Annotated in this window: 55 protein-coding genes (2 of these 55 running past the window's edge); 27 read left to right on the plus strand and 28 right to left on the minus strand. The window is 42.5% G+C overall.

Features of this window, described 5'->3' with window-relative positions; translation table 11 throughout:
• The 5 genes from MTO98_RS10405 to MTO98_RS10425 all read left to right on the plus strand — a co-directional run.
• A protein-coding gene (locus MTO98_RS10405) for a TolC family protein (protein WP_243486589.1) crosses the window boundary here: on the plus strand, nucleotides 1-1145 show its 3' portion. 211 nt of this gene lie to the left of the window's left edge; only the last 1145 of its 1356 coding nucleotides appear in the window; its start codon lies beyond the left edge, outside the window; the stop codon is at nucleotides 1143-1145.
• Nucleotides 1146-1199: 54 nt separating this feature from the next.
• The gene (locus MTO98_RS10410) at nucleotides 1200-2375 is read left to right on the plus strand and encodes an efflux RND transporter periplasmic adaptor subunit (RefSeq protein WP_243486590.1); all 1176 of its coding nucleotides are present in this window, start codon (nucleotides 1200-1202) and stop codon (nucleotides 2373-2375) included.
• 72 nt (nucleotides 2376-2447) lie between these two features.
• A complete protein-coding gene (locus MTO98_RS10415) occupies nucleotides 2448-5624 on the plus strand; it encodes an efflux RND transporter permease subunit (RefSeq protein ID WP_243486591.1) in 3177 nt (1058 codons plus the stop codon).
• 404 nt (nucleotides 5625-6028) lie between these two features.
• Nucleotides 6029-6601 carry a hypothetical protein gene (locus MTO98_RS10420; protein WP_243486592.1) on the plus strand — a complete coding sequence of 191 codons (573 nt, stop codon included), beginning with the start codon at nucleotides 6029-6031 and terminating at the stop codon, nucleotides 6599-6601.
• 118 nt (nucleotides 6602-6719) lie between these two features.
• Nucleotides 6720-7295 carry a hypothetical protein gene (locus MTO98_RS10425; protein ID WP_243486593.1) on the plus strand — a complete coding sequence of 192 codons (576 nt, stop codon included), beginning with the start codon at nucleotides 6720-6722 and terminating at the stop codon, nucleotides 7293-7295.
• 211 nt (nucleotides 7296-7506) lie between these two features.
• Here the strand turns inward: MTO98_RS10425 and MTO98_RS10430 are convergent, their stop codons facing one another.
• On the minus strand, nucleotides 7507-8700 hold the full coding sequence (locus MTO98_RS10430; protein WP_243486594.1) for a pyridoxal phosphate-dependent aminotransferase: 1194 nt from the start codon (nucleotides 8698-8700) through the stop codon (nucleotides 7507-7509).
• 91 nt (nucleotides 8701-8791) lie between these two features.
• On the opposite strand from MTO98_RS10430, the gene MTO98_RS10435 reads away from it, so the two are divergent.
• From MTO98_RS10435 to MTO98_RS10450, 4 genes are read left to right on the plus strand one after another with little or no spacing between them, the layout of a single operon-like run.
• The gene (locus MTO98_RS10435; RefSeq protein ID WP_243486595.1) at nucleotides 8792-9766 is read left to right on the plus strand and encodes a cation diffusion facilitator family transporter; all 975 of its coding nucleotides are present in this window, start codon (nucleotides 8792-8794) and stop codon (nucleotides 9764-9766) included.
• Nucleotides 9766-10206: an NUDIX domain-containing protein gene (locus MTO98_RS10440; RefSeq protein WP_243486596.1), complete on the plus strand. Its 441-nt coding sequence runs from the start codon at nucleotides 9766-9768 to the stop codon at nucleotides 10204-10206. The genes MTO98_RS10435 and MTO98_RS10440 overlap by 1 nt, the downstream gene beginning before the upstream one ends.
• On the plus strand, nucleotides 10203-11468 hold the full coding sequence (gene bioA, locus MTO98_RS10445; RefSeq protein ID WP_243486597.1) for an adenosylmethionine--8-amino-7-oxononanoate transaminase: 1266 nt from the start codon (nucleotides 10203-10205) through the stop codon (nucleotides 11466-11468). The genes MTO98_RS10440 and bioA overlap by 4 nt, the downstream gene beginning before the upstream one ends.
• 3 nt (nucleotides 11469-11471) lie before the next feature.
• Nucleotides 11472-12077 carry a hypothetical protein gene (locus MTO98_RS10450; protein ID WP_243486598.1) on the plus strand — a complete coding sequence of 202 codons (606 nt, stop codon included), beginning with the start codon at nucleotides 11472-11474 and terminating at the stop codon, nucleotides 12075-12077.
• Nucleotides 12078-12257: 180 nt separating this feature from the next.
• Here MTO98_RS10450 and MTO98_RS34255 read toward each other — a convergent pair whose 3' ends face one another.
• From MTO98_RS34255 to MTO98_RS10475, 6 genes are all read right to left on the minus strand, one after another.
• Entirely contained in the window at nucleotides 12258-12383 is a 126-nt protein-coding gene (locus tag MTO98_RS34255; RefSeq protein WP_256464370.1) for a hypothetical protein, read from the minus strand.
• A gap of 120 nt (nucleotides 12384-12503) precedes the next feature.
• A complete protein-coding gene (locus tag MTO98_RS10455) occupies nucleotides 12504-14381 on the minus strand; it encodes an LTA synthase family protein (RefSeq protein ID WP_243486599.1) in 1878 nt (625 codons plus the stop codon).
• Between the two features lie 71 nt (nucleotides 14382-14452).
• Nucleotides 14453-15097, minus strand: coding sequence for a DUF4412 domain-containing protein (locus MTO98_RS10460; RefSeq protein ID WP_243486600.1), 645 nt, complete (start codon nucleotides 15095-15097; stop codon nucleotides 14453-14455).
• 79 nt (nucleotides 15098-15176) lie between these two features.
• On the minus strand, nucleotides 15177-17279 hold the full coding sequence (locus MTO98_RS10465) for a ComEC/Rec2 family competence protein (RefSeq protein ID WP_243486601.1): 2103 nt from the start codon (nucleotides 17277-17279) through the stop codon (nucleotides 15177-15179).
• An 84-nt stretch (nucleotides 17280-17363) separates the two neighbouring features.
• A complete protein-coding gene (locus MTO98_RS10470; protein ID WP_243486602.1) occupies nucleotides 17364-17699 on the minus strand; it encodes a MerR family transcriptional regulator in 336 nt (111 codons plus the stop codon).
• Between the two features lie 158 nt (nucleotides 17700-17857).
• Nucleotides 17858-18058, minus strand: coding sequence for an addiction module protein (locus MTO98_RS10475; protein ID WP_243486603.1), 201 nt, complete (start codon nucleotides 18056-18058; stop codon nucleotides 17858-17860).
• A 137-nt stretch (nucleotides 18059-18195) separates the two neighbouring features.
• Here MTO98_RS10475 and alaS point away from each other — a divergent pair, with 137 nt between their 5' ends.
• Nucleotides 18196-20835, plus strand: coding sequence for an alanine--tRNA ligase (alaS, locus tag MTO98_RS10480; RefSeq protein ID WP_243486604.1), 2640 nt, complete (start codon nucleotides 18196-18198; stop codon nucleotides 20833-20835).
• Between the two features lie 232 nt (nucleotides 20836-21067).
• Here alaS and MTO98_RS10485 read toward each other — a convergent pair whose 3' ends face one another.
• Nucleotides 21068-21580 (minus strand): hypothetical protein, encoded by a 513-nt coding sequence (locus MTO98_RS10485; protein WP_243486605.1) that lies wholly within the window; start codon nucleotides 21578-21580, stop codon nucleotides 21068-21070.
• A 378-nt stretch (nucleotides 21581-21958) separates the two neighbouring features.
• Here MTO98_RS10485 and gatB point away from each other — a divergent pair, with 378 nt between their 5' ends.
• The 3 genes from gatB to MTO98_RS10500 all read left to right on the plus strand — a co-directional run bounded on the left by gatB (nucleotide 21959) and on the right by MTO98_RS10500 (nucleotide 25373).
• Nucleotides 21959-23428, plus strand: a complete 1470-nt coding sequence (gatB, locus tag MTO98_RS10490) for an Asp-tRNA(Asn)/Glu-tRNA(Gln) amidotransferase subunit GatB (RefSeq protein ID WP_243486606.1) — start codon at nucleotides 21959-21961, stop codon at nucleotides 23426-23428.
• Nucleotides 23429-24577 (plus strand): TlpA disulfide reductase family protein, encoded by a 1149-nt coding sequence (locus MTO98_RS10495; protein ID WP_243486607.1) that lies wholly within the window; start codon nucleotides 23429-23431, stop codon nucleotides 24575-24577.
• A 106-nt stretch (nucleotides 24578-24683) separates the two neighbouring features.
• A complete protein-coding gene (locus MTO98_RS10500; RefSeq protein ID WP_022831601.1) occupies nucleotides 24684-25373 on the plus strand; it encodes a response regulator transcription factor in 690 nt (229 codons plus the stop codon).
• A 69-nt stretch (nucleotides 25374-25442) separates the two neighbouring features.
• Here MTO98_RS10500 and arsB read toward each other — a convergent pair whose 3' ends face one another.
• The 12 genes from arsB to MTO98_RS10560 all read right to left on the minus strand — a co-directional run bounded on the left by arsB (nucleotide 25443) and on the right by MTO98_RS10560 (nucleotide 36180).
• The gene (gene arsB, locus MTO98_RS10505) at nucleotides 25443-26534 is read right to left on the minus strand and encodes an ACR3 family arsenite efflux transporter (protein ID WP_243486608.1); all 1092 of its coding nucleotides are present in this window, start codon (nucleotides 26532-26534) and stop codon (nucleotides 25443-25445) included.
• A gap of 1 nt (nucleotide 26535) precedes the next feature.
• On the minus strand, nucleotides 26536-26961 hold the full coding sequence (locus tag MTO98_RS10510) for an arsenate reductase ArsC (RefSeq protein ID WP_243486609.1): 426 nt from the start codon (nucleotides 26959-26961) through the stop codon (nucleotides 26536-26538).
• A gap of 6 nt (nucleotides 26962-26967) precedes the next feature.
• Entirely contained in the window at nucleotides 26968-27810 is an 843-nt protein-coding gene (locus MTO98_RS10515; RefSeq protein ID WP_243486610.1) for an arsenite methyltransferase, read from the minus strand.
• Between the two features lie 40 nt (nucleotides 27811-27850).
• Nucleotides 27851-28180, minus strand: a complete 330-nt coding sequence (locus MTO98_RS10520; RefSeq protein WP_243486611.1) for a helix-turn-helix transcriptional regulator — start codon at nucleotides 28178-28180, stop codon at nucleotides 27851-27853.
• 250 nt (nucleotides 28181-28430) lie between these two features.
• Nucleotides 28431-28916, minus strand: a complete 486-nt coding sequence (locus tag MTO98_RS10525) for a hypothetical protein (RefSeq protein WP_243486612.1) — start codon at nucleotides 28914-28916, stop codon at nucleotides 28431-28433.
• A 126-nt stretch (nucleotides 28917-29042) separates the two neighbouring features.
• Complete coding sequence (locus tag MTO98_RS10530) at nucleotides 29043-29435, minus strand: hypothetical protein (protein WP_243486613.1); 393 nt, start codon at nucleotides 29433-29435, stop codon at nucleotides 29043-29045.
• Between the two features lie 15 nt (nucleotides 29436-29450).
• Nucleotides 29451-29810, minus strand: a complete 360-nt coding sequence (locus MTO98_RS10535; protein ID WP_243486614.1) for a DUF6717 family protein — start codon at nucleotides 29808-29810, stop codon at nucleotides 29451-29453.
• Between the two features lie 64 nt (nucleotides 29811-29874).
• Nucleotides 29875-30939 carry an aldose epimerase family protein gene (locus MTO98_RS10540; RefSeq protein ID WP_243486615.1) on the minus strand — a complete coding sequence of 355 codons (1065 nt, stop codon included), beginning with the start codon at nucleotides 30937-30939 and terminating at the stop codon, nucleotides 29875-29877.
• A 146-nt stretch (nucleotides 30940-31085) separates the two neighbouring features.
• Nucleotides 31086-32138 carry a UDP-glucose--hexose-1-phosphate uridylyltransferase gene (locus tag MTO98_RS10545; protein WP_243486616.1) on the minus strand — a complete coding sequence of 351 codons (1053 nt, stop codon included), beginning with the start codon at nucleotides 32136-32138 and terminating at the stop codon, nucleotides 31086-31088.
• Between the two features lie 523 nt (nucleotides 32139-32661).
• A complete protein-coding gene (locus tag MTO98_RS10550; protein ID WP_243486617.1) occupies nucleotides 32662-33531 on the minus strand; it encodes an HAD-IIA family hydrolase in 870 nt (289 codons plus the stop codon).
• Between the two features lie 52 nt (nucleotides 33532-33583).
• The gene (locus MTO98_RS10555) at nucleotides 33584-34621 is read right to left on the minus strand and encodes a hypothetical protein (RefSeq protein WP_243486618.1); all 1038 of its coding nucleotides are present in this window, start codon (nucleotides 34619-34621) and stop codon (nucleotides 33584-33586) included.
• 200 nt (nucleotides 34622-34821) lie between these two features.
• Nucleotides 34822-36180, minus strand: coding sequence for a glutamine synthetase family protein (locus MTO98_RS10560; protein WP_243486619.1), 1359 nt, complete (start codon nucleotides 36178-36180; stop codon nucleotides 34822-34824).
• A 118-nt stretch (nucleotides 36181-36298) separates the two neighbouring features.
• Here MTO98_RS10560 and MTO98_RS10565 point away from each other — a divergent pair, with 118 nt between their 5' ends.
• From MTO98_RS10565 to MTO98_RS10575, 3 genes are all read left to right on the plus strand, one after another.
• The gene (locus tag MTO98_RS10565) at nucleotides 36299-36715 is read left to right on the plus strand and encodes a gamma-glutamylcyclotransferase (RefSeq protein WP_243486620.1); all 417 of its coding nucleotides are present in this window, start codon (nucleotides 36299-36301) and stop codon (nucleotides 36713-36715) included.
• Nucleotides 36716-36729: 14 nt separating this feature from the next.
• A complete protein-coding gene (locus MTO98_RS10570; RefSeq protein ID WP_243486621.1) occupies nucleotides 36730-37314 on the plus strand; it encodes a Crp/Fnr family transcriptional regulator in 585 nt (194 codons plus the stop codon).
• 72 nt (nucleotides 37315-37386) lie between these two features.
• Nucleotides 37387-38358 (plus strand): zinc-binding alcohol dehydrogenase family protein, encoded by a 972-nt coding sequence (locus tag MTO98_RS10575; protein WP_243486622.1) that lies wholly within the window; start codon nucleotides 37387-37389, stop codon nucleotides 38356-38358.
• A gap of 169 nt (nucleotides 38359-38527) precedes the next feature.
• Here the strand turns inward: MTO98_RS10575 and MTO98_RS10580 are convergent, their stop codons facing one another.
• The 4 genes from MTO98_RS10580 to MTO98_RS10595 all read right to left on the minus strand — a co-directional run bounded on the left by MTO98_RS10580 (nucleotide 38528) and on the right by MTO98_RS10595 (nucleotide 42637).
• Nucleotides 38528-39538, minus strand: a complete 1011-nt coding sequence (locus tag MTO98_RS10580) for a glutamine synthetase beta-grasp domain-containing protein (RefSeq protein WP_243486623.1) — start codon at nucleotides 39536-39538, stop codon at nucleotides 38528-38530.
• A 334-nt stretch (nucleotides 39539-39872) separates the two neighbouring features.
• A complete protein-coding gene (locus MTO98_RS10585; RefSeq protein ID WP_243486624.1) occupies nucleotides 39873-41351 on the minus strand; it encodes a hypothetical protein in 1479 nt (492 codons plus the stop codon).
• 56 nt (nucleotides 41352-41407) lie between these two features.
• Complete coding sequence (locus MTO98_RS10590; protein ID WP_121229871.1) at nucleotides 41408-42133, minus strand: RluA family pseudouridine synthase; 726 nt, start codon at nucleotides 42131-42133, stop codon at nucleotides 41408-41410.
• Nucleotides 42134-42205: 72 nt separating this feature from the next.
• The gene (locus MTO98_RS10595) at nucleotides 42206-42637 is read right to left on the minus strand and encodes a DUF1801 domain-containing protein (protein ID WP_243486625.1); all 432 of its coding nucleotides are present in this window, start codon (nucleotides 42635-42637) and stop codon (nucleotides 42206-42208) included.
• Nucleotides 42638-42893: 256 nt separating this feature from the next.
• Between MTO98_RS10595 and MTO98_RS10600 the strand changes: the two genes are divergently transcribed.
• Nucleotides 42894-43337: a KTSC domain-containing protein gene (locus MTO98_RS10600; protein ID WP_243486626.1), complete on the plus strand. Its 444-nt coding sequence runs from the start codon at nucleotides 42894-42896 to the stop codon at nucleotides 43335-43337.
• 6 nt (nucleotides 43338-43343) lie between these two features.
• Here the strand turns inward: MTO98_RS10600 and MTO98_RS10605 are convergent, their stop codons facing one another.
• Complete coding sequence (locus MTO98_RS10605) at nucleotides 43344-43934, minus strand: NTP transferase domain-containing protein (RefSeq protein ID WP_243486627.1); 591 nt, start codon at nucleotides 43932-43934, stop codon at nucleotides 43344-43346.
• 419 nt (nucleotides 43935-44353) lie between these two features.
• Between MTO98_RS10605 and moaA the strand changes: the two genes are divergently transcribed.
• The 5 genes from moaA (at nucleotide 44354) to MTO98_RS10630 (ending at nucleotide 49408) form a co-directional block, all read left to right on the plus strand.
• On the plus strand, nucleotides 44354-45343 hold the full coding sequence (gene moaA, locus MTO98_RS10610; RefSeq protein ID WP_243486628.1) for a GTP 3',8-cyclase MoaA: 990 nt from the start codon (nucleotides 44354-44356) through the stop codon (nucleotides 45341-45343).
• 17 nt (nucleotides 45344-45360) lie between these two features.
• Nucleotides 45361-46554, plus strand: coding sequence for a molybdopterin molybdotransferase MoeA (locus MTO98_RS10615; protein WP_243486629.1), 1194 nt, complete (start codon nucleotides 45361-45363; stop codon nucleotides 46552-46554).
• 158 nt (nucleotides 46555-46712) lie between these two features.
• Nucleotides 46713-47183 carry a cyclic pyranopterin monophosphate synthase MoaC gene (moaC, locus tag MTO98_RS10620; RefSeq protein ID WP_243486630.1) on the plus strand — a complete coding sequence of 157 codons (471 nt, stop codon included), beginning with the start codon at nucleotides 46713-46715 and terminating at the stop codon, nucleotides 47181-47183.
• On the plus strand, nucleotides 47164-48357 hold the full coding sequence (locus MTO98_RS10625; RefSeq protein WP_243486631.1) for an NTP transferase domain-containing protein: 1194 nt from the start codon (nucleotides 47164-47166) through the stop codon (nucleotides 48355-48357). The genes moaC and MTO98_RS10625 overlap by 20 nt, the downstream gene beginning before the upstream one ends.
• On the plus strand, nucleotides 48350-49408 hold the full coding sequence (locus MTO98_RS10630; RefSeq protein WP_243486632.1) for a HesA/MoeB/ThiF family protein: 1059 nt from the start codon (nucleotides 48350-48352) through the stop codon (nucleotides 49406-49408). The genes MTO98_RS10625 and MTO98_RS10630 overlap by 8 nt, the downstream gene beginning before the upstream one ends.
• Before the next feature lie 111 nt (nucleotides 49409-49519).
• Here the strand turns inward: MTO98_RS10630 and MTO98_RS10635 are convergent, their stop codons facing one another.
• The 3 genes from MTO98_RS10635 to MTO98_RS10645 all read right to left on the minus strand — a co-directional run bounded on the left by MTO98_RS10635 (nucleotide 49520) and on the right by MTO98_RS10645 (nucleotide 50728).
• Nucleotides 49520-49939, minus strand: a complete 420-nt coding sequence (locus MTO98_RS10635) for a molybdenum cofactor biosynthesis protein MoaE (protein WP_243486633.1) — start codon at nucleotides 49937-49939, stop codon at nucleotides 49520-49522.
• 7 nt (nucleotides 49940-49946) lie between these two features.
• Entirely contained in the window at nucleotides 49947-50375 is a 429-nt protein-coding gene (locus tag MTO98_RS10640) for a GNAT family N-acetyltransferase (protein ID WP_243486634.1), read from the minus strand.
• Between the two features lie 110 nt (nucleotides 50376-50485).
• The gene (locus MTO98_RS10645; protein ID WP_090526447.1) at nucleotides 50486-50728 is read right to left on the minus strand and encodes a MoaD/ThiS family protein; all 243 of its coding nucleotides are present in this window, start codon (nucleotides 50726-50728) and stop codon (nucleotides 50486-50488) included.
• Nucleotides 50729-50926: 198 nt separating this feature from the next.
• On the opposite strand from MTO98_RS10645, the gene fdhD reads away from it, so the two are divergent.
• From fdhD to MTO98_RS10670, 5 genes are all read left to right on the plus strand, one after another.
• Nucleotides 50927-51820: a formate dehydrogenase accessory sulfurtransferase FdhD gene (gene fdhD / locus MTO98_RS10650; RefSeq protein WP_243486635.1), complete on the plus strand. Its 894-nt coding sequence runs from the start codon at nucleotides 50927-50929 to the stop codon at nucleotides 51818-51820.
• Between the two features lie 5 nt (nucleotides 51821-51825).
• Nucleotides 51826-52182 carry a hypothetical protein gene (locus MTO98_RS10655; protein WP_243486636.1) on the plus strand — a complete coding sequence of 119 codons (357 nt, stop codon included), beginning with the start codon at nucleotides 51826-51828 and terminating at the stop codon, nucleotides 52180-52182.
• Nucleotides 52179-54497, plus strand: coding sequence for an FdhF/YdeP family oxidoreductase (locus MTO98_RS10660; protein ID WP_243486637.1), 2319 nt, complete (start codon nucleotides 52179-52181; stop codon nucleotides 54495-54497). Before MTO98_RS10655 ends, MTO98_RS10660 begins: the two co-directional genes overlap by 4 nt.
• A 202-nt stretch (nucleotides 54498-54699) precedes the next feature.
• Entirely contained in the window at nucleotides 54700-57483 is a 2784-nt protein-coding gene (locus MTO98_RS10665; RefSeq protein ID WP_243486638.1) for a TonB-dependent receptor, read from the plus strand.
• 11 nt (nucleotides 57484-57494) lie between these two features.
• Nucleotides 57495-57671 carry the 5' end (the start) of a hypothetical protein gene (locus MTO98_RS10670; protein WP_243486639.1) on the plus strand. 1218 nt of this gene lie beyond the right edge of the window, so the window shows 177 of its 1395 coding nt (coding positions 1-177); it begins with the start codon at nucleotides 57495-57497; the stop codon falls past the right edge of the window.

Raw genomic sequence — 57671 nt, forward strand, 5'->3', positions numbered from 1 at the left:
TATCGGCCTGGTTGCCGCAGGTAAATGGCTCCGGCCTTTATAATTATTATTATAAAGGCAGTCCGCAGGCTGGTGCCTCCGGTGCCAACATTCCAAGCAATGGCGGCGGTATCCGTAACCTTTCAACGTTGGGAGTAACGGCTTCGCAGGTTTTGTATAACAACGATGTGTTTCTTGCGTCAAGAGCAAAAAAATATTCGCGACAGTATTATAAAGAGAACACACTGAGCAGCCAGATTGATGTGGTAAGCGATGTAAGCAAGGCATTTTTTGATGTTTTACTATCGGAAAAGCAGCTTGATATCACTAATGAGGATATCATCAGGTTGCAAAGAAGCCTGAGGGATGCTAAAAGCAGGTACACCGCAGGCGTGTCTGATCCTACAGATTATAAGCAGGCTACTATATCTTTAAATAACTCATTGGCTACCCGTAAGCAAACCGAAGAGGCTATTAAAAGTAAAACCGCTTTATTAAAGCAAATTATGGGCGTAGGTGCAGCCACCCCGATAAACCTTTCTTATGATTCAACCCGGTATGAGCAGGAAGCCAGTATCGATACCTTACAGCCACTTAGTGTAAATAACCGGATCGAATATCGTTTGCTTGAGACAACCAAAGCACTCAATAACCTTAACGTTAATTACTACCGTTTTGGTTTTTTGCCTTCATTATCGGCAGTAGGCAGTTATCAGCATGCCTACTTCAGTCATGATCTGAGTGATCTTTATAATAGTTCATTCCCTACCGGTTACGTTGGCTTAACACTTGCTGTGCCGATTTTTCAGGGAACTAAACGCCTGCAAAACCTTGCCAAGGCAAGGCTTCAGGTTGAACGTACCGATTTGGATCTGATCAATACTAAAAATAGTATTTATACCGAATATACCCAGGCATTAGCGGCTTATAAAAGTAATTACACCAGCTACCAGCTCATTCGCGAAAACGTAAACCTTGCAAAAGATGTATATAAGGTGGTAAGCCTGCAGTACCGGGAAGGGGTAAAAACCTACCTTGATGTAATTGTATCACAAGCTGATTTGCGCACGGCCGAATTGAGTTACTACAATGCTTTGTTCAATTTGCTAAGCAGTAAAATTGATTTGCAGAGGGCACTGGGGATCCTGCCCGTTCAGCAACCATAAACACACCATCATACAAACAAAAAACTACAGCAACAAACGAACAACCTATTCTACATGAAACATACATATATATATTGGTTAGCCCCTGCAGCACTTTTAACATGGGCATCATGCGGTAAACCTCAAAAAGGCGGGCCGGCCGCCATGCCTCCAACCCCGGTGTACCTTGCCGACGCTAAAACGGCCGAAGCAGTTTACTATGATAAATACCAGGGTATTGTGGTTTCGGTAAACACAGTTGAACTGCGCAGCCAGGTACCGGGTTTTGTTACCGGCATATTTTTTAAAGAGGGCGATGTTGTGCAGAAAGGCAAAGTACTATACGAAATAGATAAACGTAAATATCAGGCGGCTTACGATCAGGCTAAAGCAAATGTATTAAGCGCCGAAGCTAACCTGGTTAAAGCGCAAAAAGATATTGACAGGTATAACATGCTGCTGAAAAGTGACGCTATTGCCCGCCAAACTGTTGATCAGGCCCAGGCAGCTTTTGAAACCAATAAAAGCCAGGTTGCAGTAGCGAAAGCCGCACTTGAGTCGGCCCGGACGGATTTATCCTATGCCACCATTACTGCTCCATTTGCAGGGCGTATAGGTATTTCGCAGGTGAGGTTAGGAACACAGGTAGTAGCTGGTACTACTTTGATGAACACTATATCTGCCGAGCACCCGATCGGTGTTGACGTAGTGATCAACGAACAGGACATCAACCGTTTTTATGGTCTGCAAAAATCAAGCACCGACAGCACCTTTAAACTGGTATTGCCCGATGGCAGCAAATACAGCAAAGCGGGTAAAGTATTAGCGATTGACCGTGGTGTAAATAACCAGACCGGTAGTATCAAGGTGCGGATCCAGTTCCCGAACGAGGATGATGTGCTTAAGGACGGTATGAGCTGTGTTTTGCAGGTGCTTAACAGCCAATCAGGGCAGCGTGTACAGATTCCGTATAAAGCAGTGACCGAGCAAATGGGCGAATTTTTTGTGTTTGCTACAAGAGATACTGTTGTGAAAGATACCGCAGCAGATAAAACGGTTAAAGACAGGCGCGATACCATTGCAAAACAGGTGAAAGTGAAATTAGGGCCGCGTATTAATGAAGATGTGGTGGTAATGGATGGTATAAAACAAGGCGACAAAGTGATTACCGATGGTTTCCAGCGTTTACGCGATGGGGGCAGGGTAACTACCGGTTCGGCAGCGCCGGCAGGAGCAGCACCTAAAAAATAATTTTATAGCAGAAGAATAAACTTAAGCTAAACAAGGGGCACATCTACCCTGGAAACTTAATATAGAGAAAGAATGATCGCAGATACTTTTATAAAACGACCGGTTACCGCCATTGTAATATCATTAGTGATATTAATAGTGGGTATCCTGTCAATAACCAGCCTGCCCATAGGCCAGTACCCTGACATTACACCGCCTACTGTATCTGTAACCGGTACTTATACCGGTGCCGATGCGCTCACGGTTGAGCAAACTGTTGCTACCCCTGTTGAGGTGCAGGTAAACGGTGTGCCTGGCATGACCTACCTGCAAAGTAACAGCAGCAGTAACGGCCAAATGAGCATGACCGTTAACTTTGACGTTGGTACCGATATCAATATTGCCGCCCTTGACGTGCAAAACCGTGTTGGTATTGCGTTACCAACCTTACCGCAGGAGGTTCAGCGTTTGGGTATGGTGGTACGTAAGCGTAACCCAAGTATTTTGATGCTGGTTGCCATGTACAGCCCTAAAGGCACACACGATGTTACTTTTAACGATAACTATACCAACGTATTTATAAAGGACGCAATTTTACGTACCAAAGGTGTGGGTGACGTTGTTACACGTGCCGACGATTTTAGTATGCGTATCTGGCTTAATCCTGATAAGCTTGCAGCCTTTGGTATGACCGCTGCCGATGTAACTAATGCCCTGCAGGAGCAAAACGCGCAGGTTGCCGCCGGTACTGTGGGTTCTACACCGCAACTAAAGGGACAAACGTTTGAATACTCGGTAATTGTGAAAGGCCGTTTAGAGAAGCCGGAAGAGTTTGGTAATGTGGTGGTCAGGACGCAGCCCAATAACGGAGGCATTGTACACCTTAAAGATGTTGCCCGGATTGATCTGGGTAAATTCAACTATTCTGGTAACTCGTTTGTTGATGGTAAAAGGGCCTCTTACCTGTTAGTTTATCAGGCCCCTAACAGTAACTCCCTTGAAACTGCCGATAACGTATACGCTACTATGGAAGAGCTTAAAAAAAGCTTTCCTAAGGATATTGATTACGTAGTACCTTTTGAGGCGGTGACCGTTGTAAAGGTATCTGTTGACGAAGTGGTTGAAACCCTGTTGATTGCTCTTGGGCTGGTGATTGTTGTGGTGTTCCTGTTTTTACAAAGCTGGCGTACTACACTCATCCCGGTACTGGCAATCCCTGTATCCATTATAGGTACGTTTATCTTTTTTATCCCGCTCAATTTTACCATTAATACGCTAACGCTATTCGGTTTCGTACTGGCTATCGGTATTGTGGTGGATGATGCTATTGTGGTGGTAGAGGCTGTACAGCATTATATGGACGAAGAGGGCATGACGCCGAAGGAAGCCACCCAGCACGCCATGGCCGATATCTCCGCGCCGGTAATAGCTATAGCATTGATCCTGGCAGCGGTATTTGTGCCGGTAGGTTTTGTGCCGGGTATAGTAGGCCGCTTATATCAGCAGTTTGCCATCACCATTGCTATATCGGTTTTGATTTCGGCGTTTGTGGCGCTGTCATTAACACCTGCTTTGTGTACGCTGATATTGCGCCCGCAAAAAATTGACGAAAACTCGCGCGGTTTAAATAAATTCTTCTTTAAATTCAATACCTGGTTTACCCGTGTAACTGGTAAATACCGCAATACGGTTGATAAAAGTATTAAGAATTCAAAGTACGTGATCATTGTGCTGGTATGTATCATTATCGGAACAATATTGTTATTCAGAAGCAAACCATCGGGCTTTATTCCGTTGGAAGATGACGGTCGCGTATACATCACTTTCGATTTGCCTGAAGCATCATCAACCGGCAGAACGGTAGATGTACTGGGCCGGATGATGAAAACCCTTGACAGCGTACCCGAAATTGCGCATTACGCAGCGTTAGGTGGTTTGAACGCTATCAGTTTTGCAAGTAAATCAAACAGTGCCACCATATTTGTTCAGCTTAAACCGTGGGACGAGCGTAAAGAAAAATCGCAACAGATAGTAGCCTTAGTTGGCCGTTTAAACCAGAAACTGGCCAAATATAAAGAGGCTAACGTGGTTGTGATCCAACCGCCTGCAATTCCGGGTTTGGGTAGTACAGGTGGTTTCTCGTTCATATTAGAAGAAAAACAAGCCGGTGGGGATATTAAGGTATTTGAGAAAACTTTGAAGAGTTTCCTTGGTGCAATCAATCAGCGTAAGGAAATAGCAAGGGCATTCTCGTTCTTTACCGCCAGTACACCTGCCTACCAGTTAACCATAGACAGGGAGAAATCCAAAAAGCTGGGCGTAGCGATATCCGATGTGAATAATGCACTGCAAACTTATTTGGGTAGTACCTACATTAATGACTTTACCATTTACGGCCGTAACTTTAGGGTAGTTGCGCAGGCAGATACCAGTTACCGTACCAATGTGCAAAACATCGGGCAGTACTTTGTTCGTAATTCTGCCGGTGCAATGGTGCCGTTAAGTACGCTTACATCATATAAGGTAATTGAAAACTCACCGTTGATATCGCATTATAATCTTTTCCGTTCGGCTGAGATTAACGGTAGTACCAAGCCGGGTTATAGTAGCGGTGATGCCATCACCGCACTGAAAGAAACGGCAGCCAAGGTACTGCCGCAAGGCTATGGCTATGAGTTTTCAGGTTTGAGCCGTGAGGAGTTATTATCGGGCTCTAAAACGGTTTATATCTTTGCATTGTCAATCGGGTTCGTGTTCCTATTTCTTGCAGCGTTGTATGAAAGCTGGTCGGTACCTTTCTCCGTGTTGTTATCGGTGCCATTAGGAGCATTTGGAGCTATTTTGTTCCTTACGTTCTGGCCAGATCTTACCAATAACGTTTATGCGCAAATTGGTTTGATAACGCTGATAGGTTTGGCGGCTAAAAATGCCATCTTGATTGTTGAGTTTGCCAAGGAACGTGTAGATGCAGGTATGGAACTGGAGAAGGCGACGCTTGAGGCTGTGCGGCTCCGTTTAAGACCGATCATTATGACATCCATGGCCTTTATATTAGGCGTTGTTCCGTTGATGATTGCATCAGGCGCAGGTGCCGAAGCACGTAAAACCATAGGCTGGACAGTGTTTGGCGGGATGCTTACTGCTACATCGTTAGCTATATTTATAGTACCGGTTTTATTTTACCTGATCACTAAAATGGCTTATGGTAAAGAGAAACTGGCTGAGCTTGAAAAAAATTATGATCCTAAAAAACACGGGCCAGCGGCTTAAATAGTATTGTTTGAATTTTGTAAAAAGAGAGGCTTTGGCCTCTCTTTTTTTGTTTTACAGCTGCTTTGGTATGCGCTTCATATCGGGTAAAAATGACTTCTGCCGTTTCCAGATTTCATGTTTGTATACACTTTTGCCTTGTATGCAGGGCAGTTCACAACCGGATTTTTACTTTGACAGATAGCTGTTTTTGACGCAGGAATACCTGCTATACAGCCCGGAAATGATGCTGATTTTCAGTTATTAAAGTTGCGATAGTTGGATAAATTGCGGTTGTTGTTATGGTTAATTAAATGTTGACAAAGGTAAATTTGGCCAACATGGCAAAGTATTTGTTAAGATGGGGTTAATACAATGAAAAATTAACATAATACATTGTAGACTTTGACTAAAAAAACACAACTATGAAAACAATGACTAAACTGATAGCTTCGGCATTTACTGCAGCAGCTATTTTTATCGGAACAAATGTAAAAGCTCAAACTACACCTGCCAATGCGTTACGTTTTGGAATTGGTTTAGAAGCAGGTATTCCCACTGGCAATGCACATGACATTTCAAATTTTGAATTAGGCGGTACTGCACGTTTGCAATACGGTGTAAATAACAATGTAGCCCTTACATTGACTTCTGGTTATTACAACTTTTTTGGTAAGACCTATAGTTCAAGTTTTTCTGATGCAACATCAACAACCACTGTAACTGTTAAAGGCAGATCATTAGGTATGATCCCTGTAAAAGCCGGTATCAAAGCGTTTGTTGGTGATGGATTTTATTTTTCAGGTGAGGCAGGTGCCGGATTTGAAGTTCACCCACCGGTAGCAGGGGGGGAGAAAGACACTAAACTTATCCTTTCTCCGGGTTTAGGTTACGCAACAAAATCATGGGATGTGGGCGTGCGTTACGAAAATTTCTCAGGGCAAGGCAATAGCTACGGTTTAGTGGGTTTACGCTTGGCTTATGGTTTTGGTTTATAAACCAAGCCATAAAAACTGTTACAAAAGCCGTCTGTTATGTATAACAGGCGGCTTTTATTTTTTTATACATTTGCTGCCTTGTTAATAAAAAGTTAACAAGAGTTTAAATTACAGCTATATGAAAAGTACAATTACAAAAGTTATTGCTGGTGTATCAGTTGCACTGGCTTTATTTACTGCCAAAAATGTTAAAGCTCAAACCACCCCTGCTGATAAATGGCGTTTAGGTATAGGCCTTGAAGTAGGCAGGCCAATTGGAAACGCGCATGACATATCCAACTTTGAATTAGGAGGTACCGCAAGGTTGCAATATGGTTTAAGCATTAAAACTGCCTTAACGCTTACTTCGGGTTATTATAATTTATTTGGGAAATCATATTCTGAGCGTTTTGTAACACCTAATGGAGTTATAGAAACTACGGTTAATGGGAAAGATCTGGGTATTATTCCTGTAAAGCTGGGTATTAAGTCGTTCCTTGCACACAGGTTATATTTTGGTGCCGAAGCCGGTGCAGGTTTTGAGACAACTTCTCTTTATCCCGACGGTAGCAAAGACACTAAGCTGATCCTTTCTCCAACTATTGGTTATGCCACTAAAGTGATTGATTTAGGCTTACGTTATGAAGGTTTCTTTGGCCAGGGCAACAGCTATGGTTTAATTGGCTTACGCATAGCTTACGGGTTTGGGTTGTAAAATAAACTGAACCATGATTTTAGGATTTCGGGATTGGCCGATTTTCAGAAAGTAGTTACAATAAAAAAGACCTTGCCACTGGCAAGGTCTTTTTTATTGCTGAACCAGGATTTGGGTAGATTTACTGGATTTATAGGATTTGACCGGTGTAACCTGATAGGCATCCGGAGCGTCCCCTAATCCTAAAAATCCCGGTTCAGACAAAATCCTATTACGCCAGTTTACCCAGCGCTTCTTTCAATCTTCTCATAGCCTCTATCAGCGTATCTTCAGCAGCAGCGTATGATAAACGGATAGAAGACGGATCGCCGAACGAGTCGCCGCCTACAGTAGCTACGTGGCCTTCTTCAAGCAGGTATAAGCTTAGGTCGTCAGAATCATTGATCACACGGCCTTCATAGCTTTTACCAAAGAAAGAAGTAACATTAGGGAAAAAGTAGAACGCACCATCAGGCAGGTTCACTTTAATGCCTTCTATTTCGCTCAATAATTTATAAACAATGTCACGGCGTTTTTTGAAAGCTGCACGCATTTCAAGTACGCTTTCCAAACCACCTTCGTAAGCGGCAACACCGGCACGCTGGGTGATTGAACAGGTACCTGAAGTTACCTGGCCCTGCATTTTATCAAAAGCAGATGCAAGCTCTTTGGTGCTGGCTGTGTAACCAATCCTCCATCCTGTCATGGCAAAAGCTTTAGACCAGCCGTTGATGATCACAACGCGATCTTTAATATAATCAAACTGCGCAATAGATTCGTGCTTGTCAACAAAGTTGATATGCTCGTAGATCTCATCGCTCAGGATGTAAACGTGCGGGTGTTTTTCAAACACTTTAGCCAAGCCTTCCAATTCATCTTTACTGTAAACACTGCCTGTAGGGTTACATGGCGATGAAAACATGAACAGCTTGGTATTAGGCGTAATAGCAGCCTCTAATTGCTCCGGGGTAATTTTAAAGTTGGTATCAACAGTAGTGTTGATGAAAACGCTTGTACCTTCGGCCAATTTAACAACTTCACTGTATGAAACCCAGTAAGGGGTAGGGATGATCACTTCTTCGCCGGGATTAACCAAACATAACACCGCGTTGGCGATAGCCTGCTTGGCACCTGTTGAAACCACGATCTCGCTGAAATCATAATCAAGATTATTCTCGTTCTTCAGCTTGGCAACTACTGCTTTACGAAGTTCGGGATAGCCTGCTACTGGTGTGTAGTAGGTAAAGTTCTTGTCCATGGCCTGCTTGGCGGCTTCCTTGATATGCTCAGGGGTATGAAAATCAGGTTCGCCAAAGCTAAGGCTGATCACGTCGACACCTTTAGCGGCAAGTTCACGGCCCAGTTTGGCCATTTTAATTGTTGCAGATTCGGACAGGTTTTGTATCCGGGTACTTAATGCGCTCATATAAATTGTGTTATCGCGGCAAATATAGAAAATAACTTTGCTGCTACTTACGGTTGTTATTTTTAAATTTGCGGCCTAATAACACCTTGCTTTGAATCAACAAAAAAGGATCATATTAATTTCGCTGATAACGGGGATTGTGCTGATGCTGGCGAAATTTGGCGCCTACTTTTTAACAGCCTCCAATTTTGTACTTACCGATGCTGCCGAAAGCATTGTGAACGTCATAGCAAGCTCATTTGCTTTTTACAGTATCTACCTCTCGGCCTTACCGCGCGACGAAAACCACCCTTATGGGCATGGTAAGGTTGAATTCTTTTCTGTTTTTATCGAAGGTTCACTCATCGGCATTGCCGGGTGTATCATCATCGTAAAATCTGTTTACAGCTTTTTCTACCCTAATATTATCCACGATCTGTTTACCGGTGCTATCATTATCGGTATTACCGGCGCTATTAACGGTGCGCTTGGCTATTACATGATCCGCAAGGGAAAAGAACTTCGTTCGTTAACTCTTGATGCCGATGGTCGCCATTTGCTTGCAGATACCGTTACCAGCGGCGGCCTGGTGGTTGGTTTATTATTGATTGAATTTACCGGCATTTTATGGCTGGATAGTGCACTTTCCATACTTGTAGGTTTGTATATAGTATACAGCAGCTACAAACTGGTTCGTAAATCGGTTGGGGGATTAATGGATGAGGCCGATTTTCAGGTGGTAACAGATATTGTACATGTTTTAAGCGAGAAGCGCCGTGAGGCCTGGATAGATGTACATAACCTGCGTGCGCAGAAATATGGTCATGAACTGCATATCGACTGCCACATGACCTTGCCAAGTTATTTTGATTTGAATACGGTACATACCGAAATATCATTGGTTGATAAAATGATCAATAACGATATAGGTATAAAAACGGAACTATTTATCCATGCGGATCCTTGTTTGCCTGATTGCTGCCATTACTGCAGTATGCCTAACTGCCCAATCCGGTCGGAAGCGCAAACAGAAACTATAGCCTGGACATTGGAAAAAGTTGTACGTAATAAAAAACACTTTGAATAATGGAATACTTTAATGTAAGGGTTTACGGCCTGCTGCTGAATGATGATGATGAGTTGCTGATAAGCGACGAACAGGAATATGGCATGCGTTTTTCAAAGTTTCCAGGCGGTGGCCTTGAGCTTGGTGAGGGCCTTATTGATGGCCTTAAACGTGAGTTTATGGAAGAGTGTAACCTGGAGGTTGAAGTGGTCAGTCATTTTTATACTACAGATTTTGCCGTAAAATCAGCCTTTAACAATTCGCAGATCATCAGTGTGTATTATATGGTAAGAACCCTCACGCCGGTTAATTTAAATATCAAAACCGTTGCGTTTGATTTTGATGGCGAAGGAGAGGTGTTGCAGGCTTTCAGGTGGGTGCCGCTTACAGCACTAAGCGTAGCCGATTTTGAATTTCCGACAGATAAACGTGTGGTTGAACTTTTACAAAACGAACTATGAACCTTACCGAAAGAGATTTACAAGTAATATGGCATCCTTACACTCAAATGAAAACAGCACAGCCGCCTGTAGGCATTGTACGGGGAGAAGGTGCGCTGTTATTTGACGAACAAGGTAAACAATACATTGATGCGGTATCATCATGGTGGGTAAATATCCACGGACATGCACATCCTTACATTGCCAAAAAAGTATCAGAGCAGCTGCATAAACTGGAGCACGTGATATTTGCAGGTTTTACGCACGAAGGTGCTGTTGAGCTGGCTGAACGCCTGTTGGCGATTCTGCCATCAAATCAAAAGAAAGCGTTTTACTCAGACAATGGTTCAACCGCTGTTGAAGTAGCCATAAAAATGTGTCTGCAATACTGGCTCAACAAAGGCGATCAGCGTACTAAGATCATCGCTTTTAATAATGCTTATCATGGCGATACCTTTGGGGCTATGGCCGTAAGCGGCCGCAGTGCATTCACCAAAGCTTTTGACAGCTTATTGTTCGAGGTAGAGTTTGTCGATATTCCCAATGCAGAAAATATAGAAAGTCTCAAATCCCAGATCTCAGATCTCAAATCTCAAACGGCCTGTTTTATTTTTGAACCACTGGTTCAAGGTTCGGCCGGCATGATCATGTATGAGGCCGAATATCTGAATGAATTGATGGCGCATTGCCGTAAGGAAGAAGTAATGCTGATTGCCGATGAGGTATTTACCGGTTTCGGGCGTACTGGCAAGCCTTTCGCTACAAATCATGTAGACGTTGAACCGGATATCATGTGTTTCTCCAAGGGGCTTACAGGCGGTACCATGGCTCTGGGATTAACTACCTGCACGCAGCAAATCTACGATGCCTTTTTATCTGACGATAAATTAAAAACCCTTTTCCACGGGCATTCATTTACGGCCAACCCTATAGCCTGCGCCTCGGCGCTGGCCAGTCTTGACCTCTTTCAACAACCTGAAACGGCAGAGAATATAGCGAGGATCAAAACCGCTCATACGGTGTTTGCTGATAGGATCCGCAATCACCCTAAAATAAAAACGGTTAGACAAACGGGTACCATAGTGGCTATGGAGTGGGAAACAGGTGATAATACTTCTTATTTCAGCTCGCTTAGGGACACGCTGTACAATTATTTTTTAGCTGCGGGCATCATATTACGCCCCCTGGGCAACGTTATTTATATTTTACCGCCATATTGCATTACTAATGAGCAACTCAATTATGTTTACAGCAAAATTGAGCAAGCTCTTGAAGAACTATAAATTATGCTGAACAAAATACTACCTACTATAATTGCCGATAACGAACTGCACTCACGCTGGTTAAATACATTATCATTAATGGAAAACACCGGCGCACGCAAGATCTCGGCCAGCGAAGACCCGCTTACAGTTACCTACATCATATTAAAGCACGCCGCCGAAGAGCATCGTCACGCTTTCTACCTTAAAAAGCAGCTGGAAAAAACTGGTGTAACGTTGCCTACGTATGCAGCCGAATACCTGTTGGCCCCGGGTTCAAGCAAATATTATTTGAACCAACTGGATGTTGATGTTTGCCGCTATTTAAAAACAGAACTGAACCTGAAAGGCGCAGAGCTACGTTTTGCCGCTTATTTGCTGGTTACTTATGCTATTGAAGTGCGTGCCGATGAGCTTTATCCCATTTATCAGGATGCCCTTGACGAGGCAGGTAGTAAAGTGAACGTAAAATCGATCATTTTAGAGGAGGAAGGTCACCTGGAAGAGATGATCAATCAGTTACAGCATTTCTCCCCACAGTGGCAACTACACGCTCAAAAAGCAGTTGAATTTGAAACTAAGCTGTTTAATCAATGGGTTGAGCAGTTGGGTAAGGAAATTGACCGTTGATTTTTTTGATTACGTTGATTTCGCTGATTTTTGGAAATGATTTTTGTTGAGACGCATTATATGCGTCTTTTTTGTTAATCGTAGATGTTTTTTCGATGACCTAAATCGATTATCTCGACTAATAGAATGTCACCCATAGCGCAAGTCTTGTGCGGTTGATTGTGGGCTGATGACTTGTGATTATTTGTTATTTCGATTAGTATCAAGCATTCTGAATACCTCCTCTGACGTTATGGATGATGATTCATTGGTGACTTTTCCCTCATCATATAACCGGATATCTTCCAATTCGTCCAGCTCTGTCATGAGTTTTCATAGTCGGCTATGGGGATAACTACAAACAGTTTTTTACCTGTATTGTCTGTAATATATTGATGGTTTACAGTTATCATATTTTTAAATATACTGAAATCTCCCGATTACTAATCAATACCCCATATACTCCGTAAACACTTGCTGCAAATAAGCCTTACCATAGGCAAGTGCGGCTTCGGTGCTTTTTTCATCTGCATTACGCTGACTGTTGTAGATCATCCTTTGACCGGAATTGTCATAAGATACGGCTTGTCCCGGCTGCATAAAGCCAAAACCATTATCCCAGTCAAAAAAAGCAAACTCTTTGCTATTAGGGTTTAATAAATCTTTCGACCATTTGAACTGGTTATGCGGCATACCCAGTTGCGCCAGCAGGGTAGCTGCAACGTCCGTTTGTCCACCAAGTTTGCTGATCTTTTTGCCACGGTATTCCGGCCTGATCACCTCACCAAAAAACAACAATGGGATATGGTATTTGGCGGGATCGTAGGCTTCGGCTGTATTGCGCGGTAAGCGGTGGCCATGATCGGCCACTAAAATAAACAGTGTGTTTTTATACCATGCCTGCTTTTTGGCATGTTCAAAATAAGCGTTAAGGCATGAGTCGGTAAAGTAGGCTGTACTCCTGAATTTGTTGGCAGGATCACCGCCTGCATCATCAGTAAAATGGTGTTTTACAGGTAACGTGAATGGCTCATGATTGCTTGATGTTTGTAAGTAATTGAAGAATGGCTGCTTCTGCGTGGCGGTATATTGCAGGTTCCTGGTAAGCAGGTCATCGTCATAAACACCCCATTGCGTTTTAGTATGAGTATTATCAAAGCTGGCCTCGTCAATAATGTGATCAATATTGTGTGAGGTCATGAACTTATCAAAATTCATGTAGTCGCTTTTTCCACCATAAAAATAAGCAGTTTCATAGCCCGACTTTTTAAATGATGAGGAAATAGCCGGAAGCTTTTTATGTTTAACCGTATCGCTGATAATGGTACGGATAGCCTGCGAAGGAAAGCCACTCATGAGGGCTACGATACCTTTATCGGTACGATCGCCGGAGGCATAAATGTTATTAAAGAACAGTCCGTTTTTTATGAACTTTTCAAAGTTGGGTGCCACGCCTTTATCCCCGCCTAAAGATTCGATAACATCGGCCGTGTAGCTCTCCATCTGAATAATTACCACATTTGGCCTCGTGGTAGTAAGTATTTGTTCGGTTGAACTGTCCCTGACATTGTATAGGTCGTCGACAGTTTTTTCTGCTTCTGCCGGATGATCATACAGGTAGGGATTGTATAGCGGTCGTAAATTTTCAAATACGTTGTTAAAAAGGTTCCACTCTGTATTGAGCGCACTTTGGTTCAGGATCTGTTTTTCGGAGAAGTAGGCTGAATTTTGTGCTATCGGTTTAGCTTGCAAGCCGCCGCGCATCAGCACAAAGTTTACAAACAGGAGTAGCATAGTAAGCGAAACCTTCAGGCTTGGCCGGGCTTCGGGTTTCTTGAACTTGTAGTTTATAATAAAATGAGAGAGCACTACGCCGGTTGTTAGCAAGGCGATGCCTATAAAAATGCATTTGCCAACCGGCGATGAACCGCTTGAGGCAATAGCTTCTGAAGGGGCATGATAAAATGAGGTAAACACCCTGAAGCTTACCTTGGTGCCCCATTCGCGGAATATATTGAAGTTGAGTACTGTATTTAACGAAATGCAAAACAGGCAAAACCAAACGTATATCTTTAGCCAGATAGGTTTTATCCGGACTTTAGGAATGAACCAGTTAACTGCAAATACAACAATAGGTATAATACAAATATAGGCTGTTGCCGAAGCATCAAGCCTTAAGCCCCAGAAAAATGTTTGCAGGATCTCACCAATACGGGCATTATCAAGCTTATGCAGAAAGTAGATCTCAAACGTTGCCCTGGTGATAACGAAGAAGAGGATCCAAAAGATAAAAAATCTGAAAAAGCTAAAAAGGTTCCTTAACATTGGTGTAACAAAAATAATATTTTGCTACAATGTTAAGGAACCTTTAATGAATTGTTAATGAAATATTTCGATTACCTGCCGCCGCTCATGGCTTTCAGGTCATCCAGGGAGATCTTTTCAAAATCAGCAGGGATACCGAATGTACCAGCCGGATTTTTTTGTTCAGTTATGCTTTTAACAGTAACCTCGGTGCTTTGGCCCTGTGAAAATGAAGTATACTGAACAGGGAAGCCACCAATGCTGCGGTAGTATTTAGCAATGCCGGTCATAGGCACGGTAACATCGTTAGTTACCCAAACATCATAGGTTTTTTGGGTTTTGCTGTCGGTAGCAACTACTTTTTTACAGTTAAAGCCCGAAATTACTTTGGTTTCGGTACCAGGGGCAAATGTTAGTGTTGGCAAAGTTGCTAAAGCCTGGTCAACTTCATCGGGAGTTGCAACGGCTGCTTTTTTGATAGATGCTACAGGAACATCAACCATAACAACTAATGATTTGCCATCTACATCGGTTAATATTTTAATGGTGGCCGGGCCGGCAGTAAATTGCATAGCTGCAGAATCGGCGCGGAAATAACTTTTAGCTTCAACCTGTTGTCCCTGCATTGCAGTTGAAATAGTTACCACACCCTCTTTGTAAGCTTTTTGGGCGTTTGCACTGATTGCTGTTGCGGTAAGGGCAAGGCCTAAAGCAATGTTGAAAATTTTAATGTTCATGTTTTCAGTTTGATTTAATACCAAATTAACTTTTATTAATTAAAAGACAAATTTTTAGGTACGTAGTTTAATATGTTTTTCAATTAGATGCTGCAACAAACGATTTGTTACGTTTTAAAACCACATAATTAGCGTGCAAATGCCGGGCCTGGCCCTCAATAGCCTGCACCACTTTAGGGGTATTTGTGGCATCAATAATTATGGTATGATATTCGTGATTTTTATCAATAATAGCAAGCGGAATTTTAGGATTGCTGGTAATGTACAGGTAGTCGGTTTTTTGTTTTGTTATTGATGAAGTATCCGAATATTCTTTATTAATAACTGTTATAGATTGGTGTCTGAACCTGATGAGGTTACCCTGTTTTTGTAAAAATGATGTCCGGATATCCTGATCTGGCTTATATAAAACAACGTCACTTATTTTACAGCTATCAAGATATGGCCTGATGGAGTAATTATAATTTTTATCGGTATCGGCAAGGTTACTTAATATAATGGCCTGGTTGCCGTTTTTAAATACCATGCCCACATTTTTGCGCAGGTTTAAAAAGGCAATGCTGTTTGTATCATATGAGCGATATCTTTTTACGATGATGCTTATGGCCAATAAAAATATCAATGCAATACCAGTGCGCAGCAGCCATGGTTTTCTATCGTACAAAAAGTAAAACACGCATATAATAATGGCATAAAACAGCAGGTACTCGGTTGTGGTAAGCCATATTTTATTAATGCTTGCAAAGGGTAAATGCTCAACCCTTGCCAGTACGTAGTTCATGAACAGGATCGATTTTTCAAGGATCCAGGCAAGGGAAACAGATACATATGGAACCTGTGGCAGTAGCAGGTAAAAAATCCCGCTGTACATGATAACAGCAGTAGGAATCACAATAAACAAATTGCTAAACAGGAAATAAACCGGGAACTGGTGAAAATAAAAAGCACTCAGCGGAAAAGTGATGACCTGGGCGGCTATGGATACCGAACACAAAGCCCAGAGCTTATCAAGCCATTGATTATTTAAAGTAAACCAGGCATAAACCACCGGCTGTAAAACAACAAGCCCGGCTACCGCGAGGTATGAAAGCTGAAAGCCGACATCAGTTATCAGCAGTGGATTATACAATAGTAACATAAAAGCGGATACTGCAAGTATATTTAGATTGTTGATGTACCGGTTGTACGTTTTACCGATAATAACTGTACTGATCATTACCGCAGCCCGGCAAACCGCAGGCGAAAACCCGGTGAGCATAGCGTAATACCAGATAATGGGAATAATGATGATTGCTTTAATCAGCCTGCCATGTTTAAACCGGTTCAGGAAAGTGAGCATAAATGCCAGCAAAGCCCAAATGATGGCCACATGCGCGCCCGAAACTGAGAGTACATGGATGGTGCCCGTTTTGGAATAGGCTTGCAGGACATCTTCGCTTAAGTCGGCTTTATAGCCTAATATTAGGGTTGAAGCTACGGCAACAGCGTTTAGGTCATGCATTTGCTGCTTTAATTTTTGTATCATTTTCCTCCGTAGGGCCAGTGCATGTGCTATAAACGGATTGCCGGTGTTTGACTGTAGCAACCGGTATTGTCCCGGATACAAAAACTCCTGGTAATAGATGTTTTGATGGGCGAGGTATTTTTTATAATTAAACTCGGCAGGGTTAAATGGCGGATCGATAGGGGCGTATTTACCGGGGATGAGCAGTTCATCACCGTAGGTTAGTTGCAAGGCGCTGCTATCTTTTATAGCGATCATCAGCGTTCCGGTTGATGCGGCTGGCTGTTTTTGATTCACGGTTGCAATAACGCTGGCCGTAAAACGTATAAGACCGTTTTTTAATTGAGGTTCATTGTTAACGCGTACAAACAGTTTTTGTGCCTGGAGTTTGGAGAAATGGCTGGTGTTATTGAGTTCGTTATTGTTGATAGCCGCTATCCAGCCTGCGAGCAGCAATAACAGGTGAATGATTGAACCGCCCAGCCACCTTTTTTTATAAACTTTAAAGCGGGTATAATAAAAATTAAGCAGCAGGAACAAGATCATCAAGCTTGTAAAGCCAATGGCCAAGGGCATCAAATATACACCCGAACTGAAATTGATACCGATATTTATACCCAATAAAAAAGGGAGGAGTAAAATAACAACCGGGATTTCGCCCTTGTGCTTAGCGATCATATAAGATTGTTATTGCAGGTGACAACATGGTTATAGGTTAACCCAACAGGATTATAAAAATAAAGATAGTTTTTATACCGAAGATTACAATTGGTCGCGAACTTCGAGCAAGAACTTTTTAAGGTTTTCAAGGGAGTCGATAACGCGCTGGTTATCTTTTGTATCACCCATATTATTTTTAAGGTGATCTTTTGCTCCGTTCAGGGTATACCCTTTATCGCGGATGAGGTGGAAGATGATCTTGAAGTTTTCGATGTCTTCGGGGGTGAAATACCGGTTGCCCTTTTTGTTTTTCTTGGGTTGTAATATTTCAAATTCCTTTTCGTAAAAACGTATAAGCGACTGATTAACATCAAACATGGCCGATACCTCGCCCATGGTGTAGTACATCTTGCTTATTTCACGTTCTTTATAAGGCATAATACAAATGTATCTATTTGATTTCGGAATTGGGAATTTCGATTTCGGAATTTTGTATTAGCTTATATGCTTTCGCAATATTTGAAGTTGCCCTGCTCCGGCTTGGTGTGGGCTATTTCATGGCCTCTGGCTGCTGTATGTTAAATGGAAATAGTGTTTTATTTTGTTTCGCTCCAGGGCAGGGACGACGCTTTGCCCGCTAAAAAGTCGGCTTTACGGCTGGCCAGTTCTTTAGCCTGCTGTTCAAGAATGGCATCGTTTTCGTTATCTATACGATAGTTATAATCCAAACTATCAAGAAATGCCAGGAGTATTCTTTTCTCCTGTTCGTTTTGAATGTCTACTCTTAAAGTTTCCATGTACAAATTTAAGGTAAATATGACAAATTGCATTAATTGTATCGACGAACGAGGGTAAAATCGACTTTAATTAATAAATAAATCCGAAATTGAAAATCCGATATCCGAAATAATTCAAAATCCTATCTTTGCTTCCTATGACTGCTACTGAAATACGACAGGCTTTTCTTGATTTTTTTGTTTCAAAGGGACACACAATCGTTCCTTCGGCACCAATTGTGATTAAAAACGATCCAACCCTGATGTTCACCAACGCGGGGATGAACCAGTTTAAAGATATATTTTTAGGCGAAGCGGCACCCAAGGCCTCCCGCGTGGCGGATACGCAGCGTTGTTTGCGCGTATCGGGCAAGCATAACGATTTGGAAGAGGTTGGTATCGATACCTATCACCACACCATGTTTGAGATGCTTGGCAACTGGAGCTTTGGCGACTACTTTAAAAAAGAAGCCATTGCCTGGAGCTGGGAGCTGCTTACCGAAGTGTACAAGCTGCCTAAAGACCGCCTGTATGTTACCTATTTTGAAGGCGACGAAAAGGAGGGCCTTGAAGCTGATACCGAAACCTACGAACTCTGGAAACAATACGTAGCTGAAGACCATATCCTCCGCGGTAACAAAAAAGATAACTTTTGGGAGATGGGCGAAACCGGCCCATGCGGTCCCTGTTCAGAAATTCACTTTGACAGCCGCCCGGATAATGAGCGTGCAGAAACAAGTGGAGCCACATTGGTAAACGCAGATCATGACCAGGTGATAGAGATCTGGAATGACGTATTTATGCAATTTAACCGCCTTAAAGGTGGCGTATTGCAACCACTGCCTAATAAACATGTGGATACCGGGATGGGCTTTGAGCGTTTAGTACGTGTGCTTCAAGGCAAAACATCAAACTATGATACGGATGTTTTTCAGCCAATGATCCAGTTCATTGCCGAAAAATCGGGCAAAAAATATAACAGTGCTGCCAAACCTGGCGATGCCGACTGGAACGATGCTGTAGCTATGCGCGTATTGGCGGATCATATCCGTGCTATCAGCTTTGCTATAGCTGATGGACAGTTACCGGCAAGTAACAAGGCTGGTTATGTAATCCGCAGGATTTTGCGTAGGGCGGTGCGTTATAGCTATCAAACTTTAGGTTTTAAGGAGCCTTTCTTTAATCAACTGGTGCCGTTATTGGCTGAACAGTTTAAAGGTGTGTTTGATGAGCTATTTTCTCAAAAGGATTTTGTGCAGAAGGTTGTTCTGGAGGAAGAAATATCTTTCTTAAGAACACTGCAGCAGGGTATTAGCTATTTTAACAAAAGCGTGATCGGAAATACTGATAAAGTTTTAAGTGGTGCCCTTGCATTCGAATTGTCTGATACCTACGGTTTTCCTATCGATCTCACCGAATTAATGGCTCGCGAAATTGGTTGGACAGTAGATATGAAAGGCTTTGAGGATGCCCTCCAAGAACAAAAAACTCGCTCCCGCGCTGCCACTGCCATTGATACCGGCGACTGGATCGTATTAAAAGATGATGAGTCAGTTGAGTTTACCGGTTACGACGAAACCGAAACGGTTGCCCATATTGTAAAATATCGTAAAGTAACCGCTAAAGGTAAAGAGCAATACCAGTTGGTATTGGATAAAACACCTTTCTACGCTGAAAGTGGCGGCCAGGTAGGGGATAAGGGCGAACTGGTTTTTCCTGATGGAGAGATCATCCTGGTTACTGATACCAAAAAAGAAAACGGACTGATAGTTCATTTTACGGATAAACTGCCGCAGGATATTGACGATGCCTTAACTGCTATTGTTGATCCGGCTTTACGTAGCCAGACTAATAGCAACCACTCAGCGACGCACTTGCTGCACGCCGCTATGAAACAGGTATTGGGCACGCACGTAAACCAGAAAGGGTCGTTAGTTAACGCTGATTACCTGAGGTTCGACTTTTCACACTTTGCTAAAGTTACCGACGAAGAACTGGCACAGATCGAGTCTATCGTAAACCAAAAGGTACGCGAAAACATCCCGCTTAAGGAAGAACGCAGCGTATTATATGCCGAAGCGATTAGCAGCGGTGTAACCGCCCTGTTTGGTGAAAAATATGGCGAGTATGTGCGCGTAATTACTTTTGATGATAACTTCAGCAAGGAGCTTTGCGGTGGTACGCACGTGAAAGCTACCGGGCAAATCGGTTTCTTCAAAATTATTGCCGAGAGCGCTGTGGCTGCCGGTGTGCGCCGTATTGAGGCCATTACCGGTGTTGCTGCCGAAAAATATATTGTTACCCAAAACGCTTTGGTTAACCAATTAAAAGAGCTGCTTAAAAATCCAAAGGATCTTTCAAAAAGCATTGAAGGATTGCTTGACGAAAATGCCAAACTGAAAAAAGAGATCGAAAAAACGATCCTCGAAAAATCATCAGGCTTAAAAACTGAATTGGCTCAAAAAGCCGAGGCTATTGGCGATATCAATTTCATTGCCCAAAAAGTGGCCCTGCCTAATGCAGATGCGGTTAAAAACCTGGCTTACCAGTTAAAAGACATCGTATCCAACCTGTTCCTGGTATTGGCAGCTGATTTTGATGGCAAGCCAAGCATCACCGTAATGATTGCCGAAAACCTGGTGAAGGAAAAAGGCCTGCATGCCGGTAACATCGTAAAAGAGTTAGCTAAAGAAGTTAAAGGCGGCGGCGGTGGTCAGCCATTTTTTGCTACTGCCGGCGGCAGCGATGTAAGTGGGTTGGATAATGTGCTGGTAAAAGCGAAGAGTTTTGTAAAGTAAATAACCTTAACACCATGCCATTGCGAGCGCAGCGCGGCAATCTCTTAGCTATTCTATCGGATATGCAAGGCCGTTGTGCATGGGCTACGAGATTGCCGCGTCGCCCCCAAGGCTCTGCCCCGGAAGGCTCCTCGCAATGACATTTCGGGTTATAAAAGACATATCGGTTATAAAAAACGACCGCCTCAACAGAAGCGGTCGTTTTATTTTGTATATAAAATCTTAATAAATATTAATGGTGATGACCATTATTGTGTACACGGTGATCAACTACACGGGTGCGTTTAACTACTTTTGTATGCGGCCTTGAGTTATGATTTACAACCCTGGTACGGTTCACTACATGTGTACGGTTTACAACCCTGGTACGGTAATTATCACGAACAATCACATTGCGGGTACCACGGTAGCGCGAATAAGTATCACGGTCATGTGCAAAATAAGTATATGGTCTTGGCCGGTTTACCGCTACTTTGTAACCTGTTGCAATATTATAACTTGCATAACGAGGGGGTAAAGCGGCCCTTCTAACCCATCTGCCGCCATCTAAATAAACATATTGGTGCGTAGGAACATAATAATAGCTCTCAACATCGGGCAGGTAATAATAGTTAACCCCTGCATATTCGGCTGGAGGGTTCCACAAACCAACGTTTACATTTAAACTTACCTGTGCATTTGCTTTTGTAACCGAAGCTGCAAGTACAAAACATCCCGCAAGCATTCCTAAAATTAATTTTTTCATGGTGTCTGTCTAAGTATGCGGCACTTAATCAATTTCTGTGCCTTTATAAAATAGACGGGTTCAGTTGCCGAAGGTTTAAATGTTAATTATTGCCGGGTACAAGCTTTTGCTCTTTAGCCCCGGGAAAATGCAGGAAGTTGGATTTTTTAGGTTTAATGTCTTTTATTATAAAAACTTTAATATGCTAACCGTAGTTGCTACGGTTAGCACACATCATTGATTATGTGTAGTAAACTGTAAACCTGATGTTTCCTACCGTATAAGTATATTATTGCATCTTTACCGTTGTTTTTAAAAGCAAAATGGTGCCGATAGTGTATTAATCTTTATATATTTGGTTTTTATAGCTCAGTAAATCATAGCTGAATTTTTATTTTTATGACAGTTCTCTCAGACGGGATAGCCGAAAAGTACGAGTTGGTAATAGGCCTCGAAGTACATGCGCAGCTATCTACATCAAGTAAGGTATTCTCTGCAGATTCAGCTGCTTTTGGTGCCGAACCTAACCGCCATGTTAGTGCGGTATCGCTGGGGCATCCCGGTACCTTGCCTTTTATTAATAAAAAAGCAGTTGAATATGCCGTTAAAATGGGCCTGGCCTGTAATTGCACTATCAACCTGAACAATAGCTTTGCCCGTAAAAATTATTTTTATGCCGATTTGCCTAAGGGTTACCAGATCAGTCAGGATCAGGCACCCATTTGTCTTAACGGTTTTGTGCCTGTAAAACTGGCTGATGGTACCGAAAAGAACATCGCGTTGCACCATATCCATATGGAAGAGGATGCCGGTAAAAGTATGCACGATCAGCACCATGCCGATTCACTGATCGACCTGAACCGTGCCGGTGTGCCGTTGGTTGAGATCGTGTCTGAACCAGATATGCGCAGTGCCGAAGAGGCTGGCCAGTTCCTGACCGAAACCCGTAAACTGCTCCGCTACCTTGATATTTGCGACGGCAATATGGAAGAAGGCAGCATGCGCTGCGATGCCAATATATCGGTAAGGCTTAAAGGCGCTACAGTTTATGGTAACCGTTGCGAGGTTAAAAACCTTAATTCCATCCGTAACGTGCAGCGTGCCATTGAGCACGAGTTTGTGCGCCAGGTAAACATTATTGAAGCAGGTGGCCATATCGACCAAAATACACTGAATTTTAACGCTGATACCGGCGAAACCTCGGTGCTTCGCTCAAAAGAAATGGCTAACGATTACCGCTATTTCCCCGAGCCCGACCTGCCGCCGTTGAAACTCAGCAATGAATATGTAGAAAATATACGTAAAGGTTTGCCTGCATTACCGGCACAGCTGTTCCATAAGTATATTGAGCAATTAGGCCTAACGGCATATGATGCGTCGGTTATCACCGCTGATAGGGATACCGCTTTTTATTTTGAATCGCTGATAAAACATACCGATCATTATAAAGCCGCGGCCAACTTGCTTATGGGTGCGGTGCGTTCGTACCTGAATGATCATAACCAAACCATTGGTAACTTTGCTGTTACGCCGCAAAACCTTGCCGCCCTCATCAAACTAATTGACACCGGGGTGATAAATAATTCTGTAGCTTCGCACAAATTATTCCCCGCCATGATCAAAGAACCGGGAAAAAAACCGGATGATCTGGCTAAGGAACTTAACTTGCTGATCAGTGCTGATGGCGATGACGTAACCCGTTTTATTAAGGATGCTATCGCTAAATTCCCTGACAAGGTTAAGGAATACCAAAAGGGGAAAAAGGGCGTTTTAGGCCTGTTTATGGGCGAGATCATGAAAAGCTCAAAAGGCAAGATCGACCCGCAGAAAACTAACCAGCTATTGATAAAGGAATTAGAAGCTAAATAAATGAAAGTTAAAAATATGGCTGCTGCCGGCGCATTGTTGTTGCTTAGCGCAGGTATGTACTCTTGTAAAAACAAATCGCAGTTCAGCGTTTCAGGAACTATAAAAAATCCGGGTGCCCTTAAGGCTGTTTATTTGATTGAGGCCGATAGCTCGGGTTTAAAAATTGTTGACTCAACCTCACTGGGCGAAGGCGGCAAATTTGAGTTTAAGCATGTTGCACTTTACCCAAACCTGTTTAAGCTTCGCGTGGGCAATACCGGTCCGCAGGGCAGCGAAATGCAGGGCGAAAACCTGTACGATTTCATTGCTAAAAACGGTGATGATATTGATTTTGAAACAGATAATAACGATAAAAAGCACGAGTATACCATTAAAGGCTCTGATGATTCGGATAAAATAAAAGAGTTTAACCGCATCAGCAATCTTTATGGCGATAAAAATGCAAAACTATTTGCCGAGTACCAGGAAAAATCGCACGGTGAGCGTAACGATTCGTTGCTGAAAGTATACATGCCTATATTTTTAAAGAATGTGAACGAAAGCGGTGAGGCTGTTTTGAAATTTGTGAACGATAACAAAAAATCGCTTGCAGGTTTTTATGCGGCTACCACGCTCGATCCTACAAAATATGAAGCACAGTTGATCAAGTTTGCCGATGATATCCGTGGTGATTTTAAAGATAACCCTACGGTACAAAAATTCATTGCGCAGATGGATAAGGCTAAGCCGATTTCAATAGGTCATAAAGCGCCGGAATTTACTGTTAACGGTATTGATGGCAAACAAATCAGTTTGGCCGACTATAAAGGTAAATATGTGATGATTGATTTTTGGGCTTCATGGTGCCAGCCTTGTCGCCAGGAAAACCCAAATGTGGTTAAACAGTATAATAATTTTAAAGGTAAAGGTTTTAATATTTTAGGTGTTTCGCTTGATAAGGACAAAGCTCCGTGGCAAAAAGCTGTTAGTGATGATAAACTTGCCTGGGCACACGGATCTGATTTAAATGGCTTTGAAGGCCCTACAGAAAGGCTTTACCATATTGAAGCTATCCCCTCAAATTTCATTATCGACCCGCAGGGAAACATTGTTGCCAAGAATATTACAGGCGCCGATCTTGAAGCTTTTTTAAATAAAACATTTAAATAGCCTCAACTTACGGTTAATATAAGGTAACGTTTAACAATTTGTTAATATTAACTTAACCATTAGCTGTTGTAAAGCGTATACTTTTATACAAAAAAATTAACGCAACATGAGCAGCACCGCAAAACAGAAAATACTTATTGTTGATGATGAACCGGATATTTTAGAACTGATTGAGTATAACCTCAAAAAGGAAGGTTACCAGGTGTTTTTAGCACGTAACGGCCAGGAAGCCGTTGCCGAAGCAAAGAAAGCCCTGCCCGATCTGATTGTACTGGATATCATGATGCCTAAGATGGATGGGATAGAAGCATGCCGTATTATGCGTACCATGCCCGAGTTTAAAAATACCTTTATGGTGTTTTTAACGGCCCGCAGTGAAGAGTATTCAGAAATTGCCGGTTTTAACGTAGGTGCCGATGATTACATAGCAAAACCTATAAAACCCCGCGCACTGGTTAGCCGCATAAACGCTATTTTACGTCGTAATGCGCCAGCCGAAGATGTAATTGATAACAAACTGGAAATTGGCGACCTGGTTATCGACCGTGAAGCTTACCTGGTTTATAAAAACGGTGTTAAGGTAGTATTGGCGAAAAAGGAATTTGAGCTGCTATACTTGCTGGCTTCAAAACCGGGCAAAGTTTACACCCGTGAGGTGATCCTTAAAAATATTTGGGAAGATTCGGTAGTAGTTACTAACCGTACCATTGATGTTCACATCCGTAAACTACGCGAAAAACTGGGCGACGATTGCGTTGCTACCGTAAAAGGGGTAGGGTATAAGTTTGAAGCTTAGCCACTGATCCTGTTAAGGGATGAACAAAAAGCGATTGGGTATCCAATCGCTTTTTTTATTGGGGAGGTATTAGTTAGTTTTCGGGACCGCTGTAACTTCATTAATATAATACTTTTTACGCAGCCAAAATGCCGCGTTAACGAGTGCTATTAATGCCGGAACCTCAACCAGCGGGCCTATCACCCCGGCAAAGGCTTGTCCGGAGTTAATGCCAAATACACCAATGGATACGGCAATAGCCAGCTCAAAATTATTGCCGGTTGCTGTAAAGGCTATCGAAGTACTTTTTGAATAGTCGGCACCGAAGTATTTGCCGATGAAAAAACTAAGCAGGAACATGATTACAAAGTAAAATACCAGCGGTACGGCAATATGAACCACATCCATCGGGATCTGTACTATGAGCCTGCCTTTAAGGCTAAACATGATCACGATGGTAAATAGCAGTGCAATAAGTGTTACCGGCGAAATAAAAGGGATAAACTTTTGCTGAAACCAATCGGCCCCCTTTAGCTTAATTAAAGCATAACGACTTATGATCCCTGCGGCAAATGGGATCCCGAGATAGATTCCCACACTTTTAGCAATTTGAATTATAGTGATATGTACCTCAAGACCTTTGAAGCCAAACAGGGGAGGCAATACCGTTATAAAAATGTAAGCGTACACACTATATAACAGCACCTGAAAAATACTGTTCAGGGCTATCAATCCCGCTGCATATTCCCGGTTGCCATCGGCAAGTTCGTTCCATACTACAACCATAGCAATACAGCGGGCAAGGCCAATGAGTATTAGCCCTACCATATATTCGGGATAGTTATGCAAAAAAACGACTGCTAAAATGAACATAAGGATAGGTCCCACTATCCAATTTAAAACGAGTGAAGCAGTTAACACTTTTACATCTTTAAATACTTTGCCCATCTGCTCATATTTTACTTTGGCAAGCGGCGGATACATCATTAGTATTAGCCCGATAGCCAGCGGAACATTGGTAGTGCCGCTCGAAAATGAATTGATGAAAGCCGATGATGAGGGTATAAAATAACCCGTTGCAACTCCTATGGCCATGGCCAGGAAGATCCACACAGTGAGATAGCGATCGATAAAACCAAGCCTTTTTCGTTCTGCAACCGGAGCGCAATTGTTAGCAGACATATTAAAGCGTTTTGGTTAAATGCTGTTCCACAAATTGCTGCATATAGAGTTTGATCTGCTGCCGTGCCTGCCTGAATGAATCCATTACTTCATCTTCGGTGCCGCGTGCTTTTGCCGGATCGGGGAAATTATGGTGAAAGCGCGTCACATCTCCCGGAAAATATGGACAGGCTTCGTTAGCATTATCGCAAACAGTTATTACATAATCAAAGTTGATACCGGCATATTCATCTACATGGTTTGAGGTATGATTGGAAATATCGATGCCATCTTCGGCCATTATTTTGATGGCTTTAGGGTTTACACCATGGATTTCGATGCCTGCACTATAGATAGTTGCTTTACTGCCGGCAAAATATTTTAAATATCCTTCGGCTATCTGGCTCCGGCAACTATTGCCTGTGCACAGTACTAATACATTTTTCATGATTTTTTATTGACAGCAGCCTGGTTCGCAGCATGCTTTTGTTTCGGGTTTTTCGGCATAAACGGTAACGCTCACAATAGCGCCGCTGCCATTTTTAAATTCAGTGATCTCGTTTGCCGATAGATAGTTGCTTAGGATATCATCGGGGATAATAATTGGTTTTTCTTTTTGAACGAGGATATTGGCAAAGCCATTTTTACTGATCAACTGAAGATATTCCTCTTTTTGAATAGCGCCTGATACGCAGCCCGCATACATTTCGGCAGCAGTCCTGATTTTTTCGGGCAGGCTACCGGTTAATACGATATCCGAGATACTGAAGTGGCCGCCAGGTTTCAATACCCGGTAAATGTCTTTAATAACGGCATTTTTATCGGGCACCAGGTTCAAAACACAGTTGCTTACAATTACATCGGCCGTATTAGCTGTTACCGGCATATGCTCGATATCGCCCAAACGAAACTCTACATTGTTAAAGCCGAGCTTATCCGCATTTTCGCGGGCTTTGCTGATCATCGCTTCCGTAAAATCGATACCTATCACCTTACCCGTTTCGCCGGTTTCGGAGCGTGCTATAAAGCAATCGTTGCCTGCCCCGCTGCCAAGATCAATTACGGTATCACCTTTTTTAATTTGAGCAAACCGGGTGGGTAAACCACACCCTAAACCGAGGTCAGCATCGGCGTTGTAGCCTTGCAATTCGGTATAATCCTCGCTCATGATGTTGTAAACCTCGGTTGAACATCCGCCTGCGCCGCAGCATGATGACTGATTGGTATCCTTATCTTGTAAGGCAATTTCGCTGTATTTCAGCTTTACCAATGCTTTTAATTCCTCGTTAGTTTTCATTTGTTTATTGCAATATTACGATTGATATGGATAAAAAATTTTAGCAGCAGTTATTGAAATCTTTGTACGATGAGAATAGCTTATTCAACTCATTATTTAAGTTTTTCCAGGCTTCCGGTTCAATACAGTAACAAACGCTTACGCCTTCAATAGTGCCTTGTATAAGGCCCGCATTCTTTAATTCTTTAAGGTGCTGGGATACGGTAGGCTGGGCCAAACCTAATTCAGCCGATAGATCGCCGCAGATACAAGCCTTTGCTTCGATAATAAGCTGCAGGATGGCAATGCGGGCCGGATGAGCGATAGCTTTAAGCTGCACAGCCAGCTTGTTCTGGTCGTCGGTAAATATTTCTGTTTTGGTGATACCCATAATTATATTGCAATATTACGATTAAATAAACTGATGTCAAGCTAATTTTGATTTTAATTATTACCTGTATAAATACTCAGATTACGCTTCGCCGGCGTACTTTAAAAGAAAAGCAAAGGTCATCCCCGTTTATTACCCTAATACAAGATCTGCACTAAAATGATTGTTTAGTGACCGGATTAAAAGGCAGAGTGCGGGATATGAAAGACTTACGAAGTTTCAAAACTTCGTAAGTCTGGAGATTGGTAAATTACTTTGAGGCAGTAACAGCTTTCTTTTTAACTGTGGTTGCTGCTTTGGCTGTTTTAGCGGCTACGGCCTTTTTGGTTGCTGTAGCTTCTGTTTTTGCTTTAGCTGTAATGGTTTTTGCCTTGGTTGCAGCTTTGGCTTTAACATCGGCAACTTCCTTTTTTGCAGCAGTTGTTTCATCTTTCACTTTGGCTGTAATAGCTTTAGCTTTGGTTTCGGCTTTAGCTTTAACATCCGCTGCTGCAGTTTTTGCTTTTGCGGTTACTTCATCGGCTTTTTTAGCAACCGTTTTTTTGGTGGCTGTCGCTTTTTTAGTGACAGTTGCTTTTTTAGCAGTTACTTTTTCCTTTATATCTTCAAATTTTTCTTCGGCTGCTTCTTTTACGTCTTCGGCTGTATCTTTTGTGCCTTCCCAAAGGCTTTCAATTGTTTCTTTAACCTTCTCGAAAAATCCTTTTTCTTCTGGTTGGGTTGAATTATCGCTCATGATGTTTTTTTATAGATAGGTAAACAGATTGTTATTAATTAACCTTTTAACCTCAAAAAGTTTAGGTTTGTTTTAAATCTGCTTAACAAATACATCATGGCAGGGAAATATCGGGAATTGGGGTGACTATTCTTTTAACCTGCCGTTTTGAAGGCCATATAAACCATCTATGGTTTTCAAAGTAACGTCATCAAGCCGTTGTTTCAAGAGCTGTCTTATTTCGATATAGATATCCCGTTTCACCCATTGGTGTATGGCTTGAAGCGTTTCGGTCTTATCACCCAGGTGTTCATAAAACGATACTCCTGCAGCGTTCCATAAGTCCTCAGATTTTTGCCTGAAGCACCATTCGGCAAAGTCATAGTTCTTTTTGAGTTGTGAAATGTTGTTATTACGATGTGCTGCAACAGTTGAGGGCAATAATTCCATGAAAACGCCATAAATAGACGTCTCCGGGTCTTCAAACTCTCTTTTTGAGCCAGGGAGGCATTCAATTGCTCTTTTTCGCCAGGCGCTCATAATTGCTGGTATTTGTTATGCCGTTCTTTTAAAGTAGATGGCAGGGGGAAGTTTACCGAACACAAATTTTGTAACATCACAAAGCCACATTTGCTGGTTAAGCGTTTTGCCCTCATATTCATTAAGCAGATAAATGCCGCCACCAACATGGTCCTTGTAATCTTCAATTAATTGAAGCTCAGTGCTGCCTTCAAAGGGCGCTTCGGTCAGTATGAGTTCCACCTCGCGGCTGCCCTCACCAACATAATCAAGCATAATATCAGCTCCCTCAACCATTTCAAGATCGGCTTTAACACCCTGCCAGTTGGGTAGGTCAATATACCAGCGGCCGGTATCTTCCTTTACGAATTTATAAGTATTAACAGAGGCTGTCATTATGCTAATATAAAGCAAAAAGTCCCGCCGTTGGGCAGGACTTTTACATAAAAAAGGTATTCGATTATTTAACTACCGAGAACTTATAAACAGATTGTGTTTTATAAGTGTCGCCCGGTTTCAACTCGGTTGAAGGAAATTGCGGCTGATTCGGTGAATCTGGGAAATGCTGGGTTTCCATGGCAAATGAAGTGCGGTATTCATCTTTTACACCACCTTTCATCACGTTTTTAGCTTGCATAAAGTTGCCGCTGTAAAACTGTAAACCTGGTTCTTCGGTAAATACTTCCATTTTGATGCCGCTTTTATCACCAATAACTGTGGCAATAGCGGTGTTCAGGTCATGTTTGTTCAGTACAAAGTTGTGGTCATAACCTTTACCGTCCTTTAACTGAACGTTATCTTCATTAATACGTTTACCAATGGTTTCGGGCTTGGTGAAATCAAACGGGGTACCAGCAACTTTTTCAAGTTTACCTGTAGGGATCAAACCTGCATCAACTGGTAAATAGTTATCAGCATTTATTTGCACCAAATGATTAAGGATGGTACCGCTGCCTTCGCCGTTCAGGTTAAAGAACGCGTGGTTGGTAAGGTTAACCACAGTTTTTTTATCGGTTGTGGCTTCGTACTGGCATTTAAATGAGTTATCATCAGTAAGGCTGTAAGTAACCTTAACATTCAGGTTACCCGGGAAACCTTCCTCCATATCTTTTGAAAGATAAGTAAGCTCAACAGTCGACGAATCGATCATTTTACCATCCCATACCACTTCCTGAAAACCGTGTTTACCGCCATGCAGCGTGTTAGGCGTATTGTTTATTGACGACTGGTAATCTTTGCCATCAATTTTAAAATGACCTTTAGCAATACGGTTGCCATAACGGCCAATGGTAGCGCCATAATAACGCTCGGTTGATTTTTCAAAACCCTCAACATCATCAAAACCTAAAACAACATCAGTTAACTTGCCATTTTTATCAGGCACCAATAGGCTTACTACCCTGCCTCCGTAGTTAGTAATGGTAGCAGTTACACCATTTTTGTTTTTAAGGGTGAATAAATGAGTTTGTTTTCCATCGATTGTTTTTTCGAATGCTGATGCAGTGGTTTTGGTGCTATCCGCCATAGTAGTGTTTTTCTGTGATGTTGAATTTTGATTACAGGCAGCCAAATATAGGCTACATGCAGGTAAAATCGTTAAAGAAATACCTTTAATTAAGTTTCTCATAAAATAGATTAATTATAGTTTGGTTTAAAAATAGCGTTTTTTCATTATCCCCTCTCTTTATAATGCAACTCACTTAACCCTCTTAGCTTTTCGGCTGCAAATTCGGCTGTAATGTCACGTTGTGGATTAGCCAGCATTTCATAACCTACCATGAATTTTTTAACAGTGGCCGAACGCAATAGCGGTGGATAAAAATGCATATGCCAGTGCCAGTAAGGATGCTCGCCCGAATTAACCGGCGACTGGTGCATACCTGCCGAATAGGGGAACGAAGTTTCGAACATATTATCATACCTGATAGTGAGCCTTCTGATGGCATCAGCAAGGGCATGTTTTTCTTCATCAGTAAAATAAAGGATACTGGTTATATGCCTTTTGCTGATGATCATGGTTTCGTACGGCCAAACTGCCCAAAATGGCACCAGCACAGCAAAATGTTCATTTTCAAAAACAATACGATCTTGTTTTTTTAGTTCAAGCGCAAGATAATCAGCTAACAAGCTTGTGCCTTTTTGCTCAAAATGAAGTTTTTGCTGCTGAGTTTCTTTAGCTACCTCAACCGGCAGGCTGTTTTGTGCCCAGATCTGTCCATGCGGGTGAGGGTTACTACAGCCCATAATATCTCCCTTATTTTCAAAGATCTGAATATGTTTTATCCATGGATAAGAGGCAAGGTCTTCAAATTCGGTTTGCCATACGTCAACCACCTTGCTGATCTCTTGGGTGGTCATCTGTGGCAGGGTAAGGTCATGCTTTGGCGAAAAGCTGATCACACGGCAAATACCTTTCTGACTGTTTGCTACCAGCAATTCATCTTCATTTAAGCCACCTTCAGGAGTGTTCAGCAGCAACGATGAATAATCGTTAGTAAATACAAAGCTGCCTTTATAATCGGGATTTTCGCTACCATCGGCGCGTTTGTTAGTAGGGCATAAATAACACGCCGGATCATACTGCGGTCGGTCGTCGGCTTGTGTAGCTTCGACTTTGCCTTGCCATGGGCGTTTTGTACGATGTGGCGATACCAGGATCCAGTCGCCCGTTAAAATGTTTAGCCTGCTGTGAGGATGCTCTTTAAGATCAAAGTTAGTGTCCATTAGTTTAAAATCAGGTAATAATTGGCTTATAATACATGTAAAGGCAGACAGTTATACCTTAGCGATTTCAAAGTTGGTAAAAATAAATGTAAACCATACATTTAAAATAGAATTTTTGAAATAAATAGATAAAGTAGAAAGATTGATAGGATTTGTAGAAAAGGAGGGAGGATTGATATCATGTCATTGCGGGGGCGTTCCTTGAAAAAATAGTGATGACGTGTAAAACATATTTCAGCGATGGTGCGCGGGGGGCGCGTTAGTGATAGTAGCGGATACCGTCCGTTAGCCAACGGATAATGCCTGTACAGTATGAGCGGATAGCACGGGCCGCAGGCAACGCCCGAATTTATCAAACGATCAAAAAAAATATATTAATAATCAATAATTTACAATTCCGTCATTATAAGGCACGAACCAATCGCACTGAAGCAAAGCCGCTCTGTATAGCATGCGATTGCCACGTCGCCCCCACGCTCATTCCTCTTTTGCTCCTCGCAATGACATGGTTTAGTTTATTAGTCTAAAATCCTAACCCACCCAACTCAACCACTGCCGAGTCGCAGATGTAAGTTGGTACAATACCAGTGGAGGTAATGCGGTTTTCAGCATCTTTAGCCTGGGTATTGCCAGATAGCACCAGTACTGTATCCAGCCCGAATTTATTGCCGCCCAGAATATCGGTTTGTAGGGTATCGCCTACCATTACAATATCTTTTTTGCTGATAGGGCGGCGTTCGCGAAGCAGATCATAGGCAAACATAAACATTTGTGAATCGGGCTTGCCAAAGCGGATAAATGCCTTGCCTACAATTTTTTCAATCATACTTGCCAAACCGCCAATGGCTATGGATACATCATGTTTGGTTAACGGATAAGCCTGATCTGTGTTGGCTACAATTGCCGGAATGGTGCGCTTACGCATCAGGTTAACCGATTTGTTGAGATCCCGGCCCCAGTCAAAGCCTTCATCATCTAAAAACACCAGCGCGTTAACCCGGTCGATGTTGCTTTCGTTCACCTCACTTATGGGCAATGTATGCAGGCCCGAACTATCAATATAATGAGCAGAATCTGGCGTACCAAGGTAAGCCACGATGCCGTCGTTCACTTTCAGGTCAAGATACTCTTTGGTGAGCATTCCCGATGAGATGATCCTATCGGGCGTTATAGCCATTAGCCCCTTTTTAGTATAAGACTCAGCCAGCTGCACAGGGCTCCGCGAAGCATCGTTGGTAACAATAAAATACTCTTTGCCTTGTTCCTCTAAATAAGAAAAAGTACGCTCAATACCGGGAAGCAAGCCCCCATAATTTTTTAAAACCCCAAACGCATCAAAAAAAACAACTTCGTATTTATCAATTATGGATTTAAAGTTGTCTATTCTGGTCATGCTTATCTGTTTTAAGGGTTCTGCAATAAAATGAGCCCGAAAGATAGCTAACCTATTTCAATTTTAAAGCCTCAATGATTTTTTCGGCATCAAAATCCCTGTCTACCGATGGTAAATAAATGTCAAAAGCTTCTGCCTGTAGTTTTTTTGCGTATTGCTCGTTAAAAAAGTGCTTGCCATCTTTAATTACATAATTCAGGATAAAAAAGCGGTAGGCTTCTTTCAAAAAACGGATCTCGTCGGCTGTTAACGGATTTACTTTGTGATATTCCTTTAAAAACATAATGAAACGGTCTTCCATCATGGTATTGATCACATAGCTGAACACGGTACGGTCGCCAATATCAGATACTACACGGCTGAAGAAATAAAAATCAAGCAGTCGGTAACTCATTCTGAACCAATCGTAATCCCAGCGCGAGTATAGCTCCAGGTTAGGCGTTACCGAAAAGTTGCCGATGTTCCAATCTATAAATACCGGAATGATCTCAAATGAGCTCATGTTGTATTTAGAGCGGTTTTTCAGGAAAGTTTCACAGTGGTATTTCAAAAAATCGGCCTGCATCCCGGTGCCAAATTGCTTAGGATCGGCCTCGATTTGCTGCAATAGCGCCGAAATATCGGTACGTAAAGTTTTTGACGATTTAGGCAGCACATTTTTAACCCTTGAGCATGCCTTATGAAATTTACCAACCTGCTGACCAAGTTTCTTGATATGGTTTTCCTCTAACCTGCGCGGCAGACGCTGTAATATGCGGGTAGGGTTATAAAACACCACCCATGCATCGTTTTTGCCGTGTTTATGATGATAAATGTATACCCGGTTGTTTTTTTGTAAAGAACGGGCAAGGAAATTCTCAAACGGGTAAAGCAGGTTAATTGCCAGCGTTTGAATAATGCGGTGATCCTCTTTAAAGTGCTCAAATTTGCCAAAGTATGATAGCTTGGCTATGATTATATCGTCATCGTCGAACGTAATGCGGTACACATGATTGGTTGAAACCATGGCGCTGATATCTTCAATATCGCGGATAGTTTTTGACGCATCATACCCCTCCCAGGCCTTGCGGATAATAAAAGAATAGTCCATTTGTATATATCTGCCGGCAAAGTTACACCAATGGCAGCATTCGGTTTATAATTAAGGGCACAAATATATAATATTTGTTTGATGGGGATTACATAATAAAATGTCATTGCGAGGAACGAAGCAATCGCACGGAAGCATAGCCGCTCTGTATTGCAAGCGATTGCCACGCTGCGCTCGCAATGACATGAAGAAGAAAATAATTATATTATCTCAAAATACCTCTTCAATTCCCAGTCAGTTACACTTTTTGCAAACTGGCGGTATTCCCACAGGCGGGTTTGGGTGAAGTGGTCAACAAAGCCTTCGCCAAAAAGCTCTTTGGCAAGCTCGGAGTTTTGCATGGCTGTGGCAGCGGCATGAAGGTTTGGCCAAAGTACGCCATTGCGTTTATCCTGGTAGCCGTTGCCTATGGTTGGTTCGATATTTAATTCAAGCTTGTTTTTAATACCGTATAAGCCAGATGCCAGCGCTGCGGCCATAGCAAGGTAAGGATTGGTGTCCGAACCCGGGATGCGGGTTTCAAGGCGGGTATAGTTTTCGGTAGTATTGATGATACGGATGGCCGTAGTGCGGTTTTCAACGCCCCAGGTAATGGTAGTAGGGGCCCATGCGCCTTCAACCAGGCGTTTATAGCTGTTGATGGTTGGCGCATACATAGGCAGTAAATGAGGCATGCAATACAGCTGACCGGCAAGGTATTGCTTATGTATTTCGCTCATTTTGTTTACATCGTTAGCGTCGTAAAACAGGTTTTTTGATTGATCTTTACTCCACAGGCTTTGGTGGATGTGGCCACTGCAGCCGGGCAGGGTCTCGGTCCATTTAGCCATGAATGACGCCATGATGCCGTGTTTATAAGCTATTTCTTTAACGGCGGTTTTAAACAGCGTTGCTTTATCGGCGGCGGCTAAAACCTCATCATGCAGTATGGCAGCTTCGTACACCCCCGGACCAGTTTCGGTATGCAGCCCTTCTATGGGGATATTGAATTTAGTGAGCAGGTTAAACAGGTCGTAATAAAAATCGCTGTTTTCTGAAGTGCGCAGTATCGAGTAGCCAAACATGCCGGGTGTAAGCGGCTCTATGTTGGTGAATTTCTTGTCGGCAAGGGTTTGCGGCGTTTCTTTAAAATTAAACCATTCAAACTCCTGTGCAAATTCAGCGTGGTAGCCCATGTCATTGCATTGAGCCTTAATATGTTTGAGCAGGCTTCGCGGGCAGGCCGGCAGGTCGTCACCATCGGGTTTGCTAAAATCGGCCAAAAAAAACGGAATATCATCCTGCCAGGGCACATTACGCAGGGTTGAAAGATCAATACGGCATAGCTTATCAGGGTAACCGCTTTGCCAGCCGGTTAGCTGTACATTGTCATAGCAAACATCGTTACTGTCCCAGCCAAAAACAACATCGCAAAAACCGTAACCACTTTGCAGGCCATCAATAAACTTTTTAGGGTGGATAACCTTACCGCGCAAAATGCCATCAATATCGGCAAATGCGAATTTTATTTTCTGGATATTATTCTGTTCAATATATGCTTTGATCTCTTCTGCGTTCATGGTATAAAAGTATGGCCGGTTAAGGTATGGCAAGATAGCTATTATGGCTTAAACTATAAAAAAATAGCCTTTATGCGTTTAATACGCAATTGCTTTTACCTTTGTTTGAGCTATTTATATGGAAGCAACAAACCAGTTTTTATTTGTTTACGGTACATTGCTGCAACCGGGTAACCAATTTGCTGATTACCTTACCCAACATTGTAAATTTGTTAGTGATGGAAAAGTGAAAGGCCGACTTTATAATATTGGCGAATACCCTGGTGCTGTGATTGATGATAACGAAGAACGCAGCATTTATGGTTGCATCTTTATAATGGATGAGCCTGAACTGGTATTAAAGGTAATTGATGATTTCGAGGGTATCGGCGAATTATATGAGTATCCGCAGGAGTATATACGGCAGCAAGTTGATGTTTTTACGGATGATGGTGATATAAAATGCTGGATTTATGTTTATAATTTATCCGTAAATGGCTTTCTACATATAATTGGTGGCGATTATATGCAATATTTAAATAATGCTGTCAAATAACCATTTAGTTAACGATGTTTTTCCATTTTAAAGACAGGTTTCCGAAATTAAACACTTATTGGGATAAATACCTGCCGTTTCAAAAGCGGATAGAAGCCCCGGCCAAAACCGTTCTGCTTCAAGAGGGCAAAATATCTCAGCATTCTATCTTTATTGAAAAAGGTTGCGTACGTACTTTTTTCAATAATAACGGTGATGACAAAACGGTGCAATTTTTCTTTGAAAATGAAGGGTTAAGCTCTTTTGATAGCTTTATGAATAATGTACCAAGTTCATTTACTATCGAAACTATTGAGCCGTCGGTTATTTATTTGTTGCCTAAGCAGTATGTTACCCAATTGATTGACGAGCTAAGTCACGAGCCCGATTTTGCCCAAATGATATTGCAGATGACTTCCCGGCGGCAAATGCATTATATCAATGAGTTTGTTTCTATTATCCGGGATACACCCGAACAGCGTTATCAGCAACTTTTAACCGGGAGGCCGCATATTATACAGCGGGTGCCCCAGCATTATATCGCCTCGTATCTGGGGGTGAGCAAAGTGCATTTAAGCCGTATAAAAAGTAAACTGGCAAAAGGTAAGCTGCATTTTTGAACTTGATAACATATGTTATCGTCCCGGTGCTGTATGCCGGGGTAGCTTTGTGTTATTAAAAAAGAAAATAACATGAAAGCAGCAGTAATGTATCAACAAGGAGGATTACCTCAATATACAGATTTTCCGGAACCGCTTGTTCAAAATCCTGACGAAGTGTTGGTTAGCGTAAAAGCAGTGGCCATTAAACATCTCGACAAAAGCAGGGCATCAGGCAAACACTACTCGAGCGATGCGCCAAGTGAAAATGGCCGCGTGATTGGCGGGGATGGCGTTTGTTTGCTGGAAGATGGAACAAGAGTATATGGCTTAGGTGTAAGCGGTATGCTTGCCGAAAAGGCTACCATTCATAAAAGTAGGATAGTGAAATTGCCTGATAACTTGGATGATATTACAGCGGCAGCCCTGCCAAATGCCGTAGTTGGCGCTGCTATGGGACTTAAATTCAAAGCCGATATCCAGCAGGGTGACGTGGTACTTATTAATGGCGCTACAGGCGTTACAGGACGGGTTGCCGTTCAAATTGCCAAATATTATGGTGCAAAAAGGATAATTGCAACCGGGCGAAACCAGCAATCATTAAATGAGTTGCTATCCCTTGGTGCCGATGAAACAATTTCGGTATTGCAGGATGATGAAAGTTTTAAAAAACAGATCACTGCAATACATTCAGAAACACCTATTGATATTATTGTTGATTACCTGTGGGGGCATACGGCCGAAATGATACTGGCCTGCATAAAAGGCGATGGTTCATTTACCAATAAAATAAGATATGTATCTGTTGGGGGCATGTCCGGGGATGTGATACAACTTTCGGCAGCCAATTTGAGAAGCGTTGATCTTCAAATAACCGGATCGGGACTTGGCGCCTGGTCAAAAGCGCAGGTTGACGAACTTTTTAAAGAGATTTTACCTGAAATGTTTGCGCTTGCAGCGGCCGGTAAGTTGAAAGTGGATACGATTGCGATGAAATTGGCGGATATTGCCGAACTGTGGGATTTGGAAGTAGGGGGCGGGCAACGCTTTGTGGTAATGGTGTAAAATTGAAACGTTTTTAATGTAGAGACGCATCACATGCGTCTCCTGTAAGTAAATGTTTACCCGGCAAAAGACGCATGTGATGCGTGTCTATATTTAACAATATCTTCAAAAAAAAATCCCCCGGTTTACAAAACCGGGGGATAAAACAAGAACTATTTTATTCAGGGCATTAAAGCTTTGCTGATTTTACAGTTTTGATGATAACCGCAGCAACTTTGTATGGATCGGCAGCTGAGTTAGGACGACGATCTTCCAGGTAACCACTCCAGTTGTGATCTACAGCGTAAAGAGGGATACGGATAGATGCACCACGGTCAGATACGCCATAGCTGAAGTCATGGATAGAAGCAGTTTCGTGTTTGCCGGTTAAACGCTGATCGTTGTCAGCACCGTAAACTGCGATACATTCAGCAACAGCAGGACGGAAAGATTCGCAGATAGCTGTGAAAATTTCTTTGCTGTTTGCAGTACGTAAAGTAGTATTTGAGAAGTTAGCGTGCATACCTGAACCGTTCCAGTCTAATTGACCAAGCGGTTTGCAATGCCAGTTGATAGCAACTCCGTATTTTTCACCAATTCTTTCTAATAAATAACGTGCAACCCAGATCTGGTCACCAGCTTCTTTAGCGCCTTTAGCGAAGATCTGGAATTCCCATTGACCAGCAGCAACTTCAGCATTGATACCTTCAACGTTTAAGCCTGCTTCTAAACAAGCATCTAAGTGCTCTTCAACAATTTCGCGGCCGAAAGCGTTTTTAGCACCTACTGAACAGTAGTAAGGGCCTTGTGGAGCTGGGTAGCCAGCAGCCGGGAAACCAAGCGGTTTGCTGGTTGATGGATCCCACAGGAAGTACTCCTGCTCAAAACCAAACCAGAAATCGTTATCGTCATCAGCAATAGTAGCACGACCGTTTGATTCGTGTGGTTTGCCGTCAGCGCTTAATACTTCGCACATTACTAAGAAAGCGCTTTTTCTTTGTGGATCAGGAACAACAAAAACTGGCTTTAAGATACAATCTGATGAACCACCTGGTGCCTGCTCAGTTGAAGAACCATCAAAGCTCCAGTTATCTAAATCTTCTACTTTACCGCTAAATTCTTTAACGATTTTTGTTTTGCTGCGCAGGCTTTGTGTTGGTTTATAGCCATCAAGCCAAATGTACTCGAGTTTTGTTGCCATTTTTTAATTAATTTGTAAAGTTGGGGTTCTAATTGTAGTTTTTGTATTAATCTCAATAATTATTAAGGCGAATTTAAATTATTTTTACAAAAATCATTACAAATGTTAAGAAATTTTACATTTTTTTTCAATAACATGTTAATTATAGCTGTAAACCCATAAAAAAGAATCTGTAAAACTGCGTTTTTAACAATTTCGTATTTTAAGAAATGAATAAGGGGCGTTTTTTATCAATAATGTAAATGCCATTATAATGGGGCACTGGCGCAAGTTTAACGCAGGTGTATACACCCGCCAGGGCCGGTATAATGATGCAGGTAACTGATACCGGAATTTAGTCGTTCAGTTTTTCTGAGATGTTTTTAATCGCATCGTCCAACCGGGTGGCCGAATCATAAAGATGCTTTTCAACCTGTAAAAACTCCTGTTTCTTGTCTTTGCTTTCGCTCATCAGTTCCACAAGCCCTAATATATTGGTAAGGTGCTTGCGTACTTCGTGCGAGTTGATAAAGGCAAGCTCGCGTTTTTTAGTATCGTACAGCAATTTTTCGTAGTGGCGTTTTTGCCTGGCACTGCGGTATAACAGGGCTATAACGGCAAACATAAAGACTGTAGTAATACTGATTAGGATTAAAATAAGACGCTCGCGCCTGTACTTTTCGGCAGTATCAGTAAAGGTGTTCTCAATTTTATCAATTTTTATTTGTGCCGATACGTTACCCACCTGGGTGGTGTTATTGAGGCTCGCTTCTGATTGTTTCAGTGCAAGGTCAAAGTTATCGGCAGCCAGTTTATAGTCGCCGCGGTCGCGGGCTATTTTTCCCAGTAATTCGTAAAGATGATGTTTTATTTCGGGGTGATTGGCCGCATAAGGTAGGGCAAGTAGCTGGTTGGCTATTGCACTTGCCGAGTCGGGCTGCCCGTTTAAGTAAAAAGCATCAGCCAGATTTTGCCGCTCAAGGTCGTTATGTATATACTTTTTATCGGCTTGAAGTTCCTTAATCTGTACAATTGCGTTGCTGTAATTGTGCTGCAATATGGATATATAGTAGGCTGTACGGCTTTGGTAAGTGAATAGTTTGTAGCTTTTATTGTTTGGGCCCATCAATTCATCATGGCATCGTTGCAGCGAGTCAAGATTTTTTCGCCTGAAAAAGTTTTCGGCTTTGTTATAACTTATTATCGTATAAAACCTGTCGTCTTTGATTTTATTTTCCTCTTTAATATGAAAAGCCAGGTTAAGGTAATACAGTGACTGGCTATACAGGTTGAGTTTGTAGTACAGATCGGATATATTGATATTGAGGTATACCTGCAATAGCGGTTCGTTAAGTTTTAACGCCTGCTTTTGTGCAAGGCCATAGCTGTATATGGCACCAATTGGGTTGCCCCTGTCCGTTTGAATAAAGGCAAGGTGGCTGATAAATGAATAAATTAAAAAATCAGCTTTGTTTTTTGATGCCTGATCAATGGCCTTAACCATGGCAGTTTCAGCTTCGGGGAGTTTTGACAGCCGTTTTTGTACCGTACTTTCAATAAAATATTTTAAAGCTTCCCGGTCATCAACCTGGTATTTATCCAGTTTTTGATAAACTTCCGTTTTGCCTTCGGGAATTGTATTTTCGGGCCCTTGTTGAAAACGAAGCTTAATATACTCAACTATTTTCTTATCCTGGAGGTTTCTGTCTTTTATCTTAATAAAATTAACCAAGCTATCATCAGAAAGATAGATATATGAAGAGGCTTCTGAACTGCTTACAACAAACGCCAACAGTAAAATACAGAGAGAGAACTTTTTAAAGAGAGAAGCCATTAGGCATAAAAATACGTTGGCGTGGGTAAATATCAAACACTTTCTACTATTTAATTTTAAAGGTCAAACTTATCAAGCAACTTTAAAAGCGTTTCAAAGTCCTTAGGATACGGGGCATGAATAGTAACTTCGGTTTCGGGGTTGATACGAAACGTTACTTCGTAAGCATGCAGGGCAAAACGCTTCATAATGGGCAGTTCTTCCTGGTCTTTGCCTAAGTGGTATTTGCGTTTTATTTTTGAAAGAAAAACAGGTTCGCCTTTATACATTTCATCTCCGGCTATGGAGGCCCTTTGTGTAGCCAGGTGGATCCTGATCTGGTGCATACGGCCTGTTACCGGGCGGCATTCAACTAAAGTATAATGCTTATAGTATTTTAATGACTGAAACCATGTTTCGGCGCGTTTGCCTTCCTGCCTGCTGATGGTTACACTGCCTTTGCCAACGTTTAAGATGGGTAAATCAACAAGCAAATTATCAAAGGTGTGTGTACCGTCAATAACGGCGTGGTATACTTTTTTAACCTTTCGCTTTTCAAACTGCATGGAAACCGAGCGATAAGCTTCGGGATTTTTGGCAAAAATAAGTGCGCCCGATGTTTCCTTGTCCAGACGATGGCAGATCTGCGCATCGTCCCAATAAGCTTTAGCCAGCCTTAGCATGCTGATCTCGCTGCTACCTTCACCGCGCTCGTCAAGCGAACTTATAAAAGGTGGTTTGTTCACAACAATCACGTCATCGTTCTCAAACAGTATCAGGTCGGCGAATTTTGGAAACTTCATAGCCCGCAAAAATACGGTTTATAATTTAAACAGCTGCCACTGTATTTTATTGGCGGTGTATCTGTTTGAAATTTAATTTTCACTTGTAACCTTAACCCCGTATCGTATGGCATCTTCAAGTATCTCAATGTTTATATCTTTCAAGGTTTTGAATTTAATGCAATACCCGGTTACGCTGGCTTTACCTATTGTTTTTCCATACGTTTGGGATAAGTATGTTTTATCATCGATGCCAAGAACATAGATGGAAATTCCGGTGGTGTTTGCGCTCATGCCAATTTGATAAAACTCCCTTGTTGTTCCATCGGCATATTTTATAGTGTATAATCCATAGCCTATATTAGGATTGCTAACAATTTTATTTTCGCTGTTCCTGCCATCCAGGAACCATAATTTACACCCTGGTAGCACCCGAAGTATAACATGGTGCAGCTCTTGCATATCGCGCCGTTTCTGTTCAGGCTGGCTGGAGATATATTCTTCGATTTGTTCCTGTACGTTCATATAAAATATTGAGTTAGGTTTACTTAATTGTCTTTTTATTTCGCTTTGTTTTTTATGCACTGCAACCAAATTATCGTAGCAGAACGAACATAATGTTAACAGAAGTTTTACTTAATATCATCATTATTTAATAAATAAAACCCGCTGTTTTTCCTCGTTAAAAAAGCGTACCTTCGCGCCGTTATTTTCATGGAGGTGTTAAGCATAGTTTTGCCTGTAATTCCTTCATCGACAATAAAAAAGAATTAAATATACAATGAAAAAAATTGTCGACTACAGGAAACTCCTGAACGTAACTGAAAATGCTGAGCTAACTGAACTACGTACTGTTTATAAAAGCATGATGAAAACCTGGCATCCCGACAGGTTTCAGGACGAAAGCAGGATAGAGGCCGAAGAGAAGAGCAAAACCATTATTGAGGCTTATCATTTTTTGGTAAGCATAGCTCCGGAAACCCGTGCTCAAACTTTATCTGATTACACGGCTACCACTACGTTATCAAACATAGCCGACTTTGAGTACAAGCAACAGGTATTGAAAGTTACTTTTTTAGATGGTAACGTGTACGAATATTTTGATGTACCTAAAGCGGTTTACACTAAATTTATCAATGCAGACTCGCCGGGCAGGTTTGCCCGCAGGCATATTTTTACAGAATTTGTTTACCGAAGCGTAAATAAACTGGTTGCTTCGGCTTAAATTCTGTTATCCAACTTGGTTAAGCCGTTCTAAGTCTGCAGTGGTATCAATGTCAATGGCACCAAGCGGAAAAGGAAGTACAAAAACATCGTCGGGATGTGCTTCAATTATCTTTTTTGCTCCTTCAGGCCCTTTCAGGCTAAGCAGTTCGGGGAAATATTTTATATCAAATAAAGCAGGGGCACCCAAAACATCACGATAGCCGCAGGCAATAATGCCGCAATCATTAGTTTCTTTTTTTTCTGTTAGTTGCGATATAAGGAAAGAATCAACAAATGGCTGGTCGCAAAGCATCAGTATAATTGAGGTGATATGTGGGGCAAGGTTTAGCATTTCTGTTAAACCTATTTTTATTGATGAGCCCATTCCTTCCATCCAATTGGGGTTATAGGTAACGTGAACAAGCTGATCGTCTATGTTAGAACGGATCAGTTTTTCATTTGCCCCCAACACTACAGTAACCTTTTCGCAATGTAAACAGGTGAGTGCAGTTTGAATAGCCCGCTGTAAAAGGGTTTTACCCTGGTAAATAAGATTTTGTTTGGGCGAGCCAAAACGGCTCGATGCGCCCGCTGCCAGAATAATGATCCCTGTCATTTTTTAACTGTTAACATTAGGTATTAGTGTAACCGCTTATAGCGTGTTATAAATTATAATTTGCGCAGCTTCCGGTCATCGGGTATTTATGTTGTTGGGCTCAGGGCTCCCTTTTTAATAACTGCCTTATGGCGGATGCTTGCCTTAATACGGGATTGGGTAAATTAAAGTTTTAGTTATATCTGTTCATTTGTAACAAATTGATTTTTTGTATTTTAAGTCTTTATTGTGAACAAGGAAAGGTGCGTCGAATTTTCTTATTAGTTTAATTTGATAAAATTAGCCGTTATAAGCTGAACAAAAAATACAATTCACAAACATCCCCACGCGTTGTAATGCTTACTTTTACGCTTGCCGTGCATTAACTTAAAGCTGCAATGGCTATAAATAATTAAATTCACCTGGTAAAAAGTTATATTTTGCTAACAGATAATCACGGCCGGAAGATCAGCTATATGCGCCTTGCAGTGACAGATAAGTGCAACCTGCGTTGCTTTTACTGCATGCCGGAGGATGGCCTGAACTGGCTTTCGCGGGCCGAGCTCATGAGTTATGAAGAAATGCTGCATACTTGCCGCCTGCTGGTAAAAATGGGCGTCGAAAAGATTCGGATAACCGGGGGCGAACCCTTTGTGCGCAAAGATATTATGCCATTGCTTACAGGCATATCAAAGCTGGATGGCTTGAAAGAACTTAGCCTTACAACAAACGGAGTGCTAACAGCTCCTTATGTGCCAGAACTTAAGAGGATAGGTATAAGATCAGTAAATCTGAGCCTGGATACATTGGATGCCAACCGTTTTTTCACCATTACCCGTCGTGACGAATTTGCCAATGTAATGGCTGCTCTGGATGCTATGCTGAGCCATGATATAGAGGTAAAAATCAATGCCGTAGTGATGGACGGCAAAAATATCCAGGATATTATCCCGCTCGTTGAGCTGTCGCGGGAATTACCGGTAAGCGTAAGGTTTATTGAAGAAATGCCCTTTAACGGGGATGGGCATGTGTACGATGGCCTGCATTGGGATTACCTTCGTATTTTAGATGAGATAAAAAGTAAATATCCGCAAATAAAAAAGCTGGATGACCCTGCATATTCTACTTCTTACAATTATCAAATTCCCGGGCATAAGGGCTCTATTGGTATAATAGCCGCTTACTCGCGCACATTTTGCGGTACCTGTAATCGTATCAGGATAACACCGCAGGGTGAGTTGAAAACCTGTTTGTATGATGATGGTGTGCTTAACTTAAAAGATTTGATACGCAGCGGCGCTTCTGATGAGGTACTACAGCATGCCTTGTTAACTGCTTTTAATCACCGGCCGGCAGACGGTTGGGAAGCCGAACGCATGCGAGTGGCACGGACCGGCATTCATGAATCAATGGCCACTATTGGCGGATAGTTTAAACATCAGGAAAAATGACAACCGTTGAAGAAGCAGAAAAACTGGTACTGGCACAAACACGTGACTATGGTACTCAAAGTCTCCCCTTTGAACAGGCTTTAGGCTATGTGTTGGCCGAAGACCTGAAAGCCGACCGTGACCTGCCTCCGTTTAATCGGGTAACGATGGACGGTATAGCCATAAAATATGCGGCCGTTGAAAATGATATTCGTTCTTTTCGGATCAAAGCTACCCAGGCAGCAGGTGATGAGCCTGTTGAAATAGATGAAACAGACGAATGTATTGAGATCATGACGGGCGCTGTATTGCCAGCCTCAGTTGATACCGTGGTGCGTTATGAAGATGTTGCTATAAATGCAGGGCTGGCAAGCCTATTAACCTCCGAAATAAAAAAAGGACAAAACCTGCATTTGCGGGGTGTTGATAAAAAGCAGAATGAAGTTATAGCAACATCCGGGCAGCTTGTAGGGCCGGCTATTATCAGTGTGGCGGCATCGGTTGGTAAAACCCATTTGCTGGTAAAAAAAATGCCACGGGTGGTAATAGTTTCGTCTGGAGACGAACTGGTTGATGTACATGAAATGCCGTTGCCCTACCAAATCCGCAAGTCAAACAGTTATACAGTAAAAGCAGTTTTGAAACTCCATCATATTGATGCTGATATTTTACACATTCCGGATGAGCCCGTTATTACAAGAGAGCAAATCAACCACTGCTTGCAAAATTATGATGTGCTTTTACTGAGCGGCGGTATTTCGATGGGAAAGTTTGACTATATCCCCAAAGCGCTGGAAGAATTACGTGTAGAAAAACTGTTTCATAAAGTAGCTCAGCGCCCAGGCAAGCCTTTTTGGTTTGGCAGGCATGGCAATGGTGCTTTGGTGTTTGCCTTTCCGGGTAACCCGGTAGCAACATTCATGTGCCTGCACCGTTATTTTTTAACCTGGCTTAATACCACACTTGGCCTACCTGCAAAAGCGGCCACATACGCCGTATTGGGGAAAGATTTTACATTTCAGCCCGCATTGCAATATTATTTGCAGGTAAAGCTGCAAAGTAATGAGCAAGGGCAATTAATAGCTATGCCTGTTGAAGGAAATGGTTCGGGCGATTTTGCTAACTTAGCAGATACCGAAGCTTTCTTAGAACTCCCGCTTGAAAAAAATAATTTTAAAGCAGGAGAGGTGTTTAAGGTTTGGAAGTTTTAGTTTTTTGGGATTACACCGATTTTTTTGTTTGATTACACCGATTTTTTGATTTAAGAGGATCAATCAGCGGGAAAGTTGATATAATCAAGTAAACAAATTATCGTAAATCACGGGATCGGTGAAATCACAATAAAAATCAGTGTAATCACAGTAAAAAAATGTTAACCCACATAAACAAACAAGGCGACCCGAATATGGTTGATGTAACTGAAAAGCAGGTTACACATCGTACCGCTACTGCACGTAGTGTGGTTGCCTTGCCTGCCGAAGTGTTTGAACTTTTGGCAGGGAATGAATTGCAGAGTAAAAAAGGCCCGGTTTTTCAAACAGCGATTATTGCCGGAATCATGGCAGCCAAAAAAACCGGCGACCTGATTCCGCTTTGCCATCCGCTGGGTTTGGATAACTGCAATGTTTCCATCCGCATAAATGAACAGCAGGAGGTAGAGGTTGATTGTACCGCAAGCATTACTGCAAAAACTGGTGTGGAGATGGAAGCATTGGTAGGAGCTTCGATAGCGGCACTTACCATTTATGATATGTGCAAGGCCATGAGCCATGATATAGTGATAAAAGAAACCAAACTGATCTCAAAAACAGGAGGTAAACGTGACTTTAAAAGATCATAAGCAGCCATCAGGCACGCATAAAAAACACGCTAAACTGGCAAGGCCTTCAACGGGCAATTTTGGTCGCAATGAATTGGCTATTCTGGGCGGGCCCTGTACCGTGATCAAATTATTAGCCGATGATGTGATCAGGGTACTTTCGCCGGTTTATAAATGTGCTTATGTGGATATGTCGCATAACGACGATATCACTTTATTGCCAGGCAGGCTGGTGAGCGGTGCAGCGCTTGAATACACCGACCAGGTAAACTACCAGCAGTTTAACTATCAAAATCCGGTATATCCCTACCAGCTTAAACAACAATTTTCATCTGCCGATCTAATACTGGTTAACGGCAATCACCAGCAGGCCCAAGCCCAGGTGGTGATCATCGACATTAATAAAAAGGCATCCCTGCAAAAAAGGACAGGTCAGCTTAATAATGTTCAGCTTTTTCTGTTGGCCGATAATGCAAGTGAGATTCCCGATTTTATACAGGAAGCAATCCCTCACTGGCAGCAAATTCCCATTTTAAAGATTGATGAACGCGAAAAGATCGTCGCTTTTTTTGAGGCTGCCTTAAAGCAAGCCAAACCTGTTTTAAACGGATTGGTGTTGGCAGGCGGTAAAAGCACGCGAATGGGTTTTGACAAGGGAGCAGCCAACTGGCATGGCAAGCAACAGCGTTATTACATGGCCGATCTGCTCAAAGACTTTTGCCGGGAGGTTTATATCTCCGGTCGGCCCGGCCAGCAGCAGGAAATTGACCCGGCTTACCCTGTTATCGAAGATACCTTTACCGGTTTAGGCCCTTACGGTGCTATTCTTTCCGCTTTTCGCGAGCAGCCGGATGCCGCATGGCTGGTAATTGCCTGCGATTTGCCTTTGATGGATGAAAGCACACTTCGTAATTTAGTGGCATGGCGTAACAGCTCATCGGTGGCTACCGCATATCATAGCCCGGTAACTGATTTTCCGGAGCCTTTGATAGCTATATGGGAACCTAAGAGTTATCCTGTACTGTTGTCATTTTTGGCACAAGGTTATTCATGCCCCCGCAAAGTTTTGATCAATAGTGATATTACGCTGTTGAACGCTCCTCAGCAGGAAGCCCTGACTAATGTGAACACGCCCGAAGAATTGGAAAAAGTAAAATCAATGATCCACCATAAAATAGTTGCTGCTGATGAATGAGGATTTACAAAGATACAACTGCCAGATAGCACTGCCCGGTTTTGGTGAAGAAGCTCAGCAGTTGCTGCAACAAGCCCGCGTACTGGTGGTTGGGGCAGGCGGATTAGGCTGCCCTGCCGCACAATACCTTACCTCATCGGGTATAGGCATTTTAGGTATTGCCGATTTTGATCAGGTATCAATAAGTAATTTGCACCGTCAGGTATTGTATACTCCCGCCGATGAGGGAAAAAATAAAGCCGAAGTGGCCTGCGCACGTTTACAGGCTCAAAACCCTGGCATTAAGCTTACTCCCCATATCGCTAAGATAACTTCTGACAATGTAATGGATGTTATTGGCAGCTACGATATTGTATTGGATGGTACAGATAATTTTGAAACCCGTTACCTGCTCAATGACGCCTGCGTTTTAGCAGGCAAGCCGCTTGTTTATGGTGCTATTTATCAGTTTGAGGGACAGGTTGCTGTTTGGAATGTGAACAACGGTAAGGGAGCTAATTCGCCTAATTACCGCGACCTATTTCCTGAAGTAGATGCAACGCAGATCCCTAATTGTACCGAAGGCGGGGTAATCCCCACCCTTGCGGGTATCATCGGCTGTATGCAGGCTAATGAAGTAATTAAATATGTTACTAAAACAGGCGAATTGCTGGCAGGCAGGGTGTTGATTTTTGATGCGCAAAGTATGCAAAGCCGCATCTTTAAAATTGGATCGGTTACTAAAACGCATATTCGCCGGTTAAAAGCAACTATTACTATCCCTACCATCAATGCCATTGAGTTAAAAAAGCGCATCCTTATTGATGATACTGTCGAACTTATTGATGTGCGTACGCTGCAGGAGCGTGAAGCTTATGACATTGGCGGTACCCATATTCCGTTGGACGAAGTAGAAGAGTACCTGGCTTACTTCACAAGCCCCAACACCAAAGTACTTTACTGTTCATCAGGTAAGCGAAGTGACGAAGCCGTAAAACTGATCCTTAAAATGATCCCCCATGCAGATGTTTTTTCATTGGAAGGTGGGTTAGCAGAGTATAAGGTTGATTAGATGATTTGATTTCGGAGTTCGGATGTTCGATTTCGGAATTAGAAGTTGAGATTTTTAAATTATAAATGTAAAATCAAAAAATCCGAAATCGAAAATCCCAAATCCAAAATCCTAAGGATGTGCTGCCACCCAAACATCGCCATCTTCAAAGCTTTCTTTTTTCCAGATGGGAACGGTTTGTTTAAGCGTATCGATAATATACCGACAGGCATCAAAGGCCGCATCCCGGTGGGCGGCAGATACGGCGATAACAACAGGTACCTCACCAACATCCAATAAGCCTATACGGTGATGGATCAGTATTTTTTGTACTGGCCAGCGTTCAAAGGCTTGCGCAGCAATTTTATTCATTTCGCTGATGGCCATGGGCTCATAAGCTTCAAAATCGAGCCTTAAAACTTTTTTGCCCTTAGTGGCATTGCGCACAGTACCGATAAATACATCTATCCCCCCGGATTCGGGCGACATGATCCACTCAATACATGATTGGATATTCAATGTTTGGGCTGATAACAGGATCTGTGTGTTCATAGCAATGTTAATCCAATAATGATTTCATAAGGTATTTTGGCGACTCGGAATAGCCCTGCCTGTAATAAAAACGATGTGCATCAGCCCGGCGCGTGTGGCAATGTACTTCTATCCGGTCTGCATTGCGCTCTTTGCCAAGTTCGGTAATATAATCCTCCAGGGCTTTACCTACACCTTTACCACGCGTATTTTCATCAACAGAAAAACAGCTGATGCGGATGAAGTCACCTTTAACTACCAGTTGCGTTAAATAATCAATGGCAATAAACCCTGCAACTTCGCCATCATCTTCATAAACCAAAACCTGCGATGAGGATTGCCCCAACATCTTCTCGAGGTTTCCCGTTAAAAAATCTTCGGTGCCAGGATAGCCTAATTGTGCCAATAGGTTTGATATCGCTGTATGATCGGCAATTGTAGCACTTCTGATAGCCATTGTTTTATTAGGTTGAGGGCTTTTTGATTTTCAAAATCATGGATTTTTAGGCGCTTGGCAACTACAGCAAACTGGCCACTAATAACCGCAAATTGATTTACTACCACTGATTACCCTCCGCTTACCGGCGGAATGATCGCTATTTCATCGCGTTCGTGAATAGTATCGCCGGGCAGGGCGTATTCGTTGTTAACAGCAAGCATATATGATGAAAGTTGCTTTAAACGCGGGTATTGCTGCTCAAGCAAGTATTTTAAATTGGAGATAGTAGCATCGTTGGTCATTTCCAGGCTAACTTCGCTGCTTCCAAATATTTCCTTCGCCACTCCAAAAGCCAGTATATTGATCTTCATATTTCAAAATTATTCAAATTAGCTTACAAAACGAGCAAAGGATTAAATTTAACAAATCGGAAACTTAGCAAGTTCAAGTTCTTCCGCAAGTTCAAGCGTAGACGCTTAAATTTGCATAGGTTTATGATAGTAATGTAAACTATAGTCGGCTTTGGGAACTCGCATAAACAAACCCATGCCATAATTGTATATTTGAGTATGTCTGCATCACCAGTTATACATATCCCGGTTGTGAAAGTTAACGCCAATCAAAGCGCAAGGGAAGAGGATAGTATCGCCATTGAAGAACCCCTTGAAATTAAGCTGGAATATGGTCCGGCTGATCAGAGAGAGGTTCGTAATATTTCGGTAACCATGCGCACCCCCGGGCACGATGCTGAACTGGCAACCGGTTTCCTTTTTACCGAAGGTATTGTCAAAAATGCCGGTGAGATACGGTCGGCTAAACACAGCTTTATCGCCTGTGCCGAAAACAAAGAGAACACCATTCTGGTAACGCTTGAACAGGGTATATTGCCGCACCTCCAAAACACAGAGCGTAATTTTTATACCACCAGCAGTTGCGGCGTATGCGGCAAGGGATCTATCAGCGCCATCCGTACAGTAAGCAGTTTTGCCGCGGGGCCCGACGACGGAAGCTTGATCCATAGCATCGTGCTTAATCAGTTGCCGAAGTTATTACGCAGGCACCAGCGGGTATTTGCTGATACCGGAGGTTTACATGCTTCAGCTTTGTTTACCCTCCTGGGCGAGCTGTTATTATTGAGGGAAGATGTAGGCAGGCATAACGCTTTAGATAAGCTGATAGGAGCCTCTATGATGTATAGCTGGTTGCCGCTACAGCAAACGGTATTAGTGCTGAGTGGCAGGGCCAGTTTTGAGCTTATTCAAAAGGCTGCCATGGCTGGCATTAGCATCGTAGCGGCGGTAGGTGCGCCCTCAAGCCTGGCTGTAGAGCTGGCAAACGAATTTAATATTACGTTGATAGGCTTTTTACGCGATGAGCGCTTCAATATTTATACAGGGGCGCATCGAGTAATGGTCCCTGCTGATGAGGCTATATTAACAACGCCATCAATACAAATTGATTGATACTAATGAAAATAAGGATAAAAGGTAATTCGTTGAGGTACAGACTCACTAAAACCGACGTGGCAAAACTTGCCGAAGAAGGTTATGTACAGGAAACGGTTGATTTTGGGAGCCAGCAGCTTATTTATGCTTTGAAACTGGTGGATGATGAGCAGCTTTCTGCAACTTATAAAGAGGATGCCATAACGTTGTATGCACCCAAGACAATGATAGCCGGCTTTGCCGATGAAGACAAGGTAGGTTATGAAGGCAAGCATGGCAATCTATATTTATTGGTTGAAAAGGACTTTACCTGTTTGGATGAAGTGGCCGAAGATCAAAGTGATAATTACCCTAATCCTTTAGCCGTTAAAAAGATATGAGCAAGGAGCCAGAACAGGAACCGGCAGCTGAGAATCCCGAAGAACTGCTCGACCTGAAAATAACTGAACCAAAAGACTGGGCGGCGGGCATTCCTGCCGTAACAGTTGCCATGGTTGATATACTCAAAGAAACCGGCCTGGTGAGGGGGATGGAAGGCTTGTTCAAAATGAACAAAAAAGGTGGTTTTGATTGTTCTGGCTGTGCCTGGCCCGATCCAGACGACGATCGTTCCCCGATAGCAGAGTATTGTGAGAACGGTGCAAAAGCCCTTGCAGAAGAGGCTACTACAAAAAAACTCACCGGAGAGTTTTTTGCCGAAAACTCAGTAGCTGAACTTGCTAAACTAAATGATTATGAAATAGGGAAAAAGGGACGTATAGCCCAGCCGGTTTATCTTGCCAAAGGTGCCACACATTATACTCCGGTTAGCTGGGACTTCGCTTTTAAAAAAATAGGCGATGAGTTAAACGCTTTGGCATCACCGGATGAAGCCACTTTTTATACATCGGGGCGTACCAGCAATGAGGCTTCATTTATCTACCAGTTATTTGTGCGCGAGTTTGGCACCAATAACATGCCCGATTGCTCCAACATGTGTCATGAAAGTACCAGTGTTGGCCTGGCAGATGCTATTGGTATAGGCAAGGGGACGGTTATGCTTAACGATTTTTACGATACAGATGTGATCATTATCATGGGGCAAAACCCTGGTACCAATCATCCGCGTATGCTTAGCGCCCTTGAAAAGGCAAAAGAAAAAGGATCTAAGATCATCGCCGTAAATCCGCTGCATGAGGCCGGATTAATGGGTTTTAAAAACCCTCAAAAAGTAAAGGGTATTTTGGGGATTAAAACACAGCTGGCTGATTTGTACTTACAGGTAAAAATAAACGGCGATATGGCCCTGCTTAAGGCCATGGAAAAATTGCTTTATAAAGCAGAGCTTGAAAATCCCGGCAGCGTTTTCGATCATGAATTTATCAAAAAGAATACCACCGGCTATGTTGCTTTTTTAGAAAGCCTCAAACAATACGAGGTTAATGACCTGGCTAAAGCAGCCGGTTTAACAGTAAACGAAATTGAACAGGCTGTAGCGCTGATCAAAAACAAAAGCCGCATTATCATTTGCTGGGCTATGGGTATCACCCAGCATAAAAATGGAGTGGCAACGGTTAAGGAAATTGTAAACCTGGCTATGCTTAAGGGCGCCATTGGCAAGCCTGGCGCTGGTTTGTGTCCGGTGCGTGGCCATAGCAATGTGCAGGGTAACCGTACCATGATCATATGGGATAAACCGAAGCCCCAACAACTGGATAAACTGAAGGAGGTTTTCGGCTTTGAGCCACCGCGCGGTCACGGGTATGATGTTGTTGAATCTATAAAAGCGATGGATGAAGGCAAGCTCAAAGTGTTTTTTGCCATGGGAGGCAATTTTCTTTCAGCAACGCCCGATACTTTATTTACTGCACAGGCATTGCGCAAACTTAAACTATCGGTACATGTATCAACTAAATTAAACCGCAGCCATTTGGTGCATGGTGAGGAGGCTTTGATCCTGCCCACGTTATCACGAAGTGATAAAGATATTGTAAACGGTGAAGATCAGTTTATAAGCTGCGAAAACTCTATGGGGGTTATCCAAATGTCAAAAGGGATGCTAACGCCGGTGTCTGACCATTTGATGAACGAAAACCAAATTGTTTGTAATGTTGCCAAAGCTACGTTAGGGGCGCGTTCGGTTATTGATTGGGATAAATACGCCCAAAGCTACGATGCCGTGCGCGATGTGATAGCTAAAGTTATTCCCGGCTTTGAAGATTATAATCAAAAGGTGCGTTTGCCCGGTGGTTTTTACCTCCCTAACGCCGCCCGCGACGGGAAGTTTATTACCGAAAAGAACGGTAGCGTTGTGCCCTTCAATATCGCTCCCTTACCGAAGCATGAACTGGCGGCCGGCGAATACCATATGACCACCATCCGCAGTCATGATCAGTTTAATACTACTATATATGGCCTTAATGATCGTTACCGGGGTATCCATAATGAGCGCCGTGTGGTGCTGATGAACGAAAACGACATGAAAAAAGCAGGCTTTAAAGCCGAGGAGAAGGTTGATCTGTTTAATTATGATGATGGTGTGGAACGGGCAGCAAGGTTGTTTGTAGTGGTACCTTATAACATTCCTGAAGGAAATACGGCTACCTATTACCCCGAGGCCAATGTATTGGTTCCGATCAATAGCGTTGCCGAACAAAGTAACACGCCAACATCAAAACTGGTTAACATTAAAATCAAAAAACACGTTTCATTTTAGTTGAAATTGCTGTAATGGCCAGGAGCGGATTTCCGGTATAAAGGCCATTTACTGTGAGTTTTTATAGAGGAAAATGAATTATCCTGAATTTGTTACATTAAAATTAATAAAACTGCGCTTCGTTCATTTTAAGTTAACATACGTTTAACTTATAGCATATATGCATAAGGTTTCTTTGCAGGGATTTTAACCCCTATAGCAAATGAAGAAACTCTTACCATTGCTCGTTCTTACCCTCATATTCAACAGCTTCACTTATGCTGGCGGTATTTTAAAGGGTACTGTTACCGATAAAAAAAACGGCGAACCGCTAATCGGCGCCTCTGTGAAAATTAAGAACACAAAAACCGGCTTTACTTTATCGGCCGGTGTAGGCCTTAATGGTAGTTTTTCGTTTAAAAATATACCTGGCGGTACTTACAGTGTAGAAGCTAAATACATTGCCTTTGAAAGCGCTGAAACAACAGCCCAGATCAACGACGGTGCCACAACTACAATTAGTCTGTCTCTTGCTGCTAAACAAAAGGAACTTAACGAAGTAGTGGTTTCCGGCCATGCCGACCGCACTTCAAACAAAGCTGCTCAATCTGCCGAGCGCCGCTCGCCACAGCTCATCAATGCGGTCTCTGCCCGTACAATCGAAATCTCTCCGGATATCACCATCGCTAACGTTACGCAGCGTGTATCGGGTGTGTCTGTTGAGCGGAGCAATAACGGTGAAGCGCAGTATGCTATCATCCGCGGTATGGATCAGCGCTATATTTATACACTTGTTAATGGCGTAAAAATCCCGAGCCCTGATAACAAGAACAGGTATGTGCCCCTTGATATTTTCCCTGCCGATATAGTTGACAGGCTGGAGGTTTCAAAATCATTGACCGCCAATATGGAAGGTGATGCGATAGGTGGTGCTATTAACCTTGTTTTAAAAGATGCCCCTGACGATTTTATGATCCGTGCAAACGTGGGTACCGGCTTAGCTGCCAATTTCTTTGACAAAGGTTTTACTCAATTTGATCATAGCGCCAGTCTTAATAACTCGCCGCGTGTTTCAAACGGAAGCAATTACACTGCTAACATGGCCGACTTTCCTAATAACCCTTTTCATTACAGCGAAAAGAAAGTTCCGTTGGCTTCTATTCTTGGTTTAAGTGTAGGCGGACGGAGCCGTGATAAAAAATTCGGTGCTATTGTTACCGGTAGTTATCAAAATACTTACAGGCAAACAAACGGTACTTTCTTTGAAACCGAGGTTGACCTGGCTACCAATCAGCCAAACGTAACCAGTGTACAAAGCCGTACTTATAATATACAGCAGCAACGTACAGGTTTGATCAGTAAGTTTGATTATAAGTTTAACTCAAGGAATAAACTAACCCTCGATGCGGATTTCATCAACCTTACTCAAAATACTTATCGCTTTAGTTCTGATACCAGCTTACAGTTAGGCAGGGCAGGCGTAGGCACCGGCCGTGTAAGCCAGGATTATCGGAGCGACAGAACTGTACAAAAGATCTACAACGCTAACCTGCATGGCGATCACATCATAAGTGATCAGTTTACCGTGAACTGGACAGCTTTATTCTCGAAGGCTACCGCTAACGAACCGGATCGTGCCGATTTGAACCTGAACACAGGCCGTAACATTCAGCCTGATGGTTCAATTGTACAGGCCCCTTTTACTTTTGATGCGCTATCGGCCCAAACCCGCACTTTTGCTAAAAACTCCGATCAGGATAAAACAGGTTTCCTGAACTTCATTTACTCACCAACTTTATTTTCAACCAAAGTTGAGTTTTCTGCCGGTGGTATGTACCGCGACAAAACAAGGCACAGCATTTACGACGAATATGACCTGAGGCCCGCCAGCAGCAATACCGCGCAAACCTTTGATGGTGATATTGATCATAATAGTTTCGAAGTATTTAACACCCAGGGTACCTCAAGCGATGCGCTTAATTATGATTTTACTGAAAAAATTGGAGCGGGTTACGGTCAGTTTAAATTTACAGCCGGTAAATTGCAAACCATTGGTGGTTTAAGATATGAGCATACCGATCAATCATGGCAAACAGGTGCGCCAAATACCGTTGCCGGTACCGATGGCTCAATTAAATATTATGACCTGTTACCAAGCTTAAACTTCAAGTACCAGTTTAACGATCAGCAGGACCTGCGTTTGTCATATTATTCAGCTATAAGCCGTCCAAATTTTTATGAGCTTGTTCCGCATACTACCGGCGATCCTGATGCTGATTATAAAGAGGAGGGTAACCCTTACCTGAAACGCATTACTTCAGAAAACTTTGACCTGCGTTATGAGTTTTACGCCAAAGGCCTTGACCAATTATTGGTTGGCGCGTTTTATAAGGATATTAAAAATCCAATTGAATATGCCATTGAGCCATCAGGTACCGATTTTGTTTATAAGCCAGAAAACTTTGGTACGGCTCATAACTACGGCTTTGAACTTGATATAGCCAAGTATTTCAAACATATCGGTTTCCGCGGTAACTACACTTATACCAATTCAAATATCACTACTGATAAGCAGGAAGACTATAGGGATGATAACGGCTTCTTAACGCACCGCACTGTAAAACAAACCCGTCCGCTGCAAAATCAGTCAAAAAACATAGCTAATGTTTCGGTATTGTATTTTGAGCCCAAAATTGGTTTTAATGCCCAGTTGTCAATGGTATATACCGGTTCACGCATCTATACCGTATCACCTTTTCTTAATAATGATGTTTGGCAAAAGGGGTTCACCACACTTGATTTCTCGACAGAGAAACGCCTTTTCAAAAACATATATGGTTACGCCAAAGCTACCAACCTGCTTAACACACCGTTTAAGCTTGAAATTAAACGCCCTTACCCAACAGATGGCCAGGTGGTTGAATATCAAAAACCCGGCGAAAATACTTTTGTGCGCCAGGATTCATACAGGCAGTACTACATTATTGGTTTAAGGTATAAATTATAATCATCCCCAAAATGAAGATATTAAAAACAATATTGGCGGCTGCATCAGTAACTATAATGCTGAGTGCCTGTCATAAAAGCGAACTTGCAAATATTTCACAACCTGTTGTGCAGGTAAGTAACGGTATTACATCTGATACCCTTTCCGGAACTGTTAAAGGTACCATGCTTGCCGGTAAAACTTATTAT

Origin of the sequence: Mucilaginibacter sp. SMC90 (assembly GCF_022811725.1) — a bacterium.
GTDB lineage: Bacteria > Bacteroidota > Bacteroidia > Sphingobacteriales > Sphingobacteriaceae > Mucilaginibacter.

Excerpts from the sequence above, each read along its gene's own strand:
- MTO98_RS10545 (WP_243486616.1), bottom strand. The coding sequence starts at position 32,138 with ATGGACACTAACTTTGATCTTAAAGAGCATCCTCACAGCAGGCTAAAC.
- MTO98_RS10415 (WP_243486591.1), top strand. The coding sequence starts at position 2,448 with ATGATCGCAGATACTTTTATAAAACGACCGGTTACCGCCATTGTAATA.
- MTO98_RS10570 (WP_243486621.1), top strand. The coding sequence starts at position 36,730 with ATGTTTTTCCATTTTAAAGACAGGTTTCCGAAATTAAACACTTATTGG.
- MTO98_RS10600 (WP_243486626.1), top strand. The coding sequence starts at position 42,894 with ATGAAAAAAATTGTCGACTACAGGAAACTCCTGAACGTAACTGAAAAT.
- MTO98_RS10520 (WP_243486611.1), bottom strand. The coding sequence starts at position 28,180 with ATGGGTATCACCAAAACAGAAATATTTACCGACGACCAGAACAAGCTG.
- MTO98_RS10450 (WP_243486598.1), top strand. The coding sequence starts at position 11,472 with ATGCTGAACAAAATACTACCTACTATAATTGCCGATAACGAACTGCAC.
- MTO98_RS10645 (WP_090526447.1), bottom strand. The coding sequence starts at position 50,728 with ATGAAGATCAATATACTGGCTTTTGGAGTGGCGAAGGAAATATTTGGA.
- MTO98_RS10430 (WP_243486594.1), bottom strand. The coding sequence starts at position 8,700 with ATGAGCGCATTAAGTACCCGGATACAAAACCTGTCCGAATCTGCAACA.
- MTO98_RS10535 (WP_243486614.1), bottom strand. The coding sequence starts at position 29,810 with ATGACAGCCTCTGTTAATACTTATAAATTCGTAAAGGAAGATACCGGC.
- bioA (WP_243486597.1), top strand. The coding sequence starts at position 10,203 with ATGAACCTTACCGAAAGAGATTTACAAGTAATATGGCATCCTTACACT.
- MTO98_RS10655 (WP_243486636.1), top strand. The coding sequence starts at position 51,826 with ATGAAAATAAGGATAAAAGGTAATTCGTTGAGGTACAGACTCACTAAA.
- MTO98_RS10550 (WP_243486617.1), bottom strand. The coding sequence starts at position 33,531 with ATGACCAGAATAGACAACTTTAAATCCATAATTGATAAATACGAAGTT.
- MTO98_RS10465 (WP_243486601.1), bottom strand. The coding sequence starts at position 17,279 with ATGATCGCTAAGCACAAGGGCGAAATCCCGGTTGTTATTTTACTCCTC.
- MTO98_RS10575 (WP_243486622.1), top strand. The coding sequence starts at position 37,387 with ATGAAAGCAGCAGTAATGTATCAACAAGGAGGATTACCTCAATATACA.
- MTO98_RS10470 (WP_243486602.1), bottom strand. The coding sequence starts at position 17,699 with ATGCCTTATAAAGAACGTGAAATAAGCAAGATGTACTACACCATGGGC.
- MTO98_RS10560 (WP_243486619.1), bottom strand. The coding sequence starts at position 36,180 with ATGAACGCAGAAGAGATCAAAGCATATATTGAACAGAATAATATCCAG.
- gatB (WP_243486606.1), top strand. The coding sequence starts at position 21,959 with ATGACAGTTCTCTCAGACGGGATAGCCGAAAAGTACGAGTTGGTAATA.
- MTO98_RS10530 (WP_243486613.1), bottom strand. The coding sequence starts at position 29,435 with ATGAGCGCCTGGCGAAAAAGAGCAATTGAATGCCTCCCTGGCTCAAAA.
- MTO98_RS10440 (WP_243486596.1), top strand. The coding sequence starts at position 9,766 with ATGGAATACTTTAATGTAAGGGTTTACGGCCTGCTGCTGAATGATGAT.
- MTO98_RS10485 (WP_243486605.1), bottom strand. The coding sequence starts at position 21,580 with ATGAAAAAATTAATTTTAGGAATGCTTGCGGGATGTTTTGTACTTGCA.
- MTO98_RS10660 (WP_243486637.1), top strand. The coding sequence starts at position 52,179 with ATGAGCAAGGAGCCAGAACAGGAACCGGCAGCTGAGAATCCCGAAGAA.
- MTO98_RS10540 (WP_243486615.1), bottom strand. The coding sequence starts at position 30,939 with ATGGCGGATAGCACCAAAACCACTGCATCAGCATTCGAAAAAACAATC.
- MTO98_RS10475 (WP_243486603.1), bottom strand. The coding sequence starts at position 18,058 with ATGGAAACTTTAAGAGTAGACATTCAAAACGAACAGGAGAAAAGAATA.
- MTO98_RS10410 (WP_243486590.1), top strand. The coding sequence starts at position 1,200 with ATGAAACATACATATATATATTGGTTAGCCCCTGCAGCACTTTTAACA.
- MTO98_RS10580 (WP_243486623.1), bottom strand. The coding sequence starts at position 39,538 with ATGGCAACAAAACTCGAGTACATTTGGCTTGATGGCTATAAACCAACA.
- MTO98_RS10455 (WP_243486599.1), bottom strand. The coding sequence starts at position 14,381 with ATGTTAAGGAACCTTTTTAGCTTTTTCAGATTTTTTATCTTTTGGATC.
- MTO98_RS10640 (WP_243486634.1), bottom strand. The coding sequence starts at position 50,375 with ATGGCTATCAGAAGTGCTACAATTGCCGATCATACAGCGATATCAAAC.
- MTO98_RS10615 (WP_243486629.1), top strand. The coding sequence starts at position 45,361 with ATGACAACCGTTGAAGAAGCAGAAAAACTGGTACTGGCACAAACACGT.
- fdhD (WP_243486635.1), top strand. The coding sequence starts at position 50,927 with ATGTCTGCATCACCAGTTATACATATCCCGGTTGTGAAAGTTAACGCC.
- MTO98_RS10515 (WP_243486610.1), bottom strand. The coding sequence starts at position 27,810 with ATGAAAACTAACGAGGAATTAAAAGCATTGGTAAAGCTGAAATACAGC.
- MTO98_RS10665 (WP_243486638.1), top strand. The coding sequence starts at position 54,700 with ATGAAGAAACTCTTACCATTGCTCGTTCTTACCCTCATATTCAACAGC.
- MTO98_RS10630 (WP_243486632.1), top strand. The coding sequence starts at position 48,350 with ATGAATGAGGATTTACAAAGATACAACTGCCAGATAGCACTGCCCGGT.
- MTO98_RS10510 (WP_243486609.1), bottom strand. The coding sequence starts at position 26,961 with ATGAAAAATGTATTAGTACTGTGCACAGGCAATAGTTGCCGGAGCCAG.
- alaS (WP_243486604.1), top strand. The coding sequence starts at position 18,196 with ATGACTGCTACTGAAATACGACAGGCTTTTCTTGATTTTTTTGTTTCA.
- MTO98_RS10590 (WP_121229871.1), bottom strand. The coding sequence starts at position 42,133 with ATGAAGTTTCCAAAATTCGCCGACCTGATACTGTTTGAGAACGATGAC.
- MTO98_RS10500 (WP_022831601.1), top strand. The coding sequence starts at position 24,684 with ATGAGCAGCACCGCAAAACAGAAAATACTTATTGTTGATGATGAACCG.
- MTO98_RS10555 (WP_243486618.1), bottom strand. The coding sequence starts at position 34,621 with ATGGACTATTCTTTTATTATCCGCAAGGCCTGGGAGGGGTATGATGCG.
- MTO98_RS10425 (WP_243486593.1), top strand. The coding sequence starts at position 6,720 with ATGAAAAGTACAATTACAAAAGTTATTGCTGGTGTATCAGTTGCACTG.
- MTO98_RS10565 (WP_243486620.1), top strand. The coding sequence starts at position 36,299 with ATGGAAGCAACAAACCAGTTTTTATTTGTTTACGGTACATTGCTGCAA.
- MTO98_RS10585 (WP_243486624.1), bottom strand. The coding sequence starts at position 41,351 with ATGGCTTCTCTCTTTAAAAAGTTCTCTCTCTGTATTTTACTGTTGGCG.
- MTO98_RS10595 (WP_243486625.1), bottom strand. The coding sequence starts at position 42,637 with ATGAACGTACAGGAACAAATCGAAGAATATATCTCCAGCCAGCCTGAA.
- MTO98_RS10420 (WP_243486592.1), top strand. The coding sequence starts at position 6,029 with ATGAAAACAATGACTAAACTGATAGCTTCGGCATTTACTGCAGCAGCT.
- MTO98_RS10605 (WP_243486627.1), bottom strand. The coding sequence starts at position 43,934 with ATGACAGGGATCATTATTCTGGCAGCGGGCGCATCGAGCCGTTTTGGC.
- MTO98_RS34255 (WP_256464370.1), bottom strand. The coding sequence starts at position 12,383 with ATGACAGAGCTGGACGAATTGGAAGATATCCGGTTATATGATGAGGGA.
- moaC (WP_243486630.1), top strand. The coding sequence starts at position 46,713 with ATGTTAACCCACATAAACAAACAAGGCGACCCGAATATGGTTGATGTA.
- MTO98_RS10525 (WP_243486612.1), bottom strand. The coding sequence starts at position 28,916 with ATGAGCGATAATTCAACCCAACCAGAAGAAAAAGGATTTTTCGAGAAG.
- arsB (WP_243486608.1), bottom strand. The coding sequence starts at position 26,534 with ATGTCTGCTAACAATTGCGCTCCGGTTGCAGAACGAAAAAGGCTTGGT.
- MTO98_RS10635 (WP_243486633.1), bottom strand. The coding sequence starts at position 49,939 with ATGAACACACAGATCCTGTTATCAGCCCAAACATTGAATATCCAATCA.
- MTO98_RS10460 (WP_243486600.1), bottom strand. The coding sequence starts at position 15,097 with ATGAACATTAAAATTTTCAACATTGCTTTAGGCCTTGCCCTTACCGCA.
- MTO98_RS10495 (WP_243486607.1), top strand. The coding sequence starts at position 23,429 with ATGAAAGTTAAAAATATGGCTGCTGCCGGCGCATTGTTGTTGCTTAGC.